Source organism: Helcococcus kunzii ATCC 51366, assembly GCF_000245755.1.
GTDB classification, from domain to species: domain Bacteria; phylum Bacillota; class Clostridia; order Tissierellales; family Peptoniphilaceae; genus Helcococcus; species Helcococcus kunzii.
On sequence record NZ_JH601088.1, the window covers coordinates 1,474,039 to 1,531,709 of the forward strand.

Here is a 57,671-nt window from a genome sequence, read left to right on the forward strand (position 1 = left end):
TACGTGATATAACGTGGTGAATACCAGGTTTACCATTCGCTGTTGGAGGACCATCATAAAACACATATGAAGGACCATCTTTTCTAGTTTCAGTTGATTGTTTTAATAAATTTATTTCTTTCCAGTATTCAGATATTTCTTTTTCTCTGGAAGCAACATCTAAATCTGATAATTCCTTAAACTTCATAATTCTCTCCTCTTTTTTTATATATTAATTATCTTTCAAAAATTACCGATCCCACCTCAGTAGGATGATCATAAATCAAAGTATCATTTGATTTTGCTTTATATTTTAATAATTTGTAAACCATCATAATGTCACCTGCCGCTCCTCCAATCAAAAATACTCCAACAATAGTTAGAATAAATGAATTAAGATACACTCCTAAAATAGCTGGCAACAATCCAGTAAACAATAAAGGTGTCAATGCACCAACAATGTATTCACTTTTCTTCAGAGGTGTTTTACACGTGCAATAAGGCGTAATCCATTTCCAACTTATTCCAAATGAAATATCCTTAAATCCATTTTTCGAAAACATCGCCCAAGTCACACCATGAGTTAATTCATGTAGTACAATCAATACAAGACACAAACCTAAAAACAATAAGTTATCTAAAAAGAAAGATCCAGACGACATACTAAGTAATGATTTATCTACATTATTGTGAACCTTAAACCAATATGAAAAAAGTATCCAAAAAGGTATCATAAAAATAATTGCAAATACATTCGCCTTAATAATTCCGATAGTTAAAAAATTTTCCTCATACCCTTTAGAAATTAAATCTTCTTTTATTATATTAAATTCCTCTAATCTTTTCTCTTCTTGCTTCGAAAGCTTTCTGTCCATACTCATTTTATTACATAATCTCCTATCATTCCATTATTTGTCTATTTTAAGCTTAATCAATTTCGAGTTTTGAACATTTTTTATAAATATTATCTAATATTTTCAGTATAATTTTGATAGTTTAATTTTATACTGTCGCTCAATTTTTTTGCTCAGCTTATTTTTCATTTTCTCATATTATACTGAAGTTTTTCTTTATTTTCTCAGCTTAATGTCTGATTCTGTAATTTTATACTGTTTTTTTGGAATCTCTAACTAAAATTTTTCAGTATATTTTCTAAAATTTATCGTTTATACTGCCATTTTACGAATGTTTCTCAGTATAAATTTAATATTTCAATTTTATACTGTCTTTAAATTTTTCCGTTCAGTAGGAATGGTTGTTTCCCTGATTTATACTGTTTTTATAAAATCTTTTTAGTATTATTAGTAAGAATGGATAAATTTTGTCTTCAGACGATGCGGAGCATCGCCTGAGCGATTTCCTTTTTATTTTTTTCTTGACCCACCGGTCATTTCACGCGCTACATCAGCTCTAAGCTCCCTAAGGGTCGCTTAGTCGCTGTGTAACTTTGCGTTTGACGTACTTTAGCCGTCAGCTAATCTTCGATTAGCTGAGAGGCTAAGTTACGTCATAAAAAAAGCCCTGCAGTATATGCAGGGACGTGATTTCATTTAAACGTGGTACCACCCAAATTCACCTTGATGTATCTTATCAAGGCCTCATTATAGCATTAACGCCGCATCCGCGAGCTTTTCTACTTATTTCAAAAAGCCATCTCCTAAGTGATTTTCTTTTTAATCTAGTCTTCCTTTTTCAGCAAACAAGGATTCTCTTAGCACATCGACTAAAAATACTGTCTTAATCATAGATTTTGTATAATTACATAAAGATATGATATCTCTTTTTCTCAAGTATGTCAATCCTCTTAGGATTGGCAGAAATACAATTACTAAACTGTGTAAAAATATATATTTTTATATCCTAAAACAGCTTTTCCCATTGCTATACCATTTTTAAACATAAATGTTTTTGGTGGTTCTGCTTTCGCTATATATTTTTTACCATCAATTGTTAAACTTGGATATTCTTCATCCATTGAGATAATTTCTATACTTTTTTGTTCTGATTTTGCCCAAATGATTATTTCATTTACCATATCTGCGTTATTTGATACTGGTTCTTTTGGTTCTACCCAAAAACTTCTTTCTAATTCCATATATTTTCCTTTTTTATAATTGTTTTAACAAGTTTTCTAACATATATTCTAGATTTTTCTTTGGAAGTGCTACATTAAATCTCTCATATCCTTCCCCTTCTTCACCAAATATATGTCCTTTGGTTACGAAAATTTCCGCATCTACTAATAGTTTTTCTAATTCTTCCCTAGATTTATTTAGAGCTCTAAAGTCTATCCACATTAGATAGGTACCTTCTGGTTGGTTTGCTTTAATCGCTGGGAATTTTTCATCAAAAAATTGTTTTGTAAATTTTTGATTGGATTCTATTACATCAATGGCTTCATCTAACCATTCCTCACAATAGTTATATAATATTTCGCAAGCTTTGTATCCAAGTAGGTTTACATGTGTGATGCCCATTTTGCTTGCGTGTTCTACAAATTTTTCTCTTAAGGATTCATTTTGAATGATGATGTTGGAAAATCCCATTCCGGCTACGTTGAATGTTTTTGACGGAGCCGTACAGATTACTGTTTTTTCAGCAATTTCTGGACTTATTGTTGATAATACTATATGTTTTTTGTCTTTTGAAATAAGGTCATACCAGATTTCATCTGAGATAACTATTAAATCATTTTCTAGGGCAATTTTTGCTATTTTTTCTAGCTCTTCTTTAGTCCACACCCTACCTACAGGATTGTGAGGACTGCAAAGTATTAGAAGTTTGTTTTCTGATTTTTTCGCCTCTTCTTCAAATTTATCAAAATCGATATAGTAATAGTTGTTTTCATTTAATAGTGGAACATTTACTACCTTTCTATTCAATTTTTCAATTGATGTTATGAATGGAAAATAGACTGGCTTAAAGACTATTGCACCATCATTTTCATTTGAAAAAGCTGAGATTGCAGCAGATATTGCATTAACTACACCTGCTGTGTTTACTATCCATTCTTCCTTGATGTCCCAATCATGTCTCCTCTTGTTCCAGTTAATTACAGATTGTAGAAATTCTTTGGTTTGGCCGGTATATCCAAATATTGGTCCAGAGCTGATGTGTTCAGCAAGTTTTTCATATAGTGTTGAAGGACTTCTAAATTCCATATCGGCTACAGATAGTGGAAGTGTCTTATCTGAGACATCTGGTTTTTCATTATACATTGCATCCCATTTATAGGAAGCTGTATTTTTTCTTGAAACATATTCTTCAAAATTATTTTTCATAAACATCTCCATTTCCATTTTTTAACTATTTATCTATATACCCTCTGCAATATACCCTCTGCAATGCAAACTAATATGTTTTATCGGATCATCTTCTATATTTGGATTTCTGGCCGTGGATATTCTCCTACCATAGAAAATAAGCACATGATGAGCCTTCGTCCATTTTTCTTTAGGAATTAGTTTCATAAGTTCTTTTTCTGTATCTAAAACATTGGTAGTATCCACCAATCCTATTCGATTGGCTGTTCTGTGGACATGGGTATCTACAGCAATAGCTGGGATACCAAAGGCTGTTGATAAAACGACATTTGCCGTTTTTCTACCAACTCCCGGAAGTGATTCTAAATCTTTTCTATTTGAAGGAACTTTTGAATCAAACTTTTCTACAAGAATTTGAGCCATTTTCTTCAAGTTTTTGGCTTTATTTCTATATAATCCAATACTTTTTATCTCATTTTCAATATCCTTAATATCTGCATCCATTATGGATTCTGGTGTAGGATATTTCTTAAATAAATCTTTTGTCACAATGTTTACTCGAACATCTGTAGTTTGAGCCGATAACATAACCGCAACCAAAAGTTCATATTCATTTGTAAAATTTAATTCTGGTCCAGCATCAGGAAAATAATCAAAAAGTATATCCAATGCTTCTAATTTTTCTTTTTTTGTCAACTTCATCTTACTTTTCATAAATTAACTCTTTTCCTTTATTAATATCTGCTTTTGATTTATAATAAATTATATCATATAGTATTGATTGATTCTAATTGCTTAAGCATAGGGAATGCAATTCAATACGGATTCAGGAGTTAGTTAATGTTTAATTTTTCAAAAAAAGATATTAAAAGATTAGACTTTGTACTATTATTTACACTTATTGCTTTAATTGGGTATGGTTTAGTAGTGCTTAGTTCTGCAATAGCACCAACAAATGACACAATAAAATCGCAAGTTGTGGCTACAGTTGTTGGTTTTTTAGCGATGCTATTTATTTTTACTTTAGATTTAGATTTTTTGAAAAAGATAAAGTGGGTAATTTATGTCATTTCTATTGGATTGCTAGTTGCTACCATACTTTTCGGGCATGGTGGTGAGGAATGGGGAGCAAATTTATGGCTAAAAATTGGGCCAATAAATTTACAACCTTCTGAAATTTCCAAAGTACTTCATATTATTTTCTTGTCCGCTTATCTTGGAGATAACAAAAAGAAAATCAATACTAGAAATTTCATTATAAAATATTTATTTTTCGGACTTTTACCAGTAGCTTTGATAATACGTCAAAAAGATATTGGTACTGCGATGGTAGTATTTTTCATTACTATGGTAATATTTTTTATTTCAGGAATATCTTGGAAAAATATTGGAATAATTTTTGCTATTGGACTTTTGGCATTCTTCATTTCCCTACCATTTATATGGTCAAAACTTGATGGCTATGCTAAAGATAGAATTTTAGATTTTCAAAATTCAGATAGAAACTTATCCACCTCTACACATCAAACTGATAGAGGCTTGATCGCACTTGGATCTGGACAATTAACAGGTAGAGGATATAAATCTGGACCATTTTCACAAAATAAATACATTCCAGAGCAACATACCGACTTTATTTTTCCAGTATTAGTTGAAGACTTTGGATTCATTGGTGGATTTGTCGCCATATTCCTGTATTTTATGTTGTTTTATAGGATGATTAGAGTGTCGATGAGATCCGATGAAGTCTATCATGTAGGAATGGTAATCGGGGTGCTCGCGCTCCTATTTATCCATATTTTCGAAAACATGGGAATGACTATGGGTATTATGCCTGTTACAGGGATACCACTTCCGTTCTTTTCAAATGGTGGTACATTCCAAATGATGAATATCTCATTAATGGGCATCGTGCTTTCAGTGAGCATGCATAAGAAATCTCTAGAATTTTAACTAAATAGGACGTAAAATGAACAAAAAATACCTATTAGAGGGGCCAGTTCTAAAATCTATTTTGATTTTAGTCCTGCCTCTTTTTATTAACAATTTAATGCAACAATTTTATAACATTGCCGATACAATAATTGTAGGCAAATTTATTGGATCAAACGCGCTTGCTGCGGTTGGTTCTTCTTTTACATTCATGGTATTTTTAACATCCATCATATATGGATTATGTTTAGGATCTGGGAGTATATTTTCAATATATTATGGCGAAAACAACGAGAAATCCCTTAAACAAGCCATTCATTCTTCATTTGTATTGATAATAGGATTAAGCTTAGCTCTAAACTTGCTTGCATATTTGATGCTTGATAATATCATTAAACTTTTAAATGTGCCAAGTGATGTGTTTCCACTAATGAAGGAATATCTCATTATAATATTTTCAGGAATTATCGCTACAACTCTATTTAATTTTACCGCTTCAGTTTTTAGATCCTTAGGCGATTCAAAAACTCCCATGATATTTCTTTCCATTTCTGTGATTTTAAATATCATCTTAGACTTAGTTTTTGTAAATAATTTTCAATGGGGAATTTCTGGTGCCGCTATTGCAACGGTCATTTCTCAATATTTATCAGGACTAGGACTATTTATATATGCCTACTGGAAACTTGAAAACTTCAGATACAAAAAAGGTGAGAATTTGGTTAAACTAGACACTATAAAGATGATTGGGAAATATTCCGTACTGACTTCCCTACAACAATCCATCATGAATTTTGGCATCTTAATGATACAAGGACTAGTAAACTCATTTGGTACATCCGTAATGGCAGCCTTTACTGCAGGGGTTAAAATAGATGCCTTTGCGTATATGCCGGTCCAAGATTTCGGCAACGCATTTTCCATATTTGTATCACAAAATTATGGAGCAAAAAAATTTGATAGAATCAAAAACGGATTTAAATTGAGTGTAATTAGTTCAGCAATATTTTCCGCCTTTATTTCGATAATTGTATATATCTTTGCACCACAGCTTATAGGCATTTTCTTAGACAAAACAAATCCTGACATTCTAGCAGTAGGTGTAAATTACCTAAGAACGGAAGGTGCATTCTACATAGGAATTGGCTGGCTATTTCTTTTATATGGATATTATCGTGCAATCAAAAGACCAAATATGTCCGTTATATTAACAATCTTTTCCCTGGGCACAAGAGTATTACTTGCATACTTACTATCTCCTACCTATGGTACGAATGCAATCTGGTGGGCAATCATTATTGGATGGTTTTTAGCAGACTTAGTGGGATTCACATATTATTTTAAGGTGGATGTAACAAGGATAGAAAAATATTGACAGAATTCTAAAACAATGAAGCTGTTGCAGAATAACTTTATAGTTAATCTACAACAGCTTCATCAGTTTTATTGAGGGGGTAATGTTAAACTCTTTTCTATTTTTCTATTTCATTTTCAAACTCGCCATCGACCATTTTAAATATTTTATCTGTGTATTTCGCAACATTTGGATCATGTGTCACGATTATTATTGATAGGTCTGGAGAAATTAAGCTTCTAAATAGATTTAGAATATCTTTTGATGTTTCTTCGTCAACGGCGCCCGTCGGCTCATCAGCAAGAATAAGTTGTGGGTTATTTACAATTGAACGAGCTATCGCTACTCTTTGTTTTTGTCCTCCACTTAGTTTTGAACATTTTTTCTTATGCATTTTCTTATCTATTCCTACTTTTAAGAGTGCTTCTTCTGCCATTTTGTTAATATTCTTTCCTCTTAATTTAGAGTCAAAATAAAGTGGTACTTTTACATTTTCAATAACCGTGTCCTCTTCAATTAAAAGATATTCTTGATATACAAAACTAATCTGTTTTCCTCTAATCTCATCAAGTTTAGAATTAAAAATGTTTTTCATATCAATATCATTAAAGAAGTATTCGCCTGAATCAAAATCTTCAATGCCACCTATAATATTTAGAAGGGTAGATTTACCCACGCCACTGGTACCCATGATTGAAACAAATGAATTTTTGTTTAGCTCAAAATTTAGATTTTTCAATACATGTAGTTCATTTTCCTTTTTTCTGTTATAAAATTTATTTAGATTCTTTATTTTTATCATTCTAATTCTCCTTGTATGATTGTGCTAGAGATTTTCTCGAATATTTTATCGTATTCAATAAGGTTGCTATCATCAACATCGCCATGTATAATGCAAAAACTAGAAGAATGGATTTTATTCGTAAATCATATCTTAAAAGTCCCATAATTCCTTTTACGACAAATTTATCCATTAGTAAAAATGTCGTCAAAGCTATAGCGAAACATATGATAAATGTCAGTATTACTTCTATAAAAATCATCGAATAGAAATGTAATTTCTTCATACCATTAAATCTATAAATGAAATATTTCTTCTTTCGAGAATTTAATATATGAGAAAATAGGAATGCTAGTCCAAGTAAGGAAAGAAATATTACAAGTCCAACCATAAAACTCATTTTCTTTTCAGCAGACATTATAAAATCTGAAAGAACTATTATGTTTGCCTTTGTCTTTAAATTTTTTTCAACTTCATTTATAAATTCTTTTCTTTCCGTTTCCTTCATATTTTCTTTCGTAAAAATTTTAAAATCAAATAACTTTAGATCTAGGTCTTTCACTAATTTCCCTGACCCTATAAAATAATCATTTATAGCAATATCTGTATATCCAACAACTTCAGTAGTGATATTATTAATTTTTATTTTATCACCAATCTTGATTTTGTTAACTGCATTAACACTTTGTGGAATGGCAATCTCATATTTGTCTGATGCTATTTTAGGAGCGACTCCTTCTTGTTGCGAAGTAAATGAACTTTTAACTAAAGCCATGACATCCATAACATTAGCATGTAAACTTTCTTCCTCTGTCATAAAGTCTAGATAATATGGAAATTCAAAATCTAATACAAATCTTTCAACTCTATCATCATCAGCAAGTTTTTGAATATAATCAAAGTCTAGCTCTGGGTCAATAAATTCATATCTTGCAAATTTATTAAAATTTGCCATTTGTTTATTTTCAATAGTTTTTCTTGAGGCAAGTATCATAAAACAAAGTAATATTGAGATAATTAGATAAATAATATAAAGTATATTTTTTCTAAAATTATTTTTTATTTCTTTTAATATTATTTTCATTTTTTCACCCCATATCTTTGTCTTGAATACTTGTTTCTGATATTTTTCACTGGCCAATAGGAAATTGTGGATATTATTAACATAAATATCGCTGATAATACTAATATTTCATCAAAATGAAGATTATTGTCATCCATAATCAATCTATCAAAGATAGGCATATGAACAACATAATTATATTCTATAAAGTCTATATCCAAAATTCTAAATAGAATAGTATAAAAAATAAAAGGTAAGATAAACAGTAACATGTAGTATCCTGCTGTTATAATATACATTTTTTTTAAGGATAATCCATTTAAATAATATATTTTATAGCGATTTTCAAGTTTATCTTTATTTACGTATCCTATGCTTATTATTGTTAAAATAAGTATTACGATAAATGATAAGATTAAATCAAAGCGTGAATTAAACATGCTTTCTAAAGATATATTTTGCACCGCAAAGATCTCTTCACTTGTACCGTAATATCCTAATTTATTATCATTAACAAATTTATCAAATTTTTCTAAATCTTTTTCTGTCGCCTTTTCATTTAGATATAAAATTGACTGACTTTGATTATATTCTATCGATTCATAATTAGGTTTTTCATGTATTTTATTAAATATCTCATTTTCTAAAGCAATAAATTTTGGATAATCAGGATATACTTTATTAAATACAGATTCCCAAGTAAAATTTCCTTCCGCCGTAAAAATAGCCCCATCCATTAAATGAGTTTCATCATCATAATAACCTTCAATAATAAAATTAAATGTTTCACCAGATTTCTTTGTCGCTATGACATCACCTTTTTTAAATTTATTTTTTAAATTACTTTGTACAACTACCGGTATCTTATTCCCTGTTGTCTCTAAGTTGTATTTACCTTCAAAATGAGGTTCTACAATCTTTATTGTAAGTGAATCTAAAATATCTACTGCAATATCATCATTTTCTCCATATTTAAAAGATTCATGTAGATATATTGGAGTCATTCCAATAAATGTTTCTGGATGATTTCTACAATATTCATATATTTTTTCTTTTTCTTTAATAAAATCTTTACCAGCTTCTTCTGCAACATTTTCTAAAGTATGTACTCCAACCTGTTTCCCCATAAACACTATAGAATGCCTCAAGGGCGTGTTCCACAATTCTGCCGACAATTTATTTACCGTTTTATATCTGTTATAAAAGGTAATACTCATAAGTAAGCTAAAAATAATTTGTACAAAGATAATCACTCTTACAAGTCGATTACTTTTATAAACCTGTTTTAATATCCCCATTCCTTCCTCCATAATTTACTTTAATTTCATCTTACCAAGAAAAAATTAAGAAAAAGTCCGAAATAGTTAAAAAATTATTAAGATATTATTAAATAGTCTTTAAATAAAAAAAGGCTGTAGCAAAATACTAAAAGTATTTGCTACAACCCATTTATTTATGTTGTTAAATTATTGAGTTTGTCCCATGTTTACATCAATGTCTTCGTCTAATTCAACAATTGCTTCAATAGCATGTGTGATACCTTGAGCAATCATTTCTAAAGACATGAATGGTGTGCCATTTGCTTTATCTACTACTTGGTCAGCTGCAAATGGAACGTGCATAAACCCACTCTTGATTTTCTTATTGTGTTTGTCAATATAGTATAAAACGCTGTATAAAACATCGTTACATACAAATGTACCCGCTGTATATGACATATGTGCTGGTATTTCGTGTTTACGAATATTTTCTACCATTCCTTTAACTGGTAATGTTGAGAAATATGCTGTTTCCCCATCTTCAAATATCTTTTCACCAGTAGGTTGGTTTCCTTCGTTGTCTGCAATTCTACCATCAGCCCAGTTTATACCAACAAATTCAACAGTTAAAGCTGATCTACCGCCCGCTTGACCTATTGAAAGCACTACGTCTGGGTTTATTTCTTCTATTTTATCAAAAATAGTTTTAGGACCTTCCTTAAATACTGTAGGAATTTCAAGTTTTACAATTTCTGCACCTTTTATTTCGTCTTCTACCATCTTCACCGCTTCTAATGCTGGGTTTACTTTTTCACCACCAAATGGATCAAAAGCTGTTAATAAAATTTTCATATATCCTCCTCTTTCATTTTCCTACTATTTAATAATACCATATATTCTATTTAAATATTATCATATATACGATTTGAACCACTATCATTATTAATGCTGGAATGATTTGATTCTTAATTACCCCATTTTTATCTTCCATCTCAAGTATAGCGACCGGAACAATATTAAAGTTTGCTGCCATTGGTGTCATTAAAGTACCACAGTAACCTGTTGTTAAAGCAAGCATTCCTATTAAAGCTGGATCTGCGCCATATTGTAACACGAATGGGGCCCCGATACCAACGGTCATAACTGTAATAGCTGCAAATGCATTACCCATTATCATTGTAAATAGAACCATTCCGATTGCAAATACGATAATACCAACATTTACATTTCCTTTAGGGATAATATTACCAACTAAGTTAGCTATAACTTCACCAACTCCTGCTTCAGTAAATATAGCACCTAAACTTGCTAAGAACATTGGAAGCATACATAATGGTCCAACCATATCTAACAGTCTTTTATTGTCTGCTAAGAATGTAGATATTGTTGTATCGTTGTTCATAATCTTCAATGTAATTGCTGCACATATTACCCCAAGAGTAACACCCACCAAAGCACCAAGTTTTGTAAATACTGTCGCAAATAAGATTGCAAAAAGTCCAATCATTAACGCTGGTATAAATATCTTATACCCAATTTTATTAGACATTTTTTCTGTGTATTCATCTGTTGGGACATCATTTTTACCAGGTTTAACTAAATTAAAGATTGGTGGTACTGCCATGATTAAGATTAAAACACCAACATATTTTTCTGGTATCCATCTACCAAAAGCAATTACTACACCTAAAAGTCCCCAAAACAACGCTGTTGTTGCACTTTTTGGATTTTCTTTATCCTGTAAATTATTTATCCCTACATAAATAAGAATAAGTCCGATTAGAAAATATACTATCTCAAGTATTTTTGTACCTATAGCTATATCTGGATTATTAAAAAATTCTAACATCTTAAGCCTCCTTCTTAGCTAATTTTCCGTACTTTTTAGCTAGTTGTCTATCTTTTATGTAGAAGTATACACATGCTACAATCAATGAGATAATCGCTGTAGGAATGGTTACCTTAGCAAGCTCTATAAGTTCAACATTATAACCTAAATCTTTAAGTGTACCTTGAACCAATAGTCCTCCACCTCCACCAACGAATAGTACTTGGAAGAAGAACCATATAATGTTTTCCATAGCCGCACTCATACCTTTTACTTCATCTAAATATTTCGGATGAACTTCACCATGTTCTGCTTTAATCGCACCTTCCGCCATTGGCATGATGATAGGTCTAATAAATCCTGCAACCCCACCAAAACTTGCGTTAAATGCTGCAAATATTGATCTAAAAATACCATAACTTACAATTACTTTACCTGGGCTTGCATTCTTAACCTTTCCGATCAGTTTAGCTGCAGATTGTTTTAACCCATTTCTTTCTAAAGTACCTGTAACAAACATGATAACAACAAATATCATCATCGCTCTGTTAGTTACGAAACTTTTTCCTAAAGTTACTAAGAATGTCTCAACCCCCATTCCACTTGCAAGGGCTGTAGCAATCATCGCTACGAATATTACTAATATCGAGTTAAGCTTTAACGCAAAACCAATAATTAGGACTGCTAGCCCTACTAATTTAATTAAATCCATTTTTCCTCCCATTATTTTTTATTTTATAAATTTAATTACACTTACATAAAAAAAAGATTATCCTATAATACCTATTTCTTCTAAAGCTAAATTTAAAGCATGTTTATCAAAATGTCTAAATTCATATCCCTTTGTAACTACGTCAACATACCATTTTTCCGGGACTGCGGGGACCTTACTTGCCGGCTCATTCATTATATAGGCAAAGCCCTCAACTAAGCCGTCATCCGTCTTTACTGTTATATCTACTTTAGAATATAGCTCTGGAAATCTCTCATATATATCTATATTCTTTTCGACTTCAGTATCAATCTCCCAGATCGCAACTGGTACCTCGTCTTCACCAACTTCAATTTCAAGATTTAGATATCCATTGCCTCTAAATCTTATCCTTGAATTTCTTATAGCTCCTATCGCTAAGCATTCTCCTTGATGTCCCATGTCTCTCATAAATTCATCATTGAGATTGCTGCCATAGGCAATATATTTTTTCAAGCATTCCTCCTAAAATTTATTTTCCTTAAAAAAAAGGACAAGATTTTCGATATATTTTATTGATATATTTAATAATCTAGCCTTAAATTATCATAATTAAGTTTTACTTAGCTTCATCGATTTCATTTTCTAAATCATCTTCTCTTTTATGTGTAAATTCATCATACACAGTTATCTTAGCTGTGATAATTCTTTTATCCTTTACTTCTAAAACTTGAATTGAAAGATTTTCATAATCGATTTTTGGCTTTTCTTCATCATTTGGAATGTATCCCAATAGATAAATTATAAGACCACCAATCGTATCATAATCATCCGTTTCTTCATCTATCTTACTTCCCGTTTCATAATTAAAATCTCTAATAGAAATTGAAGCCTTTACTTCATAGACATCATCGGAAATTTTTCTAATTTCAGGTTCATCATGATCATATTCATCATCAATATTTCCAACAATCTCTTCAATCAAATCTTCCATTGTTACTATACCTGCAAAACCACCATATTCATCTATTAATAGCGCCATATGACGATTATTAGTTTGTAACTCACTAAATAACTCATTTATATTTTTTCTTTCTGGTACAAAATATGCCGGTTTCATAATCTTTCTAATATTTACATTTTCAAATCCAACAATATAAGATTCGAGTAAATAGTCTTTAAGATATAAAACCCCAATGATATTGTCCACATCTTCGTTATAAACAGGTATACGAGAATATTTTAATGAAAGCATATCATCTTTATATTCACTAAATTCATCATTTATATCAATCATAAACACTTCGGTCCTTGGTGTCATGATTTCTTCTGCGTATGTTTCATCAAAATTAATAACAGAATTAATCATTTCACTTTCAACCGCATCTATTATTCCTTGAGAATGCCCTTGTTGGACCAATGATTTGATATCATTAATTGTAATTCTAGCTTCCATATCTTCCGCTCTTATACCAAGAAGCTTTAAGAATAGATTTGTCGTTTTCGATAAAAGCCATACAAAAGGCTTAAACAACTTATTTACAAATGATATAGTGCCAACTGCAGATCTTGCAAACTCTTCACTTCTAACTATCGCCACTCTCTTTGGAATTAGTTCACCAAAAACTATTGTTATAAAGGAAAGTATTAATGTTATAAGTATTTGAGAAACAGTCCTTGAATACGGTACGCCCCAATTTGACATAGCATATCCTAATTTTATTGAAATCCCGGTAGCTGCAGATGCAGAATTTAGAAATCCTGCCAATGTTATTGCTACTTGAATAACTGATAAAAGATTTGACTGATCCTTTAATAAATTTAAAATACTTTCTGCTTTTTTGTCGCCATCTTCCGCGTCATGTTTTAATCTGCCTTGATCAACAGAAACCATAGCCATTTCTGATGCCGCAAAAAAAGCGTTTACCAGCGTTAATATTATGATTAAAATTAATTGTCCTAATAAATTACCGTTACCGAGGTCCACCTCCGGGACCGCCTGTGGTATATCCATATTGCCTCCAAATTTATTTATTTATACAGAAATTCTATCATATTTAACTAAATTAAACAATTGGATAAGTCATATATATTCTACGTATAGTAGAATTTCTTCATAAAATCATTTATTTACAGAATTTAATTAATAATGTACTATATAGACAATAGATCTATTGAAAAGGAAGAGGAAGAAATGTTACAAAATAAAATCGGGAAATATATCAAACATTTAAGAAAATGTAAAGGAATGACACAAAAAGATTTAGCTGATAAATTAAGTATTTCATTCCAAACTATATCTAAATGGGAAAATGGCGATAGTTTACCAGATACTTCCCTATTGTTAGATTTAGCAAATACATTAGACACAAATGTAGATATATTGCTAAATGGAGGAATAGTCGTGAGAGATAATAGAAAATTTATGTCTGTAGAAGATGTCATTTTAGGATTTGAATCTATAGAAAATGTAAAAAAATATTTTGGTGAAAAAAGTACCTTCTATATCGGTATGATTGAAGGTATTAATTCAAAAATGAATATAGACCTTGAAGAATATCTAGCAAATAAAGAGTCTCGAGAAGTTATGATAACTGAGGTACTAGTTCAACACATTATGAATGGTGGAAAAATCGATATTAACGAAGCTGAGAAATATATTTCAAGTAATAAAATGATAAAAATATTAAAAGAATATATTCACAAATTTGAAAAAGAAAATTAAATATTTTTTACAAGTTTTTTATACACTATAGAAATTATATGAATGATTTTTATAGTGTATATTTTTATTGCGTGGGTATAACATAGTTAGTAAGTAATAAAAAAATGGAGGGTTTATTTATGGATGTTAATCAACAAAAAATGGAACAAGATTTAATAAGAGAATCAGAAATTGAACTTGATAATAAAGTTAACAATGAAACAGATAATAAAACCGAAAAAGATTTATTAAAAGAAGAGGGAGAAGATAAAAAAATGAACGAAAAAGATTGTAAATGCAAAGATAAACATAAAGAAGACTGCCATTGTGACGAACACGAATGTGATTGCGACAAACATGAATGTAATTGCGATGAACACAAATGCGATTGTGACAAACATGATGGTGATTCTGACAAAGAAAGAATTGATAAAGACTTAATGGATGATGAAGAAAGCGAATTTAAAGAGGGTGGAAAATCAGAAGAAAATGAATTTGACAGAGAAGGTGCTGTTGAAGAAGAAGTTGTAGAAGAAAAGACTGAAGACGATAAATAATATATTAGATTTAATTTAAATTGTTAAATCCATGTAACAAAGTTGACAGTGCAAAATTTAATATTTATGCTAATATATTATTAAGGAGTTGGCCATACTAATAGTAATTATAGTCCTCTCTAGAATTACTATTTACACAATTTACGCTCATCGGTAAATTGCGTACCAAGCTATTTAGAGCTGTCAATAGCACCAATAAAACCAAGATTTTATCTCTATGGTAAACTCTCACCCATATTCTTGGTTTTATAGATGAAATCGATCGAATTAAAAAGGAGCGCAAAGCTCCTTTTTTTTATTTATTCTCCTTATACCACACATTCTCCAATTTCTCATAGGATTTTGTAAATTCCAAAATATTATATTCTATGGACTCTAAAGTATGTATGATTTTTGTAATTTCATAATTGTATCTTTGAAAAAACTCAGAATCTACATCATCCACTATTTGATGTTGACATTCTAAATCACCTTTAAAGAATTGTTGTAACATGATATAGTTTTTATTACTCAATTTCGGCTTTTCGTCTATATCATTTAGTTCAATAATGAGGCTAAGCGCCATTCTAAATAGATTGTTTAATTTTGAGACGGCGACAGTATTTAAATTGGAATTCATTTTTAATTTAACATCATTTCTTAAGTTTTTATATGTGTCATTTATCTTTGAAATGCTATCTATTAATTTGAATTCATCAACTGTTTTATCATCGGCTAGTAATGCCTTAAACTCATTTCGTATGTCTTTATATGTGCTCCTATAGACTGAAAGAAGGTATTTCTCTTGCCTTGGCCTCAGAATATAAGCATTTACTAACAGACCAATCCCTGTACCTACAACTGTATCAAAAATCCTATTTAACGCGTATAGTCTATAATCCTGTTTTGCAAAATATGGAACTTCTAGTACAAACACAAAAAAGATTGCGGCTGAGCCTATAGAATATTGCCAATTAAAAATAGTACATACACAGACTATAATTGTCATACCGATTGCTACACCAACTGGATTTACTTGTTTTATTAATTGTAAAATAAAGGCGACAATTATTGCTGTGACATTCGCCATTATTCTGTCAAAAGATGATCTAAACGACTCAAAGATACTAATATTAATCGCAGTTATCGCTGCAGCAGACATCATCCCAGGACTTAATTCTGGGAAAATCCCCGCAATGAAAAATGAGAAAAATACCGCAATAACAGTTTTTATAGATCTATTTCCAATTTTAATACGCTTCATTTTCTCCCTCATGTAATAGTTTATCAATGTATATATTCTATCATTTAATTTTATTTTGTCTATCACATTTGTTGAATTAGTTTTGAATACCCTTCATTTGTTTTTTCTACTATGATTTTATTGTCAATTTGTTCTTTCAATGTCTCAACATGGGAAATTATACCAATCAATTTATTATATTGTGAAATGTTTGAAAGAATGGACATCACCTTAGATAAAGTCTCATTATCTAAAGTACCAAATCCTTCATCTACAAACATAGAGTTTAACTTTATACCTCCTTTTTGCATTTGAATTACATCAGATAAACCTAAAGCTAGAGAAAGAGCCGCTTGGAATGACTCTCCTCCTGATAATGTGTTAATATTTCTTTTTTGAACATTATGATGATCATAGACTTCTAATTCTAATCCAAATTTAGAGCTAAGATTGTCCGCTTCTTCTTTTCTAAGTAGAGAATATTTACCATCAGTCATTTTGTAGAATCTTTTATTTGACTCTATCAATATTTCATCTAAATATTTCATTTGAACAAAAGACTCAAAACTAATTTTTTCAAGAGAACGTAGCTGACCAGATAATACATTATTAAGCTCTTGATAGTTATAATATAATCGGTCTATTTCTTCAATTTCACTAGATAAAGAAATTAACTTATCTAATTGCTTATTATTATTTTGTAAGTTTGCATTAAAGTCTGTAAATTGTGTTCTCTTAGATCCAATTTGAATATTTAATGCATCCAACTTGTCTTTTTCCAAAGTAATATTAAGATTATAGCGCTCATCCAATTGATTATTGTATAACTCTAAATTATTTACATACTTATTATAGTTTGAATTTATTTGATCGTATTCTTTTCTGATATCTTCTATATAAGTTTTTAACTTTTCAAATAAATCATTCTTTTCTTCTAACTGTTTGGAAATTTTCGCTTCATCTCTGTTACCTAAAGCCTCTACTTCATCAATTCTTTGTTTCTCTAAATTATCAATTGTAGTAGATTTTTCAATAATAGTTTTATCAATTAGATTGATTTTTTTTGTTATTTCTTCAATTTTCTCATCAACTAATTTTTTATCTTTAGCTTTTTCTTCAATTTCTTCTAAAATATCTTTTAGTTTATTATTTACTCTATCTAATTCTATTTTTTCATTATTTAATTCTTTAATCGAAATATCTAATTTACTAATATCCCCTAGATTTAATAGTTTTACGATTTTTTCAATATCTTTTTTATTGAAATTCAAGGAATGTTCTAATTCGACTAATTTATTTCTTTGATTATCAAACTTATCTTTACTTAATTGATAATCCTTTTTGCTTCTATCTACATCAGATTTTTCAACCATTTCATCAGTAAAATGAGCTTTATTTGGATGATGTATTGAACCACATACAGGGCATGGATCATTTTCATTTAAATCTTTAGCAAGAATGCCAACTATTGAATTAAAATATCTCTCATCAGTATCTTCATATATTTTTTGTTTAATTTCTTTATCTGATTTGATATTTTCAAATTCTTCTAATAAACTTACTTTATTTTTTTCTAATGTTTTTCGCTGTTCAATTAGTGAAGATAATTCATTAAACTTCTCTGTTTTTTCATTATTAATGGATATCTTGTTTTGAACTTTATTTAGCTCAATCTCAGCTTTCGCATTCTCTTCTAAAAAATCTTCTATTTGATTTTTTGTTGTCACAAATTCTTGTTGTTTTCCTTTTCCTCTATCTAAATTCTTTTTTAAACCTTCTATTTCACTATTAATTTTTTCTTTTTCAGCAATAATCGTATTAAGTTTTTCAAATCTTTTTAATTCACTTTCTAAAGTTAGGATTTCTGTTTTAATATTGTCTTTATCTATTTCTTTTTCTTTTAGAGTTGAATATTCCTCTTTTATTTTTTCAAATTTTTCCTTTATACTTTTTAAAGCTTCTTTATTTTCTTCAATTTTACTTTTTATATCAAAATAAAAAGTAATCTTTTCAATTAGTATCTTCTTTTCATCTATTTTATCTGAAATATTTCCTATTTCTTCGTCTAATTTTTGAATTTTACATTTTAATTCAGTATTAATATTTGAAATAAACTCTATCACTTCATTTAACGATCTATTTTTAATATCGACAAATTGTTCTTGTTGATTTTCAGTAAAATCAAAATTACTAATTAATTCATCATATTGAGTTTTTGCATTTTCCCTTTTTTTATTAAACTCACTATATTTTAATTTTATATCTAACTCTAATTGCTGGTATTTTTGAGTGAAAAATATATCTCTAAACAATTTCTCCTTATCATCATTACTTGATTTCAGTAACTTCATAAAATTACCTTGAGCAAGCATAACAATCTGAGTAAACTGATTAATATCTACACCAATTAAATCAACGATAAATTTATCTACTTCTGTTTGATCATTGATAACATCACCATTTGGAAGATATAGACTAACTCTTTTAGTGCCATTTTCAGTAGTACCCTCACCACTTTTCTTATATCTTTGATATTTTGGCACACGAAAGATCCTATAAATTTCATCTCTATATTCAAATTCTAAATCTACAAAAGTCTCAATATCAGGTGTTGCTGCAGCAAAACGTAACATTTTCTCATCTCTGAAACCACCACTTGATTTACCATATAAAGCGTAGGCAATAGCATCAAAAATCGTTGTCTTACCCGCACCCGTTTGTCCACTTATCAAAAAAAGACCATTCTTACCAATCTTTTCAAAATCAATATGAATCCTATTCAGAAATGGCCCAAATGCTTGAAGCTCTAAATTAATTATTCTCATTTTTCCCCCATATCCTATCAATAGATTCCTTCATTAATTCCCTTTTTTCCTCTGGTAATTCAACACCTAATCTTTGATAATAGAATTCTTCAAATAATTCTAAAGGATTTTTTGCATTTTCATATGATTTTATCAATTCTAAATTATTCTCACCAATTCTATTATTTATATATCTAAAAGTAAGAATGTTTGGATATATATTTCTCAATCTTGATAACCCCTCAAAAATATCATCTTCATCAAGCAATTCAATATGTATGTAGTCATCTTTATGAGTGTCTCCTTTTGAATTTTTTACTATCTCTTCAAACATTCCACGTATTATTCTCATATCTCTAAGATAATCAATCCTTCTTTCAGTAATTTCCAAATTATTTTTTTCTTTCAAATCTACAATAGTAATTGTTTTGTCATAGCAACTTTCAGATGATGCATATTTTAATAACGCCCCCGGATATCTAACCTTACCTTTAAGGAAATGTTGTTTTTTATGAATGTGTCCTAGAGCAGTATAGTCAAATTTATCATATAAAAGTGAAGAAACAGCCTCAGCTTCTCCTGCATATATTTCTTCTGACTCTGATCTATCTGCATTTAGGATATATTGATGAGAAATAATTACATTCCTCTCATCTTCATCAATTTCTATACTATCGATAACCGCCTTTACAGCATCACTATAGCTATTAGCATCAATATCTTTATAATATTTTTTTACATCTTGTGGCTTAACATATGGAAATAAAAAGAAATTAAAAACGCCATATTCATCTTCTAGACTTATTTTTTCAATTTCTCCATTATATGGCTTAGAAATATATATTTTAGAATCCCCTAAAATATCAGATGCAAAAGCTAATCTATCAGAAGAATCATGATTTCCACTTATAATCAAAATTGTAATATTATTTTTTTTGCATTCCGTAATAAATTCATCAAAAACATTTATCGCATCAAAAGAAGGCACGGAATTTTGATAAATATCCCCTGCAATAACTAGCGTTTTGATATTTTCTTCTTTTAATAGATTGATAATATTATTTAATGCAAATTTTTGATCTTCAATCATAGAATGTCCATTAACCGTTTTACCTAAATGTAAATCAGCTAAATGCATAAATTTCATAGTAACCTCTTTACTTAATTAAAATTTTACTTTATTATATCCAATTGATTTTATTATTTTATTAAAAGCAATCTCATCAACATTTTCTTTTAATTTATTTATCTCTTCATTTATCTTTTCTTGAGTCTCACTAAATATTTCACTTGGTAATAAAGCCTGTAAAATAATCAATGTATCAAATAGTGTATTTCTTTCGTCATTATCTTTAATTTCATAATTATCATGAATCGGTGCAAAATACTCAATTCTACTAAACTTATATCCTAAAATTAAATTGTCGTGTGCAGAGACATTTCTAATGTCTTTTGCATTTTGTAAAAATGATTGCAATTGAGTAGGTGTCAAAAACTTTTCTAATTTATGGCCAATATTATCTTCTACAATAAGCTGAAATGCATCCGCAATATCTTCTCTTAATTGATAGTCCAACGTTTCATAAATGTTTACAATCTTTCCGAATGAAACAAAATTTATAATAAACCAAAATGGAATTGAATTATATTTATCTAAATAGTATTTAATTGATCTATTATAGTTTTCTTCATTCATAAATGACTTAATCGTTTCATTTATACTATCAATATTTGTAAGCACATATCCCCTATCTGTATGAGAATAATTTTTTGGATTTAAATACGCTCCTGGTTTAGGATATTTCTCAACAAATTTATAAGAAATGATACTCCTCGAAATCCTCTCAATTTCAAGCATTGCCCCTAGCAATACTCTCTTTAATTGCTTGTCAAAATTATGAACATCCATTAAATCCTGGAAATCCGTACCATCTCGATATGATGATTTTTTATTTCTGACGTCAGGACTGTCTTGTGAGAAATATTGGTAAGTACCATTTATAATTTTATAGTAATTGTATCTTAATAAACATTCTCTAGCATGTTGCTCATCTTCAATGACAAGATTACGTTGTTTTAATATTTTTATTTGTTCATCAATGGTTTTAAAATAATCAGACATAATAGCTCCTTAACACTATTCTAACACAAGATTTAATCTTTAGATATTTTCATTTAATTTGATATAATTTAGATAGAAAAAGAAATTAATCAAGGAGGATATTATGCATAATTTCAGAAAAATCGCAGATGACACATGGTATATTGGTGTAAATGATAATCAAACAAGTAGATTTGAAAAATTACACAGTTTACCAGAAGGTGTAACATATAATTCATATTTAATCTTAGATGAAAAAACTTGTCTATTAGATACTGTAGATTGGCCATTTGCCGAGCAATTTATCGAAAATATAGATTTTCTACTAAAAGATAGAGATTTAGATGTTGTAATTGTAAACCATATGGAACCAGATCATGCCGGTGCTTTGGGAGAAATAATGTTTAGATATCCTAATGCCCATTTCTACATGACTGCAAAAGCTGTGGATTTTTGTAGAAACTTCGGCTTTCCAATCGACAGTGTAAAATACACCGAAGTAAAAGAAAATGCTGAACTAAATCTTGGAAAACATACATTAAAATTTATTGAAGCTCCAATGGTTCACTGGCCAGAAGTCATGTTTACTTATGATGAAACTAACCAAATCCTATACTCTGCAGATGCATTTGGTACATTTGGACTTTTAGATGGTCGTCTATTTGATGATGAATTAAATTATGAAGCTGAATTTATGGCTCACGCTAGAAGATATTATTCAAATATAGTCGGTAAATATGGTAGACCTGTACTAAACGCTTTAGCAAAACTTGACAATATTAAAGTTTCAATGATTGCTCCACTTCATGGACCATTACTAAGAAAGAATATTTCTCTAATGATTGACAGATACAAAACTTGGGCTTCCTATACCCCTGAAGAAAAAGGTGTATTGATAGTTTACGGATCAATGTATGGACACACAGAAGAAGTCGCATATCTAATGGCTTCAATGCTTGTTCAAAAAGGAATAACCAATATAAAAGTGTATGATGCTTCAAAAACAGAAATGTCATATATAGTTGCAGACGCATTTAGACTTTCTCATATGATATTCACATCCGTCACTTACAATATGTCACTTTATCCAAAAGTAAACCATATTATTGAAGAACTAAAATTATTAAATCTTCAAAATAGAAAAGTGGCCATAATTGAAAATGGCTCCTGGGCATCCAGAGCAGGCAAAATCATGTCTGAACACTTCTCTTCAATGAGAAATATTGAAATAATTAATCCAGATATGTTAAGTTTTACATCTTCAGTTGATGAAGAAAAAAGACCAGAACTAGAAAAATTAGTAGATAGAATAGTTGAGAGTTTTGAGGAATAGATAGTTTAGGACATTCTTAATTGTAATGATTAGCTTGTACTATCATGTTCTTATACATAAATTCCTTAATCCAGCAATATATGTATAAAATAAAAATACTCTTATACATAAAACTCGTTTTCTAGAATTTATGTATAAAATTTTTCCAGATATTATACATATATCCTTTATACTACCTAGTATGTGTATAACAGGAGCTGAGGGATTTATACATATAATACTTAAAAATAACAAAACATGTATAAAATTTCCAAAAATTTTATACATAAAAAAGAAAAATTAGAATCTATGTATAAACTCTTCTTTGAGTTTATACATAGATTTTCAAATTGGCAAAAATATGTATAAATTATTATGTTCTAAAAAAGGAGCTGTTACAGAATAACCAAATCGTTATTTTGCAACAGCTCCAAATCATTAGATATAAAATATGCTCCGTAACAAATTCCCTCTAATGAAATTTATTACATTTCACCTAAACTAATCCCTAGCCTCTCTATTATTTAGCCTATTACATTTCACCTAATTCAATTGAAATTTCTTCTATTTCTTTAATTAATGAGCCTATAAATGCAATAGTGTTTTTTAATGGCTCATCTGTTGAGACATCTACTCCCGCCGCTTTAGCTAATTCGACTGGTTTTCTTGTGCCACCCATTTTTAATACTTCAATCCATTTATCAGCAGATTCTTTACCATTCTTCCTGATGTTTTGTGATACTTGTGTACCAATGGTCAATCCTGCTGAATATGTGTAAGAATATAGTCCCATATAATAATGTGGTTGTCTCATCCATGTTAATTCTGCACCTTCGTCTAAGACTACATCTGAACCCCAGAATTTTTCAAGTGTTTCTTTGAAAATTTTGTTTAAGATATTTGCATTTAATTGCTTATTATCTTCAACCAATTTATACACTTCTCTTTGATACCATGCTTCAAGTAAATGTGTAACAAAATTGTGATAGTATGTTTTTGCAACCATTTGTGAAAGCACCCATCTCTTCATTCTTTTATCATTATTTTTTTCAGCTAAGTCTAATAAATAGTTTTCAACTAGTAATTCATTTGTTGTTGAAGGTGATTCAACAAAATACATTGAAGGATCGGAGTTTAAAATGTTTTGATTCATATGTGTTAATTGGAAATGTCCAGCATGACCAAGTTCGTGAGCTAATGTCATCACATCGCTCATCTTATTATTAAATGTCATACAAACATATGATGGTACTCCATAAGGAGATGAACAAAATGCTCCTGTTGATTTACCGTCGTTATTTGCATAATCAATCCATCTATTATCGAATGCTTCCTTTATGATAGCAAGATAATCTTCACCTAATGCTGATAATCCATCTAAAACATATTTTTTCGCATCTTCATAACTTACAGATGGTGAATAGTTTGGATCTACTTCTATCTTTAAGTCAGAATATCTAATTTCGTCTAATCCATGTACAGCTTTTAACACATTCGCATATCTACGCATATGTGGAGATAATTCTTCCATAATGATATCCATTTGTCTATCATATAAATCTCTACTAACTTTTTGATAAGATAAATTATAGTCAAAAACATCTTTGTAGTTTCTTAGCTCTACCATTGTCTTTTCTTTTTGAACTTGTGCATTATATGTGCTTGCTGTTGTATGTTGATATTTTCTAATAGTTTCGGAGAATACTCTAAATGCTTCTCTTCTCAAATCAGTATCATTTTCGTATTCCATTTCACCTTCAAAAATATTATATGATAATGGGTATTTTTTACCATTTACTTCCACATCTGGGAAATTAATATCTCTGAATTTTGTATCATTGTATAATTTATATGGAAATGATAAAACATTTGATAATTTAGATAATGCCTTTTCAACTTCACTTTCAAGTGTATGCGCTTTACGATCTAAAAGATCTTCTACAAAAACCTTGAAATCTTCATTTTCCTTAACTGTTTCTAATACAGCATTATCTACTGTTAATAATTCATTTTCGTAGAAGGAAAGTTTAGAATCATATTCAGCAAAAACATTTCTCAAATTTGCTAATCTCTCTTGAGCTTTTTCATCGAATGCATCAACTTCAGTTTGAAGGCCAGCATAAGCGCCCATAATTGAAGACATTTCAGCAAGTTTGATTAAATCTCTTAATGAGTTTTCAATTTTTTCTTTTGAATCCAATTTATCTTTATATTTGTTTACAAAATCATCAACTCTACTCTTATAGCTTTCAACTTCAGCTTCATATTTTTCTTCAGTTTCAAAAATAAGACTCATGTCCCATTTTTCATGCAATTTTGCTTCTTCTCTTTTCATCGCAACTCCTTTTCTGCATTTTATCTATATTTATTGACAATTTCTTCAATCTTATCCCAGTTATCTTCCATATCCTTGATTAATTTCATTTGTGTTCTTGTTCTATCTAAATTGTGATTTTCTCTTGCAGTATGGAAATAAACATCACCTTCTAGGTGATCGGCTAAAAATCTAATACCACATTCAAATGTCATTGTTAGAGCTCCTAGTGGAAGATTGTCTATTTCAGTATCAGTTAAACTTCCATCTAGAGTTTCTAAAAATCCTTTTGTGAATGCTTCATATTTTTCTAAATCACAGGAAACATTATCTAAATTTATATCATCTTCAAGTCCAGTATTTGTACCAAATCTAATAGAATCACCAAAGTCATTTACAGACACTCCAGGTAATACTGTGTCAAAATCAACGACACAAATTCCTCTACCTGTTTCATTATCAATCAAAACATTGTTAGATTTTGTATCATTATGTGTAACACGTATAGGTAATTTACCGTCTTCTATTAAATCCATTAATGCATTAGCGATATGTTCTCTTTCTAGATAGAAATTAATTTCATCTTGAACATCTTTAGCTTTTCCTAATTTATCCTCTTCAACTACTTGCTTAAATCTTGCAAATCTCTTTTTAGTATTATGAAAATCTGGAATGGTTTCATGAAGTGTTTCCGCAGGATAGTCATTTAATAACTTTTGGAAATTTCCAAATGCTACAGCAGATTGATAAAAAATTTCATTATTTTCAATCACATCATAACTCTTAGCATCATTTACGAAATTATACATTCTCCAATATTGATCTTCATCATCTTTAAAATAGTTTTTCCCATCTTTAGTTTTTATTACTCTGATTGTTTCTCTTTCTGGGTCTCCACCATTTTCAATAATTTTCTTTCTTAAGAAATTAGTTACATTTTCTACATTTTCCATCAATTCAGCCGGTCTGGTAAATATTTTTGTATTAATCTTTTGAAGAATGTATTTTACAAGCTCTTCTCCATGTTTCATTTCTACCATAAATGTTGAATTTATATGTCCACTACCATATGATTTTGATGAAACAAAATCACCGTCTAAATCGAATTTACTTACTATATCTTTAATTTCTACCATTACTCGCTCCAAATATCCTGTGAATACAGTCCTTTATCTTTTAATTTTTGAATTTCTCTCTCTACAATTGGCTTATCTTCTTTATATGTCACTCCATGCCATTTTTCATCTGTTGGAAGCACCTTAACTCTCACTTTTCCTCTTTCTAATAAATTAGCAATTAACTTAGGAATGAATATCTCCGCCTTCAATGGGTTTTTCTTAACATCATGTTCAAAAAATGAAGGGAACTCTTTTTCAATCTCTTCAATAAAGCTTTCATTTAATCCCCACATATTCATTGAGATATAAGAATTGCTATCAAGATCACACCAAGTATTTCCATCGTCTTCTGTAAATCTGATACCATCATCAAATTTCGCAATCTTAGTTCTCTCTGTTACATTATCCAAAAATCCATCTTCATTTACCTCACAGATACCTCTAGAAACCGTTCCGTTTTCAGTAACTGTATTATATAACCTATATCCAATCATGGCGTAATTATATTTATCATCATTTTCAGATTCTACTAGAAAATCATAAATCTTTTTAAATGCCTCTCTGCCATAATAGTCGTCGGCATTAATTACAGCAAATGGTCCATTTATATACTTTCTCGCGCTATAAATAGCATGAGCTGTCCCCCAAGGCTTTACTCTACCTTCAGGTATCTCATGTTCCGCTGGAATGTCTCTCAAATCTTGAAAAGCATATTCTACATCAATATGTTTAGAAACTTTATCACCAATAACTTCCTTAAAATCACTAAGCATCTCTTCTTTAATAATGAAAATAACTTTTTCAAATCCAGCCTTAATCGCATCATAAATAGAAAAATCTATAATTACATTCCCCTCTTTATCAATAGGATCAATCTGTTTCAAGCTGCCATATCTACTAGACATACCAGCAGCCATAATTACTAAAACGGGTTTCTTCATAAATATATTCGTATTAAAAATACATCTCCTTTTGTATCTGTAAAATATTATTGTATTAATATCAATTATACTACTTAATTTGCAAATTAAAAAGTTTACTTTGTTAAAATAAAAAAAGAGTCAGATTTTACTCTAACCCCTCGGTTTATTTTTAAATTTTTTTATCTAAAATATTTTTATTTACTCAAAATTATTTTCTTTTTGCAAAAGTAATATAATTATATACCACAAACATTATTAATGATAATACACAAAAAACAATAGATGTCTTAGTTAATAGGTCTATATGTTTCATTTCAAAAAATAGTCTGTATAATAACATTCCATATAATATATAATATGATGCTGTAAGTACATATTTATATTTTTCTCCTTTGATAAAGAATGTACCTAAGCAAATCAATCCTAAAATGATAACTATTAAAGGATGTCTGTTATAAATACTGATTAACGCTCTACTATATATATTTTCAACAAAAAGTAGAAGCACTATTGATGCCATAGAAATGGTAAATGATTTTATCCAATCTGATTTATTGTCTAACAATTGCAAATCTCCCTTTTATATTCTCCCATCCATTTTCACTTGAACTTGTCCATGCTAAATAATTGCTTGTATGTTGCGCAACTTTATAATCATAATATTTTTTTCCAGAATAGTTCTTAGAATAGTTATCTGCTGCAACAACAAATGCTACATGATCCCAATCTCCATCATTTGAAAAATCAGCTGCAATTATTGTGCCTTTATTTATTCTCGCACTGAAAGTTTCATGATTGGTTGTTGTACTAGAAATTCCCATATATCTTACAAAAGTATCTGCCATTGACCATGCTTGCGAATGTTGATGTTCACTTCCAACAAATGGTATATGCCAATTACCTGTTGTATGCCACCAACCTTTATGTCTTTCTTTGTACACGGTTTGTTTAACTCCTCCCGCTTCTAAAATTTGAGATACAAAATTTGCACAATCTCCACTTCTGAAATAATGATATTTTTTTGTATTTGGATTTTTAGCATATTTTATCGCATATGATATTGCGGAATTCATATTGGGAAGTTTAGTAGCTCTAAAAGAAATTCCTAATTCTTTTTGTCTTTTAATTATAGAAATATCTGTATTATCTAAATCATAACCTTTACCTATTTCATTTTCAACATAATCTGAATTGGAAGGTAATAAAAACTCTAAACCTTCAAAATCTTTATACTTCACTTTATTAATAATTTCGTCATTTTTATATTTATTTTCAAAAATATCAAAAAAGTCAATCATTTCTTTATTCTCTGAAGACAAATTATTTTCATTATATTCTTTCTTTATTACATTTTCATATTCTTCCCAATTATTTATAGAAATTTTATCACTAATATTATATTTTTTTTGCATTTTATCTAACAAAACATAATTTTTTCTTACAAACTTTTCAAATTCATGATTTTGATCAGAAAATTGAACATATAAGTTTTCTTTTTTATCTTTAATATTTATTCTAGGTACCATCGTCTTATAATTTAAATTTGATTCTTCATATGCATAACTTAAATTTGTACCAATACTAAAAATTATTAGAAATATAATTAACATAAATTTTTTCTTCATTTTCTCGTCCTTAATATTATAAATTTAGATTTTAAGGTAATCTATCAACCTTCTATTTTATAAAAAAAATTTTATTATATTATATTATCTTTCACACCACCTCTTTCTTTTTTTTTATTTGTGATTAGTTTAACAGCTCTGAATTTTAATGTCAATATTTTAGTTAATAAAAGTATTTTTTAACTTATATATATAGCTTATATATTAATAATTTTTAATATCTGAAAATTTGAAACATAATGAATGGCTTAGTTTAAAACACATTATTACAAGCTTTACCTTTTTTGTTAATATAGTAACTAAAGTAATGTTATAATAATCTATTATAATATATACAATATATATTCACGTCTTATCTTTTTCTTTAATAAAAAAAGAGTCAGATTTACTCTAACTCTCTACCTTGATACCTATATCCAATTATTATTGAAACTACGCAAATCCCAATAAATAACGAAACATATTTCGGACTTGCAATTAACGAGCCTAAAAATATCATCAGTGACCCTAATATAGCCATTATCGGTATTATTAATTTAAGTTTTTTACCTTCTTCTTTTAATTTCATAAATACTTTTATGTATATCAAAATATATGATATATATGAGAAAACTATGGAAATTTCGCTAATATCTCTACCATTAAATATTTGATATTCCATTACAAAATAATGAATAACCGTCCAGATTGTTACTAATATTGCATAAATTATGCTCCCTCTTAATTCTAACTCTTCACTCTCGACTTGAGATTTTTTTATTCCAAAGCTTGGGATGATACCTTTGCTCGCAAAACGTTGTGGTAGTCTTATCGCTCCCAAACATACACCATTTGCCACACCCAATACAGAAATTACTATAATTGAAAGTAAAATGTTCGCTCCTCGATTACCTAAAATAATTTTGCCAGCTTCAAATACAGCTGAGTCTCCTAATTCTAATATTTTACTTGATCCTAGTAAATTTGAAATCCCAATAATATATAAAAGGTAAACTAGTAATATAAAAAATGGGCTTAATACCAATGCTCTGGTCATATTTTTCTTCGGATTTACAACTTCTGGTGCTATATTTAATGCTATCATCCAACCGTCATATGAATACGCCAATGGCACCAAAGCCGTTAACCATCCATAATTGCTAAATTCTTTTATGAAATTTTCTCCAAATATATTTGAAATGCTTATTGGTTCAGAGAAAAACATTCCATAAATTGCAATGATAAATAGCGGTAATAATTTTATTATCGTTGATAATCTCTGAACTAGCCCACCAAAATATCTTGAAAAATAATTTACAAAAATCAGTGTTAGATTGTAACCTAATGCCAGCACGACTTGATGAAAAAAGCTCGCCTCAATACCCAATAGCATAAATGTATATAGTGCTGCCGCCCATGAGACAACTACAGAGACTGTGGGCATCCAGATAAATAACTGAAACCACGCATATCCGTAAGCAAATCTTTTAGAAACAAATTTTTCAAAAAATGAAACTACTCCGCCTTCAGGTATATAATCTTTTGAAAATTCAGCAAAACTTAAGCCGCCAAAAACTATACATACTGCACCCAATGTTAAAACAATAATCCCTAATCCTAAATTACCATTTGTGTATGTAAAAATGTCATCCGCACGAAAATATATTCCCGACCCGATAACAATACCTACAATCATGGCAATAGTTGTAAATAACCCATATCTCTTCTTATTCATAATTAACCGCCTTTTTATAAATTATACTTTATTTTTTGATAAATACAAATAAAAACTAGTAATATTATGAGGAGAGGCAACATCTGTACGTTGATAATAAAAAAAAGAAAATATCATCGTATAAAAATTGGTGGGGGGACGAGGATAATTCTGTAAAATGAAAATATCATCGTCTTTATGACTGGTTAATTACGATGATACTTACAAAATTCAAAATTATCCTCGTCCACAAAGTAAAATTCATACGATGATACTTGTAAAAATCAGGATTATCCTCGTAAATCTAAAATATATTATAATTATAGCTCTAATTTCAATGAAAAGAACCAATATAAAAAGACTGTTGGAAATGCTGATTGACATTTCTCAACAGTCTTTTCGCTATATCTTCAAAAATTCTCTCGTTCTGTCATGTCTTGGATTTGTGAACATTTCTTCTGCGGAAAGGTCTTCTAATATTATCCCTTTATCCATAAATACAACTCTATCGGAAACTTTTCTTGCAAATTCCATTTCATGTGTTACTACAATCATTGTAAATCCTAGGTCTGCAAGGTGTTTCATTGTTGATAACACTTCACCAACCATTTCAGGGTCAAGCGCTGAAGTCGGTTCGTCAAATAATAAGACTTTTGGCTCCATTGATAACGCTCTTGCAATTGCAACTCTTTGCTTTTGCCCACCTGATAATTGTGAAGGGCGTGCATTTTGATACTTGTCCATTCCTACTAATTTTAAGTAATGAAGAGCTTTTTCTTTTGCTTTGTTATAGTCTTTTTTCAAAACTTTAGTTTGTCCAATTGTGCAGTTTTTAAGGACATTCATATTGTCAAAAAGATTAAATTGTTGAAACACCATTCCCAAGTTTTTTCTATGGGTATTAGCATCGATATTTTTATCTAGAATATTTCTTCCCTCAAAGATTATTTCACCTGAATTTGGTTCTTCTAATAGATTTAAGCATCTTAATAATGTAGACTTTCCAGATCCTGAAGAACCTATTATAGTGATTACCTCTCCTTCTTCGACTGAGAAATTTATTCCTTTTAATACTTGATTATCTCCATAAGATTTTACTAAATTTTTAACTTCTAATATACTCATAATCACCTCTAATTGCTACTGCTCAACACATCTTTTTCAATCATCTTGTAACTTCCAGAACCTCTAAGCTTCTTCTCAAGCATATACAATAGTCCTGTAATACTCAATGTCAACGCCAAATAAATTACAGAAGTAATAATATATGTTTCGAAAAACTTAAAGTTTGACCCAGCAACTGATTTTGATGAGAAAAATAGCTCTTGAACAGATATTACATTCAACACTGAAGTATCCTTAATATTAACTATAAACTCATTCCCTACATTTGGAATGATATTTTTAAACACTTGAGGAAGTATTACATTTGACATCGTCTGAATGTGAGACATTCCTATAGATTTTGCCGCCTCAACCTGCCCCTTATCAATTGAATTTATGCCCGCTCTAACAACTTCCGCCATATATGCACCCGTATTGATTGAAACGATGATAAATGCAGATAACATCGGAGACACATCAATATCGAAGAATTGTTGTAATCCATAATAGAAAATCATGGACTGAACCATCATTGGTGTTCCCCTAATTACTTGAACATAAATATTGGCAATCACTTTTAGCATTCCTACGATAAAATTAGAAATAACATTTTTTAACTTTGGAATGGTCCTTATAATCCCTACAATCATTCCAATTGCTAGTCCAATTATTGTACCAATCAATGAAATAATTATAGTATTGATTGTCCCAGAAATAAACAAATCCTTGTTATTTACTGCGATATCCCAAATACTATTTTCCTTCACTTTTCCCATTTGAATAGCAATAATATTGTCCATTATTTCAATTTGTTGCTCTACACTTATTTCACTCAGTGCTTTATTAATTGGTCCCAATAATTCAGACCCCTTCTTCAAACCAATTGCAATCGAAGTATCTTCAGGTTTTGTCTTAAATCCATCTTCAAGCTCTACCATTTTGAAATCTTTACTTGCCATTTCAGCAGAAATCCCTTCAGGTCTTTCAGCCACATAAGCATCGGCCTTTCCACTCTGAATGGCTACCCTCATAGCAGAGAAATCTGTCATTGGTTCTCCATGATGAACTCCTGGAATTTGGTCAATCACCTTATCATGAAAAGTATTCAACTGAGCAACAACATTTGCCCCTTCAAAATCTCCTAAAAATCTAGCTTTCGCATACTTATTATCTTTTCTTGTAACTAGCACTAAATTTGAATGATAATAATTATCTGTAAAATCAATCTGTTTCTTTCTCTCAGCAGTTGGACTCATCCCTGCAATAATAGCATCAATCTTACCTGACTGAACTGCAGGAGATAAGCCATCCCATTCAGTCTTCACAATAATAAGATCCATATTTAATTTTTCCGCAATAATCTTTGCGATTTGCACATCATATCCATTTGCAAAACTCTCTGATCCTTCAATCGGAACAGCCCCATTTGCATCATCACCTTGAGTCCAGTTAAATGGAGCATAAGCCGCCTCCATACCAACCCTCAACGTCTTTCTCTTTCCTTGCTCATCACTCTGAACACTTTGCCCTTCATTGCTCGCATTTACAAATTGCACAGGTAATATAGAAAACACTGTTGCAAAAACAAGCAGAACAACCATTATCCTCTTTTTCATATTTCCTCCATATTATTTTGTTTCATTGTTTTATTTGGTTTTATCTATATTTGGTTTTTCTGTAGTTATTTATAATGTAGTTACATTCCGTTGGAATGTAACTTAATTCTGAATTATTTGTATTGGTAAATTAGTGGGTTTTGACGAATTTGTGGTGTTGGTAAATTGGTGGGTTTTGGATGAATTTGTGGCGTTGGTAAATTTATGGGTTTTGTATATTTTGAAGGTTTTCCTGATTTTTTTCGTTTTTGCGATTTAATCAGGAAAGATTTTTTGCTATTTTTCCTGATTTTTTTACGTTTTGTGATTTAGTCAGGAAAGATTTTTGATGTTTTTTCCTGATTATTTTGGAATTCTCTATTTAGTCAGGAAAGTCTTTCCTGACTATTTGCCATTTTGCGATTTAATCAGGAAAATTTTTTATCCGTTTTTCCTGATTATTTCTAGTTTTACGATTTAATCAGGAAATTTGCCACTTTTTCTTTCCTGATTTTTTTACGTTTTGCGTTTTAATCAGGAAATTTGTCGTTTTTTCTTTCCTGTTTATTTTGCATTTTGCGTTTTAATCAGGAAATTCTAAAATTACATGTCTATTTTAGAATTTCCAATTTACACATGTAATTTCTTCTTTTTTCTTAAATGTGTATTTTAAGATTTTGAATTTACACATGTAATTTGAAAAATTCCATACATGTGTATTTCCAATTTCCTTATTTACACATGTAATTTTTACTTTTTTAATAATTCCAGCCTACAATTTTCTTAACTTTTACATGTGAATATAAATATTCTACGTTTACACATGTAAAATTAATGATAAAGCTACAACTGACGCATTTTAAAGGTCAGCTAATCGAAGATTAGCTTCCTTTTGTCTTCAGACGATGCTACGCATCGCCTGAAAGGCTAAGTTTCCGACTCGTGCACCAAATCAAAGATTTGGGCACTCCCTGGATACCTTCGACCATCAATTTCGCTTTGCGAAATTGGGTCTCAGTAAACGTCATTTTCCGCCTGCTTACATCAATTCAAAGCTCCCTACTCGGTCGCTTTATCATTGTGTCGCAATGCGTTTGACCTACTTTAGCCGTCAGCTAATCTTCGATTAGCTGAGAGGCTAAGTTAGGTCATAAAAAAAGCTCTTCGTCCAGTCTTTCGACTTAGGACGAAGAGTTCAACTTCGTGTTACCACCTAATTTTATATATATTTCACAATATATACCTTAGCAAGTACTATCATACTCCTTTGCTGTAACGTGCAAACCACGTCGTTTTATCAATAAATCCAAAACGCTGCTCCAAGTCTTTATTCTCTAAATCATTCAATGTCTACTTTCACCATATTAGACTCGCTGTAAATGAAGCGGATTAGATACTCATCTTTTCATCGCATTTATTCTCTTAATTTTAACAATAAATGTGGATATTGTCAATTGGTATTTAGTTGTAAATTTTGTGCCAATTGTTTATTATGTTTCTTAATTCTGTACTAATACTTTTATCAGAATAGTCTGTTTGAATAAAATATACATAAGGTTTTTCTCCCATTATGTATGCAATTTCCATAGTGTAGGCATATTCGTATACTCCAATGAATCCCATAAAGTTGTTGGTTTCTATATAGTATAGATCTTTATTGGCTTGGGAAGATTTAACCAAGGAGTCTACTGTTCTTCTATATCTAAATTGGCCATTGTCTTTTTTGAAGGCTAGTTTATAAACATCGATGATTTCTTTAAGTGGCATTTCATTTTGTGTATTGATTGATAAGTTGTAGAATTTATTTGCATAAGTCTTCCAATCGGCCCTTGCTGCTTTTTCAACATATTCTAAAACTAACTTTATTTTCCAAGTTTCTGGTTTGATAATCATGTCATCTATTAAGTCCATCAAAGTTATGGTCTTTGATGGGATATTTTCAGAAGTAGTTTCTGGTTCAGAGGTTGTCTCAGTTTTTTTCTCTGATTCAGATTTTGTTTCTTCTGATGTTTCCTTTTTCTCTTTTAAATCTACAATAGTATTTAGATCTAAATTACCTTTTCTTTCCATATCTTCTGCAATCATGGATATAATGAAGATATTTGCATTATTTAATGGCAATTTTTCTTTTGAAGAATAAATAAAGTCTTTTTCCTCTTCAATTATTTTACTTGAATCTTCCTTATCATCGGTAATTTTACTATAGACAAGATTGATTTTATTTTTGTCTAAATTGTATTTTGATAGATAGGTATCAATATCTTTACGGAGATTTTCATCCTTATTTTTTAGGAATGATTTTATCTCTTCTATTTTCTTTGAGGTTTCCCCTGCTTTGTATTCTGAACTGAATTCTTTCTTTGATTCTTCAAATGTTTCTTCTGTTTTTGTGGTATTTTTGTCAGTAAAATGACTCACAGCCTTGTAAATACCGAATATTAGAAGAAATAACACTATCACGAGTGAAAAAAGTAAAATAGCTAATCTCATATAGTTGATCCTATATAGAGTGTTTTTTCTCCTTCTTAGCTTTTGTCTTTCTTCCTTAGACATGTATTTATTTTTTCTTGGCAAATATTTATTTTCATTGATTTTTTTATCTTTATTTCTTTTCATATCAACCTCAAAAAGATTATAACATAATTCAAATTTTATTGACATTATAGTATAATAAATATTAAATTAGGGGGGCATATGAAAAAAATTAAAAACTTTGGTTTGCACTTTATTAAATTATTAAGTGAGAATGAAGCAGATTTTGCATCAACATATTTGGCATATCACTTACTGCTTTCATTTATTCCTTTACTTGTCTTTTTATCACATGTATTGATCTATATAGCTCCAGGCTTTCAAGACTTGGTCTATAATTTGATGAGACAATTACCAAATGATGTTAAGAATATCTTTATGCCAATTATAGAGAATATTTTTAATAGTCAATCCTCTTCACTTTCTATCATTGCCATATTGTCATCAATTCGGCTTGGCTCTAGAGGATTTTTAGGTTTGGTAAAAGCATTAAATAAAATATTTGAAGTGGATTTAACAGGTAAAATTCCCTTTTATGAAATTATTTTTTCAGTATTCTATACTGTTATTTTTATGGTACTAATGGCGAGCATTTTGCTATTTACAGTGTTTAATGATACGATTGCTGAACTGATATTAAAATTCACAGACCGATATCCGGTACTTTCAAATATTGCTTCATTTTTCTTTAGTGGATTAAATTCCGTTATGCCTTTAATTTTCTCAATTGTAATATTTATTGTGTTTTATAGATATGCTCCATCATTTAACAGAGGAAATAGGATTAGTTTTAAATCTGCAACAATTGGTGCTGCATTTGCGACACTTGGCATAGCATTAGTTACTCTATTTTATAGATTTACAAATGACACGTTATCAAGATCTCCATCTATTTATGGATCACTTGGTAGTTTACTTGTAACACTTGTTTGGCTATTAGCTATATGTCAAATGATAATATATGGTGCAATATTTATTAAAACATATACTGATATGAAACACGGTCTAATTAAAGAGGATAAATAGAATTTATCAATATTTGAAATATTTGATGGTTAGATTTTTCAATAAGAATTAATGAATCCAAAATAACTTTAAAACATCAAATATTGATGAACAAAAACTTAAAATATAAAAAAAGCTATTGCAGAGACCTAAACATCTCGCAATAGCTTTTTTTTATTTATTTTATTTAGCTTGTGCAGTATCTTTTTCTTTTTTCCTTTTGAATAGAAGGAATAGTAAAAGTGCTAGCACTGATACTCCAGCTATTGAACCCCAGAATACTGGTTTGTTTTCATACCATCTAACGAATAGATTTGTTGAAACTGTGATTTCTCTTTGGAAATCATATCTTGGTTCAAATGTAAATTTACCTTCGTTATTCTTGTAATTTGTATCTAAAACATTTCCTGCTTTATCTTTTATTACATATCTAACATTTTGTCTTATGCCTTCTGCTAATTCTATATTTCCTAAGTATTGGTTGATATTGTCGAATTTATCAATCTTATCTACCAATTCATCGTTAACATAGATTTCTACTGAGGCAAGACCAAGCGCATCAAACGCTTCAAAATTGATTGGTAATTTTTTACTATTTACAAATGCGTATTCCATTCCCTTAACGAAAACTAGTTCTGGAGCAGTACTGTCAACAACGAATTGTATCATACTATCACTATCAATATTTTCTTTAAGGTTTCCAGCTTTATCTTTAGAAACTAGGAAAATTTTGTATACACCGTCTTCTTTTAAACTATCCTTATTGATTATATATTGATAATTGTGGTAGCCTGCCTTATCCACAGATTCTAATATTTGGAAGTCTACATTTTCCAAAGCTTGACCATCTCGTGTGATTGTCAATTTAATACTGTTTTTGTCTAATTTTGATAAGTTTGATTCAGTTATTACCAAATCATTTTCAACAGCTTGTGTGTAGTTTCTATTTAAATCTGATAGATATTGTGAAATTTGATAGATTGAACCATATCTATTTATGATAAAGTTCATTACTTCTGTTTTCGTGTTGCCAGCTTTATCTCTTACAGTTACAAATAGCTTGTATTTACCTTCATTGTTTATGGATTTTACTAGCGTATCAATCACAATCTTGATTGATTTATTTGTTTTATCAATATTATTTACATATTGTTCTGTAACGTCCTGATCAATGCCTGATTTATTTGTTCTGAATAGTTTAAGATCATATCCAGCGATATTCACATCAGACATATTTATAATTGGTAAAATTTCACCATTATATTGGCCATTATTTGATATACCAGCTATATTTAAATAATCAATTTGTTGGTCGATAGTAAAGTTTTTTGGTGATGCAGATTTACCATAATTGATATCTCCATTTTTATTTGATGCAAGATCTGTAACTTTAACATCAAGTTTATAATCACCATCTTTTCTAAATGCTATCGTTGCAAAATGAGTATCTCCTGAAGATGACCAAACAATATTAGGATTATTTATTGTTTTACCATCCAATGAAGATTTCAATGTTATCTGAACATTTTCTCTACTAAAGTTTCTTTCCACAATTCTAATAACAGCCGTTCTCGGATTATTGAAATATCCGTCGATTCCACTATTATTATTGTAAGAAATATTTACAACCGGATTTGTAATATCCACTATAAATGAATCTGGATTTGTTGTTCCATTTTCATAAACTATTGGATTCATCTTATTTCCAGCATTATCTGTGAAATCTAAATCAAATTTATAATCACCATCTGCGGAATAGTATATCCTTGCAATATGGGTTGTATTATCTCCATTATCTCCACTTGATGACCATGAAGAAACTGATGGATTTGGTCCATATTGATTCTTTAAGTTAATTTTTACACTATTAGGATCGAAGTTTCTTTCTAGGATTCTAACAGTTGCAACCCTTGGTTTATTATAGTATTTTGAATTGTAATTTGTGTTGTTATCGTAAGATACGATAACTGTAGGTTTTGTAATATCAATCTTGATTTTCTCAGATTTTCTCGCAGAATTTGTGGCATTATCTGTCGCAAATACCTCAATTTCAACATTATTTGAATTATTCAAATTACTATCAACAATAATATATGAATTAAATCGATTTGTTAATTCATCATATTTTGGTTTAGTCTTTGTAAAGTTAAATAACGTACCTTCTTGTGTTACTTTACCATTATTTAGTACTCTATATGAAATGTTTTTTAATCCTGTAGAAGAGTTTGAAACTATCGGATCTAATACAGATATATCAACTCTTACATTGTCCTTATATATTCCATTTATTGGTTTTTGAGGTGACACACTCACTTCTGGTGATATGCCTTCAATTCTAGGATCTGTTTTATCGACAATCATTCCATCTGTAGATACTAAAGTATAGTTACCGGATCTATCTGTCACTCTTAAATAAAGAATGAATTTTTGGTCATTTGAGAATCTAATTGATCCATTATAAGGCCTCCATGCATCAGACTGCATCAAGGCTTGATTACTCATCACGCTTGTAGAATTTGAAACTAAATATTCTACAGATTTTATACCAGATGTTGAGTCACTTGAAGTTGTCGTTGCACTTATACCTGATTTTGACCAGATTCCAAAGTATGCATCTTCTATTTTCTTAATCCATGTTTGTTTATTACCTTCATCAGTTATGGATGTTATAGTACCTTCTGGTTTAACTGTATCGACAGTAAATTCGAATGGATTGTTTTGTCTACTAGTATTTGGTGTGTCCGCCTTATTACCTGCCATATCAGTATATGATACAAAAAGCTTATAGTTTGCATCAACATTAAAGTTTACATCTATAACATGTGTATCATTATCAGGTGTTGAACCTTTACGACTTGTCCATTCTCCAATAATATTAGAAATATTTACACTATTACCTTTACTATCAACCGCAGTAATCTTAATATTATTTTTCGCTACCACCTTATCAAAATGATTTGATCTTTCTTGAATTTTTATTGTCGCTTTTCTTGCCTTTGCAAAATATTTTGAATTATTGTAGCTACTATTATTGTCATAGTTGATTGAAATAGCTGGCTTTGTAATATCAATATCATAACCCTTTGTTATTGTATTTTCATTTCCAGCATTATCAACAACTTTAACCACTAATTTCACATCTGATCTATTATGTGTTTTAGCATCAATCACAATATCTTTAGATATTGATGTAGTCAGATTGTTGTAATCGGTTATAGTTACAGGATCTTTATCATATATTACAACAGGTTTAGCATCCTTTAATACAACGTCTGAATTTATAATGTAATATTCTAATTTTCTAATACCTGAGCTTAAATGTGGATCAATCGCACTAATATTTACCTTTACATCTCCATTATATATTTGTTTTCCTGGATCAGTTATTGTAATATTTGGTTGTTTATTATCATGAATAATAGGATTACTGCTTAGATATGTTACTCTTCCAACTCTATCGGTTAACTTAAAGTAAACAACACTCCTACTATTTTTATTTATTGTTACAGTATCACCAAAATCAAATTTAATATTATCTAATTCAGCATCTGTCTTATATTTAGTAAAATCATCATCAATGTAATACTCAACTTTTACATCGGTCATATCTTTTACTTCTATTGCCTTCACATCAACATTTCGACTTGATATCAATCCAAAAGTTATAAACTCAACAAAGTCTTCCCATGGATTTTTTCTTATGGCAATCTTACCAGTTGGTTTATCCAAATCGATTGTAAATGAGAATGGATGCTCATCATAAATATATGTTGATTTATCCTTATTTGATATATTGTTTACATCAAATGGCTCAAGTTCATTATCCGCTTTATTGATATATGCCATGCTTATATCATATTTACCTTGTTGTGTTAATTTTACATTTATTGTTTGATAATTTCTTGTAATCTCTGTAACTTCAATATCATCAGTTGGCACAGTATGCATCTTGCCTTCCGCATCTTTATATTTGATTACTAAGCCATTTACTAAAGCATCTTTATCAAATGTAAAATCATTATCATATAGGGTGATTTCCATATTTCTTGCTTTATCATAATATGCTTCACCATCTTCATAATTTGTATAGGTATCATTAAATCTTATATCCGCTTTAGGTTTTTTACTACTCTTTGAGAATAGCGCAACCTTGTTATCTGAAATATTCCCTGTATTATCAATTGCAAATACTTCAAGCTTGATGTTGTTGGATTCAACATCTGTCAAATCTAATCTTATAGTTTCTATTGATTCATATTTAATATCATCAACATTATAATTTGCCACTTCTTGTTTTGATTCTACTAATTTATTATCAATATATAAATTGTAGTAAACTTGTGACAATCCAGAATACCTAGCAGAAGAATTAGTCTTGCCATCTTTTACAGAAATTACAATTTTTGGATTTGTCTTAATAATCCCATTCTTATTGCCTTCTGGATAGGAATCAAAATTAATTTCTGGCTTGGTATTATCTACATAAATTAAATCGGTACGAACAAATGAAAACTTCTCAACATTATCAATTACAAAGAAATAAATATATCCTTTACGGTTTAATGGAACACTCACTTCTTCTAATTTATCCTTCATCCTGCCATCATTTGCATCATAAATTGATTTCAATTGTCTAGCATTTAGAAGAGCTTCGGAGAAATAATATTTATATACAATATTTTTATCTTCAATATTTGTATGTTTTGCAGAATCTAATTTAACTGCAGTTTTTGTAAAAAATTTATCTCCATTATTTGTTTCATTGTCTACTGTATATTGTTTTCCATTTACAGTATATTTCATTTCTAATTGAGGATGTGTTAAATCAATCTTAAAGTTTAATGGATTTTGCTCTGGCACAGAAATTATACTATCTGGAGCATTTCCATGAGTATCTTTATAGTTAATTGATAATTTGTATTGCCCATCTTGGTCAAATTTAATTTCTAATAGATGAACATCCTCATCAGGTGTATTTCCCTTAATTGTAGTCCATTTACCAATATCATCTTTATTAAAATCTAAATCTTTGCCATTATAATCCTTATAGTCTATCTTAATTGAATTAAATGCAGCCGCCTCATCAAAGTGATTTGATCTTTCTTTAATTTTAATTAATGCTTTTCTTTCTTTAGTATAGATATTTGTCTTTTTATATTGACTATCATTGGTATATGAAATATCAACTACCGGTTTTGTTGTATCAATATCGATAGGAATTTGTTTAGAAGAAACATTGCCCGCAAAATCATAAGCTACCATCTTAAATACAATATCTGATCTGTTAATTTTCTTAGGATCAATACTAATGGTTCCTTCTTTTATTCTATTTGCCTCAGCATTTATATCCTCATATTTTTCATATGTTTTTTTATCATTTTCATAAACTACAACTTTGTGTAAAGGATTATCGTCATTATGATTATCTGTTAAAATTTTATATTCAATCTTCTTGATACCTGAAGAGAATTTTAAATCTTCAAGTTTATATTTAATATCTAGCTTTTCTACACTGCTATTAATATTGCCTTTATTAACGACATTTAAATCTAAATTTCCAGGCTGTTGATCGATGACTACACCATTTGTGTTAATATAAGTCTTTCTTCCCCATTTATCAAAAAACTTAAAGTAAACAACATATGCACCATCATCTTTTATAGTAACACTAGACCCATCCTTAAAATCCACTTGTTCAAGCTCTGCTAATGTCAATGGTTTTATGCCTGTATTTTTTGCTATATAGTAGCCAGTGTAAACTCTAACAAAGTTCTTATTGCTAGGTACCGCAGTAAAAGTTACTCTATCATTTTTAAATAGACCAAATGTAATTATTTCTTTAAAAGTATCCCAGGAATTTTGTGACTCTACAATTTTACCTGCTGGCTTAATTAAGTCGATGACAAATTCAAAAGGATTTTGCTTTTCAATCTTTGTTGAATTTTCTCTTACATTTTGTCCTGTCTTCTCAACAAATGGAAGTACTGGATTATCAGCATCATCTTTATAGTTAAATTTTAAGTTATATTTACCATGGTCGTTAAATATAATCTTAAATTTATGAACATTACCATTACTTTCTATATGCGTTACATATTTAGTACTATCTTGTGGTCTATATATTACGCTTTCTGCCCTATTTATTTCAACTGAATTAATAAATCTTTCTACTGAAAAATCAGGATTTTCGTCCGTTACTGTAACCTCAGCTGTTCTAGCTCCATCGTAATAATTATCTGCATATAGTGTTTTCTCTTCTCCTAAATATTCTATATCTACTTTAGGACCAAGAGTGTCAAACTTAAATGACTTTGTCAAAACATTTGATTTGTTTCCAGCACGGTCACTTGTGTAAAATGAAATTTCAATTTCACCAAATTTAACATCTTTTATGCCTTCAATGTCCATGATGTTAAAATCTAAATACAAATCATTCTTATATTCGTTATTAGGATTATCAATTAATTGTGATTTTTTAGAGATAACTTCAGCCCCTGTACTATCTTTTACTTTTACATCATAAAAGATATCTTTTACTCCAGAGCCACCGTTGTAAGAAGGTTCATAATTATCTCTAATTCTCAATTTTAGAACATTATCAGTTATATAATTGTTTTTATTGATTAAAGGGTCTTTATCAAATACTACTACTGGACTACGATCATCCATATAAATTTTTGCTGTTTTTAATACACTCACATTATCAAATTTATCAATCGCAGCGATATATAGGACTGACATCTTTTCCTTTGGAGTTTCTGGCATTGTATCAGAAAACATATCTGGATAATATTGTAATCTTCGTTTAATAGAACCTTCATAATCTGAGAACTCATCTGCAAAGATATATTTAAACTTAACATCCTTATTATCTTTTAATAAGTCAACTCGCACTAATTCAATGCTTTTATTAATATATGTCCAATCTTCATTTACAGGAGTTTCTGTATCATATTTAACTGTTTGATCACCAACTTTAAGTGTTGCTGCAAAACTTGGTAACTCACCTACTACTGTAAATCTATCATATAAAATTTCTTTTGTAGTTTTAGCATTACTAAATATTTCATCACTACTAATTTCTCTTTGGAATGGATTGTTATAGTTTAATTTAACATTAAAATCCCCTTGGTAAAACTCTAATGTGTATTTGTTTTCCTTTTTTGTTATATTAAAATTCTTTGGCAAATCTTTTGAATTTAAATTATAAGTATTTCCATCAATAGTTACAGTTAAATAATCTTTTCCTTCTTCAAACTTATTTTCATTTAATATTTCTAATTCTAAAACTCTTTTGTTATGATATCTGTTATTTGTATTATCTATTAATGCAGATTTATCATCTTTAAGAATGGTTGACAATTTATCTTCTAATAGTCTAATATTTTGAGTTTTCAAAAGACTACTATTTCCATCCTTATCTATAGCAATAAATCTAATACTATATGATGTATTCGAATCGGTATCTTCTGGATTATAGATATTTTTATCTAACATCAATGAATTTCTATCATTTGTATTGATAGAAAGATTGAAGATAATTTTATTTTTTGATGGTGAAAAATCAATATTTCCTTCTTTAATATTTTTTTCTATTACTTCACCTTTATTATTTAATTTATCAACTTCATATTTGAAGTTTTGGAAAGAAGCAGCAAATAGTCTTTCTCCAGACTTATCAGCAACCGTCCCATTTACTTTAATTCCACCATAGAAAATATTATTTTTTGAAAGATCATCGGTTTTTGTATTTGAATTTAAATCTTCAAATTCTAATAATTCCAAATCTAATTCTCTAATATTTTCTTTCACAGTTTCTTCAACTGTTTCTTCAGATGTTTCCTCTTTTATAGTTTCTTTTTGTGTTTCTTCTACAGTCTCTTTTATAGTTTCTTTCTCTGTTTCAGCATCAGTATTTTCTACTGTTTCCGCTTGTGTTTCTTCTGGATTTTCTGTTGTAGTCTCTTCAACTGTCTCACTTACAGTTTCATCTTCAGCAACTACAATATTTAGCGGTACAGATGATAATAAAATTAAAAAAGCTAATGTAAAAGATAATATTTTTTTAATTAATTTCTCCTTTTTGTTCACTCTTTTTCTCCCTTCTATTTTATCAAGATCGATAAAGCTGTAATATTATCTCTCTCTTGCCTTTGCTTATTAAGTTCTATCAATTCAACTAAATTATTCTTCATTTCATTTTCACTTATATTGTTACTTGGACTTAGCATATTTAAAATCTCATAATTACTTATCTCATGCCTAAACCCATCACTACACAATAAGAAAACTGTATCCTTTCTTGTGTCACCAAAATAAAAATCAGGATATACCTCAATTGATGTCCCGATACTCTGAAGTAGTACCGACTTTCTCTCGTCCGTCTTTGCTTGTTCTTTTGTTATTATTCCTCGATCTACTTCCCTCTGGACAAGCGTCTGATCCTTTGTAATTATTCTAATATTATTATCTGTAATCTCATAAGCTCTAGTATCACCAACATTTGCAATATAATATCTATCATCTGTCAATAACAATAAAGTCAATGTTGAACCAATTGTAATATTATTTTTTTTGCCATAAAATTTAATATCAGAATTTTTCTTATCTATTAAATTTTTAACTGCATTCTTAAAATTTTGATCATCTAGACCATTAAATATCATATTTGGCAAAACACTTACCGACCAGGTTTTAATAGCATTTATAATGGATGAACTTGCTAACTCGCCTTGAGAATGTCCCCCCATCCCATCTGCAATTGCAGCCACTACAAAATTTCTATTATTTACATCTAAATTACGAACCAAGTAACTATCCTGGTTCGTATCTTTAATATTTCCCTTATCAGTATGCGCCGAAATAATAACCTTCATATTTTCCTCTATATAAGTGTAAATTTAAACTTCTCATCTGCAAGTTTTATTTCATCATTATCATTAATTTCAATTTTAGTATTTGGAGTGATTATTGACCCATTCACATAAGTATGATTTGTAGAATTAGTGTCTTCAATAAAGTAATTATCAGCGTCTTTTGAAATAATCGCATGACTTCTACTTATTGAAGTATTATCATAAATATGGTAATTAACATAAGATTGTTCTGACCCAATCTTGAAAATGTCTGAGTCGATTAAAATTCTTTCATTATTTTTTTGTCTAATTAGGAATGGTCTTTTTTCTGAATAAACTTCTTCGTCCATTGATTCAGACAATACAGTTGTCTCATTAGTTCCTGAATCATTTCCTAAAACTGTTGTATCTCCAAAGTCTCCATATCTTCCTTTAACAATTTGCTTTGGAGCTTCCTCTTCAGGCTTTTTTTCGATTTCTCTTTCTTCTTTTATTTCTTCATTAAATTTTTTTTTATTAAACTTTTCTCTTATATCTCTTATATCTTTTTTATTATTATTATTATTATATTTTTTTGTATTTTTCTTACCTTTATTTTTACTTCTTTGTTCTTTATATTTTTTAAACTTTTCACCACTAAATCCAGTTAATAGGCTCATTAGAGTGATTTTTTCTTCATCATCTTCTTCAATATCTTCTTCAATGCTTTCATCTTCAACTTTGTTTTTCTTGAAGTTTGGCATAGAGATAAAACCTTTTTTCTTCTCTTCTTTTGGTTTATCTTCTTCTACTGTTTTATCAGATGAAAAACTAGATTCTTCTTTAATCACAGCATTATTTACTGGATTAGTTATAGGAATGTTATTTTCTACTCTTTGAACTTTTTTCTCATTTGAAATATTTTTATTTTTTTCGTTATCTAAATCTTCACTTTTTATGCCTCTGATTTCATAAATAGCTTGTAAAAATCTATCATTTGAAAATTCAAGCATGGAATTTAAGCTATTAATCAATCTACCAACATAATCGTTGTTTTCTTTTTGATCAAATTTAGCATTGAATAATATATTTTTGAAAAATTCTTTTAGATCAACTTTTTCATTTTGTTCTTCTATAGGTAAGCAAATCAATGATGTTTCATTTGTTGCCACATCTACATAGATATACTCTAAATTAAACAACAATCTTTCCACAGGGATTAAATAATTTTCAACTTCTATTGCAGCTTTTACAATTTGCTCAAAAACATCTAAAACTCTTTTCTTGTTTACATTGTCAGCAAAAAGTAATGAAGCTTGAACTTTTGATGTGATATTGTATTTTATAAACTTTTCATCATCAAATTGATTAACAATAGCTTTTAAAACCCCTGTAATATCATTATTTAAGATCATACTTAAAGAAATTTCATCTATTATTTCTTCATTGTTTAATTTGTATACTAAGAATGAATTGTTTCCAAAATTATCAAAATAAAAATTTTTCATATATTACTCCTCATTACCGCTATATTTATATAAGCTTATTAAATTCCAACGTCCATCTAGTTTTACAATCAAAATACCATCATTTGTCATATTCGATGCTTCTTCAAATTGAGCAGGTATAACCATCTCATTTTTAGTATTGATATATCCCCATTTACCGCCTTTTTTTACAGCTGCATGTGAATTTGATAGACTTTTTGCATCTTCATATTGGTATTCTATTACTACTTCACCGTCAAAATTTATAAAGCCCCATTTTCCATTTTTCTTAACTGCTGCTCCATTTGTAATAAATGGTTTAGCATCTTCAAATCCTTCAGCTATTAATTTTCCTTCAGAGTCATATAGATTAACTTTATCCCCAACTTTTGAAAAAATTCTATCATTTTCAATCGGCATATTATATTCATTATTTATAATTTCACCTTCGATATCATATGCTTTTTTATTATCTAAATTATATATTTTTGTTTTTCCGTCTTTAGTACCTACAATGAGACTATTTTCAACATTTGATACTTCATCAAATGGTCCTGCCATCTTGTTATTGCTTAAATCATAAATATTCCAGCCTTCTTTTGTTTTTGCAGTAAATCCTTTAACTGAAATCACACCAGCTTTTTCAATACCTTCAATATTCATAAGATCATGTCTTTTTTCACCTTTCTTATCAATATAGTAATGTTCATCTGATGCTGTTGTTACATATGCTCTATTATTTCTAAATAAATCAGTATATTTATATTTACTTGTAATGGTAGCCTTTAGAGATTTATCCATATATCCCCATTTATCACCTTCCCTAAATGCAACTAATCCATTACTTGGGACTTTAACCTCATTCATAAGTTCATTTATTTGATACACATATTCATTTTTTATATATATATCTTCGATGGATTTTGAACTTAATTTTCTACTTTTAAATTCTTCATATGTAGCAAACATATTAGTATAATCTTTTTCATTGGCATAAAGATTAATTAAAAACTCATAACCTTTTACTTCTTTTGGGAAATCTCTATTTAAGTTTTCTCCAATTGAAATTGCTTCATCTTTCTTTTCAAGTTCTTTGTAGTATTCTGCAAGTTCAATATAGATTTCAGGTGTCTTCTTAATGTCTAATGCTTTATGATAGCTGTTTATTGAATCAACGGCAACTTTTTCTTTTCTAAGCTCCCTCGCTTCTTCAACAGTATTAATATATTTTTTTTCTAAATTTGCTTTTTCATTAAAAAAATAAAAAACAGAAAGAGCAAACATTATTATTAATCCAGCTGGTACAAGTTTTTTATAATTATTCATATCATTACCTCATCATCAATAACACTGTCAAAAACGTTCCAATAGCTATAGATGGAGCAAAAGGGATAATATCGTTTTTCTTCATCTTCTTTACCAGCAATACATACACTGAAACGAAGAAAGATATTATCAAGGATACAATCATTGCATTCCACACATTAGCTAAACCTAAGAATAATCCCATTAAAATAAATAATTTTATATCTCCATATCCTAATGAATTTTTTATAACCACATTGCACAATATCCCACAAAATAGCAATGCTAACGCTCCAATTATTTCATTTTTTATAACTATTCCTAATATATCTGATGTTTTTATAAACTCATATGCCAAAATTAATACCCTGGCTACTAATCCATAAATTATAAATGTATTAGGAATCCTAAAACTATAAAAATCTGTAACTAGTACAACCGCCATTATCGACAACAATACCATAACTTTTATTTGATAAGGAAAATTATAAAAGAAATCATTTATTGGCAATAGATAGGCAATCACCAAATTACTAATTAAAATAACTATAAAATATATCTTAATTAAATTTTCGTTTACCGTTCTAGTTTTATTGTATTTCTCTATATTTTTCTGTTTATCCTCATAAAACAAATAAATAGTTATAAAAAGTGAAATAGCAGTTAAGCCCATTAATATAAAATTATTCATATACCCTCTACCTAATTTCCTTTGACTGGGATTCCACCCAACCATGCTTTTGTTTGTGCAGTTTCATTTATTTTTACTTTGAAATTTAAATCGAAAAAATCAAACAATTCAATTTCATATTTCATTTTTAGAATAATATCTGTGCCTAAACCTTTTTCAACAAATCTACTTCCTTTAAAGTCAAATATATCTCCACTTGTCAAAATGTGATGTCTTTTTACAAATGCATCAAGTGAATCCTCTCGAAAATCTTTTAAATTATTCATCATATAAGATCTAGCATATTTTGTTATTATTTCTTCTTTTCCCCAGTTGCTAGCATGTCCAAGTAACCAAGCAGCACCGTCACCTAAACTAACATCGCCCCAAGCGTCCTTAAATTGCTGACCTGCTTCTTTACCGGACTTATTAGCACCATCGATATCTCCACTTTTTGCACTATCCAAACTATCTTTTACGCTATTAAATGCACCTTTAATATCATCTATAGAAGAATCAACTTTTTCATTACCTTTTAATAAATTTTTTTCAGCTTCATCAAGTCCTGCCGCATGATATGCATAAGCAAATTGACTCATTTCTTTAGCAATATTATTCATGGTTACTTTCAATTTTGCTTGTGTATTAGCCATGTCAATAATAGAAAGTATCATAAAAATTAAAATAATATATATAGTTAATGACAATGTTGCCTCAACAACAATTGCCCCTTTTTCATTTTTTGTTTTCCTCAACATTGTCATAACCTCCATATAGTTTATTTACTTCAGTTCAAAGTTCTATTTTACTTCCTCAAATTTTACATTATTATCTTTAGCGATTTTTTCTGCTATAGATCCAGCTTTACCTTTTACAACTAAATTTTCGTTTGAGAATAATAGTATTGATTTACCATATTTTTCTACAGTAGATGGAATTTCTAATTCTGTTAATGACTCTAAGCCTGAAAGACCAAGTTCTTGAATTTCTTTTAATCCTTCATTTAACTTTAATACTTTTAATTTTTTTGATTCAATAAACGCTGAATTTTCAATAACTTCTAATCCTTCTGCTACTACAATCTCTATAGTGTCATTTGTACCAAAAGCGCCAAACATTACTTTCTTTACATTTTTTCCTAATCTAATTGCTTTTGGACTTTGATTATTTGCAAAAGTATATTTACTTATTTCAGTTACAGGTAAACCATCGATTTCTTCAGGTACATATACCATTTCCTCTTTTCCTGCATAACCTGTAATAGTTAATCCACCATCATTATTTTCTTGTACATTGAAATCTTTAGCTGGTGAAGGTTGCATTGCCATTAAAGCATCATATGAAACTTCTCCTGTACCGTTTGTTTGTTCTTGACTTTCTTCTGCTGTACCATTTTCATCTTTAGTTTCAACAGTATTTGTTTCATTCTTTGTGTCTTCATTTTTAGTATCATTTCCACCACCACATGCAGATAGTGATAATACTAATGCTAAAGTTACAATTGCCATTTTAATTTTGTTCATATTTTTCTCCTTTTAATAACCCCTTATTAAATCAACATCTAATGTTGTCCATCCCTCTAGTTCTATTTTGCCATTAGTATATTTAGCAAATAGTGGTAATGTAAATAACAATGGATTAACTTTTAATTTTGTTTTTAATTTATAATATACTTGTGAATTCTTTAAGGAATAATCATCTTTATTAGCTTTATGTCCTATATTGGTCTGAACTACTTCAGCAAGTCTTTGATATGTTCTAGCACTATTAGGACCACTAAATGACAAAGCTGTAAATAATGTCATATAATCGCTATACGTCAAACCTTCGTCATTATCTAACGTTTCGTCATTTTTTGGATTCATAATATCATTGATAATTGCCGGTAAGTTCTTAACACTCGGAATTTGATAAACCCAATCTTCTGCCTTAGGTTTATATATTTCAACCGGGAATCCCACCTCTAATCTATCAAGATCTTTCCATGTTTCCATAGTAGTCAATAAAGATATTACAATAATCTTTGTTAATGGTATTGGAACTATACCAGCTGTTGCAGCTTGAATAGCTCCCGCAACATAAGTCAATACATCATTAGACCAAAAATTAGACATTGCAGAAATATAATTTAGTGCAAACTTCATCGCAAATATTGTGCCATACGCTTTATCAACGTTGCTTGCATTTTCATCAGTTTCACCAAATAATAAGTATTCAACTTCTGCCATATATGCTGCATTATTTTCTTTACTAATCCTATGGCCTGTTAATGTTCTATTTTTAAATTTAACTTCATCATTAAGTTCATCACTAAACCAAACACCATCTTTTGATTTATATTTTGCTAATGCATCTTGAGATTTCAATCCCTTTCTTTCTGATTTAGGTAATAGTTTAAATCTTCCCTCGTTATCATATGTCGCATAACTAAACATACTCATAGCATATGCAGTAGCATATAAATCATCTCTAATGTTATATAAATCTAGATTAATAATATTTTGTAAAATTTCAAAACCAGCCTTGAATACATCTCCAGCAGAAAAGCCTCCTGGTCCAGTAAATTCTTGTTTTACAGTTGGTTGTGGCTCTCCTTTAAATCTAGATAAGTTAATAAGTTCATCTAATTTTTTTTCAGCCTTATCCTTTGCATCAGATACTTCTTTTTTCTTTTCTTCTAATTCTTCTTTATTTTTACCATGGAACATATCATATGCATATTTGTAGATTTTTGGAACATTTACCTTGTTCTTTTCAGGAATTAGCGTAGGACTTTTATTAATATCTTTAAATCTAGCCATATCCAATTGTTTATAATCATTATTAAACAGATCGTTAAATAATTCTGTTGAATTAGTATTAAATTCAGAATTTGTAACTAATCCATCATATTTAGACGAATTATTATTATAACCATTTTTAAACATATTTTTTCTAAACACATCTAGCGAAACGGCCTTTTTATTTACACCAGTTAATTCGATAGAATTATATGTCATATCATCGAGATTTTTATTCATTTCAATAAAACCATCTTTAATAGCTTCTAATCTATCTTTTAAAATTTGTACATTTTCATCTGTTACAACTGATGAGAGAGACCCAATAACAGTATCATCCTTATTTGCATGTGCATCTCTCTTTTTTATTTCATCATCATCTGTTAAGTCCAAATAAGCTGGATCATCCTCTGGCTTAGCGGGTGTGCTACCATCCCATGCATCATCAGCTTCTTTTTTCCATTGTTTCAATTCTTGTTCATATTCTTTAGCTAATTTCTTAAGATCATCCAGAGAAGCCACTTTCTCATTTAAATATAAAAATCCATCTTTTTCCCCATTAATTATTACATCAAGAAGTTTAATTATTTCTTCATTGTGAATTTTAGTATTATAAAGAGTTTCTGACAAATCGCTAAATGCCTTATCTAAAGTTGTCTCTGATCCTAAATATTTAATTTTTTCCTGACCATAATCTAAATTATTTTTATAGGTATTAGTAATCTCATATGCATTATTTGCAAATCTAACAAATTGTCCACTGCCATCTTTATAAATATTTTGAGACATATAAGTCTTAACTTCATTAAAGGTTTCTGTTAATCGAGTTTTCACTGTACCATCGTCATCACCTTCGATTTTTACTCTATTGTACATATCCAAAGTTAAATAGTACTGTCCAACATTATTCGCCACTTGAACAATATTATCCATTTGTGATCCAGAAGTAATATCTTCAAAAGTTCTCCACCATTTCCAAATATTCGCATCTGATGATTTTGTACCAGGCTTTGTTTTTAACAGTGTATGAGAATCTAACTGAGCATTAATATTAGTAATATCTATTTTTAACTTTTGAAAATCCTTATCTAAATCATTTAATACTTTTTCTACTGTCGCCTTATCAATTACATGAGAAGAATTAAATTTTGTATTATCTTTATTGATAATTTCAGTATAATGACTCTTTGGTTTCAGTTGTTTTGTCATACTACTAAGAGCTTCAGCATTACCGTCTATACCATCTACAAACCTATATTTTGTAAATAATTTATCATGAGCAAATTTATATACATTTTTTGCTTCTTTGATTTTATCATTCAGTTTTCCTAAAGACTCAACTGTATCTATGCCATAGTCTCTAGTTTTATTTGTATACTCATCCAACTTCAAATATGTGTTATATACTCTATTTGAAAATTCTGATTCTTTTTCATAAAACTTTTGTTTTTGTTCTCTTAAATCTTCAAATTTATCTGCATTGGCAAATTTTGTAAAATCTTTTACTCCTGAGTTCTTTATCTTATCAACTATTCTTTCAACAATTTCTATCGGACCTCTATATTTCATAAAATCAATCACTGATTTTCTAATCATTTCAGGTTCAGACAGATTATATTTTTCCATTTTGGTAATAATTTTATCTTCTCCTTCAATTTTTGAAGTTAGAAAGTTAAAATTTTTATCTTCTATTTTACTACTTATCGTTTCTTTGAAATCTTCCTCAGATGATGACATTTTATCATCCATACTCTGTGCAGATCCCATAAAACCATACCAATCTAATAAGTCACCGTCATAATTTGATAATAGTCCATTTAAGCTTAAATCTCCTGCAGATTCAGCTAAAGAGCTTACCAAGTATACTCTTGCTACGTCAACAAATATACTTGTAATCAATAAAGTAGGAACTAGAATCAAAGTTAGAAAAACTGTCACCGCTCCTTTATTACTATTAAACTTTTTCATGTTATGCTCCTATTCTTTATCATCACCAAACAAATTACACTCAAAATTTTTATGCATAAAGTTGTTTGCACAAGTCGCTGCCGTAATTATTTTGCCTTTTGCTTGATCTAGATGTTTACCTAAACCAAATCTATCAAGCATATCTTTACCAAATTTAGCATTTCTTATAAATTCAGGTACATCATGCACCCCTACAACAATATCGGAATTAAGTCTAAAAATTATTTGATCTTCACCGAATATCCAATATGGACTTTTAACTTTAATTATCGCTGTTGAGATTAACTTTGAATTAATAAAATTATTTTTCAATTCTGTATTAACTGATGTTTGATCTTTTTTTATACCACCAAACAATCCTAAAGTTTTACCACTTATTCTTTTATTTATATTTGTATTAACTTCTTCTGCAACTTTATTTCCTTCACCCAACAAATATCTATATGGTTCTAGATTCCTAGCTTTAAATTCTAAACCTTTACCTTCTTTTACTTCACCAAGAAGTGGGTCTTTTATTTTCGCCACACCTTTTACGGTTTCATCCACAACTATAGCCTCTAGTTCAGCTTTTTGAAGATAAGCATTCCCTGTAAATATTAAAATAGCAATTACAAGAAACATAATAGGAAAAACAAAAGACGCTTCAATAATAACTGAGCCCTTATCTTTAGAATACATAATTTCTCCACAAACATGTTTTATTATAGTAATAGTAAAAAGTTATTGGTGATTAGTGTTGCACATAAAATGCACAACACTAATACCATTAACAATTCTAAGAATTTGTAAATTGTTGAGCTTTTTCATTAATATTTCCAAATAAAGTATTAATTAAGTTTGTTACTTGATCTTTGAAAATTAATGCTAAAGCTACAGCTACAGCTATTAAGAATACAATAGCAACGATATTTACATCACCATCTTCTTTTGCGAAGAATTTTTTAGCAGCAAGATTAATATTTTCTAGCATGCTTTTCATTACTAATAAATTCATGTTTTTCCTCCTTTCATGAACTATTTAGACATTGAATGTCTATAGAATAAATAGAAAATATTATAGAATAACAAAATTATTCTATAATATTTTGTTTTTATTCTGTGCTAACTAGGTCTATTTTGACCTCATTAGTATAAAAACAAAATACTTTTTACTAAGCTCCACCAATACTTGCAAATATTGGTATAATAATCATCACAAGTATACCTACGAACATTAACATAAGTGGTATAGTAAGCTTACTAGCCGCTTTTTCACCCTGTCTCATAACATCCTGCTTCTTTATTCCCCATACTTCTTTACTTTGTTGTTGAAGCATTATTGATAATTCAGCATTTCCTTTTAAAACACCTTGAGCAATTGTTGAAGCAAATTTTTTAATCTCTGGCAAGAAGCTTCTTGTACCGAAATTAATATATGCTTCTATTTCTGATGTACCATTTTCAATTTCATCAACTGTATGTCTCATCTCTTGATAAATTTTTGAATCCCCATTATTACTTACTTCATACCAAGCCTCTTTCATAATCATCCCTGCATTTGTAAGTAAAGCTAATTTTGATACGACATTTGGAAATTCTCTAATTAATTCTTCCGATCTCTTTTCAACCCTTGATTTCATTAATGTGGAGTAATGATAATAAATAGTAAGCGATAAAATTATCATCACTATAAGGATAATTACATCTCCAACAAATCCATACATTATAAATGAAAATACTAATAAAGTTAATAGAAGTGTAATCCTTTGAGCATATTGAACTCTTAAATAATATTCAACATATTTACTTCCATAATAAATGCTTATTTTTCTTCTATCTTCCCTATCCTTTTTTGATTTGTATTCATAACCAAGCATTTCCAATAATTCATAACCAACAAAATATACTTGGCTTAATGGATACTCTGATTCGTTTAATCCTTCAAACATTTCATGATGTTTGTAACCTTTAGCATATAAAAATAACCAGAATAATAGGAAAATGCCACCAATTATGAATATTATTATTTCATATAAATTTACCATCTTATTCTCCTAAATTTTTATAGAAAGAATTTTCTTTCCTATAAAGTATGCTGAAACAAATGCAACGATACCTAAAGTTGTGGCAAATATACCAATTGGTGAAGTAAAGTTTTCTGCAAAATCTGAACTTGCAAATTTTATAAATCCTATCATCATTACCGGCATAAATACCATAATATTTTGATCTGTTTTATTTTTAGTAACCATAGTTTCAATCTCTTCCATGATATTCATCTTTTCTGTGATGATTTCTTTCGTATTCCCTATGGTTTCTTTTATATTTCCACCTTTTCTATAAGTAACCTTAAAAATTTCACTAAAAGTTTTTATATCATCAATACCTGTTCTATTTCCAAAATCTAATAACAACTCTTCAATATCAATATTATTTTGAATCCCTGAAATAATAATATTTAATTCTTTTATAATAAATGATTCTTCATCATATTGAAGTTTCAAATCTTCTCTGGCAGATTCAAAAGAATTTCTGACGTTTTTACCTGATCCTAAAGAAGTATATAAAGCTTCAAGCATATCTCTAAATTGGTTTCTAATTGCAATTTGATTTTTTTCTTGAATGGCTTTATTTCTCGCTGGTAAAAATAGTACAACCGCCAGTATGCCGCCAGCTATCATAAATATTGTATTTAACATTTTTGTTGTATTTGTAACATTTCCAAATGAATCTTTACCAATACCACCATAGAAAATATAAGCTACAATAGCACCAGCTAAAAATGCAAATACTGTATATAGAATTTTTTCAAGTAAACTGAATTTATAAACCTTATAATTGTAAGCTTTCGTATTTAGCAAAGAAGGCAAATATTGTTTTTGTGATTCTTTTTTTGAATTTTTCTTTGATTTCTTCTTTGAATTTTTCTTAAAAATCATATTTCCTCCCTAAAATACATTTTGATATCCAGCTAATCTTAGCTTATAAGTGTTTTTCATTTCATTTTCTGTTCTAGTTAATTTACCAGAAACTTTATCCAATGTTGATTTTTCATCTTCAACAAATTTATATAGCGGATTTAGTACAACTTCGCCATCTTTATATCCTAGAACTTCAACTATTTCCATTGTTTTTCTAGATCTATCTCTTAACCTTGATAAGTGAATTATAATATCCAATGACGATGCAATCTGTTGTCTAATTGCTTCAAGAGGTAGTCCTGCAGCCCCTTGTAATACCATTGTTTCCAATCTACTCAACATATCATGTGTTGAGTTTGCATGGCCTGTTGATAATGAGCCATCGTGTCCAGTATTCATGGCTTGCAACATGTCTAATGCTTCAGCCCCTCTAACTTCCCCAACAACTATTCTTTCAGGACGCATACGCAGTGAAGACTTAATTAAATCCTTGATGGTTACAGCTCCGACCCCTGCATTGTTTGCATTTCTCGTTTCCAGTCTAACTATATTGTCAACATTCACAATTTGTAGCTCTGCAGAGTCTTCGATGGTAATTATACGTTCATCTTTAGGAATGAAATTTGATAAAGCATTTAAGAATGTTGTCTTCCCTGAACCTGTACCGCCACAAATGAAAATATTATATTTTGCTTTAACTAATATCTCTAACATATCTGCGATATCTTGAGTTAGTGATCCATATCCTATTAACTTTTCGATTGTCATTGGATCTTTTGAGAACTTACGTATTGTAATTACCGGCCCTGATAATGAAATAGGTGGCAATACTACGTTAACTCTAGATCCATCTGGAAGCCTTGTATCTACTATTGGAGATGCTTGGTTAACTTCCCTACCTGATAAACCTACTATCTTTTGAATGATATCTTCTAATTTTCTATCACTTTCGAATGCTTTATCTAATC

General features: G+C 29.3%; 45 protein-coding genes and 2 other annotated features (2 of these 47 only partly in view). Of the genes, 6 read left to right on the top strand and 39 right to left on the bottom strand.

Annotation, left to right across the window (positions count from 1 at the left end; translation table 11 throughout):
- The 5 genes from ileS to nth all read right to left on the bottom strand — a co-directional run.
- Positions 1–190: the start of an isoleucine--tRNA ligase gene (gene ileS / locus HMPREF9709_RS06770; RefSeq protein ID WP_040463898.1), read on the bottom strand. Its footprint begins 2,909 nt before the window's first position; only the first 190 of its 3,099 coding nucleotides appear in the window; its start codon is at positions 188–190; the stop codon falls past the left edge of the window.
- Positions 191–215: 25 nt separating this feature from the next.
- Positions 216–860, bottom strand: coding sequence for a DUF3267 domain-containing protein (locus HMPREF9709_RS06775; RefSeq protein WP_005398854.1), 645 nt, complete (start codon positions 858–860; stop codon positions 216–218).
- A gap of 650 nt (positions 861–1,510) precedes the next feature.
- Positions 1,511–1,733, bottom strand: a binding site (T-box leader).
- A gap of 74 nt (positions 1,734–1,807) precedes the next feature.
- The gene (locus HMPREF9709_RS06780; RefSeq protein ID WP_005398855.1) at positions 1,808–2,074 is read right to left on the bottom strand and encodes a hypothetical protein; all 267 of its coding nucleotides are present in this window, start codon (positions 2,072–2,074) and stop codon (positions 1,808–1,810) included.
- Between the two features lie 13 nt (positions 2,075–2,087).
- The gene (locus HMPREF9709_RS06785) at positions 2,088–3,260 is read right to left on the bottom strand and encodes a MalY/PatB family protein (protein WP_005398856.1); all 1,173 of its coding nucleotides are present in this window, start codon (positions 3,258–3,260) and stop codon (positions 2,088–2,090) included.
- Between the two features lie 33 nt (positions 3,261–3,293).
- Positions 3,294–3,956: an endonuclease III gene (gene nth / locus HMPREF9709_RS06790; protein ID WP_005398857.1), complete on the bottom strand. Its 663-nt coding sequence runs from the start codon at positions 3,954–3,956 to the stop codon at positions 3,294–3,296.
- A gap of 126 nt (positions 3,957–4,082) precedes the next feature.
- On the opposite strand from nth, the gene HMPREF9709_RS06795 reads away from it, so the two are divergent.
- The gene (locus HMPREF9709_RS06795) at positions 4,083–5,195 is read left to right on the top strand and encodes an FtsW/RodA/SpoVE family cell cycle protein (RefSeq protein ID WP_005398858.1); all 1,113 of its coding nucleotides are present in this window, start codon (positions 4,083–4,085) and stop codon (positions 5,193–5,195) included.
- 16 nt (positions 5,196–5,211) lie between these two features.
- The gene (locus HMPREF9709_RS06800; protein WP_005398859.1) at positions 5,212–6,549 is read left to right on the top strand and encodes an MATE family efflux transporter; all 1,338 of its coding nucleotides are present in this window, start codon (positions 5,212–5,214) and stop codon (positions 6,547–6,549) included.
- A gap of 97 nt (positions 6,550–6,646) precedes the next feature.
- Here the strand turns inward: HMPREF9709_RS06800 and HMPREF9709_RS06805 are convergent, their stop codons facing one another.
- The 8 genes from HMPREF9709_RS06805 to HMPREF9709_RS06840 form a co-directional block, all read right to left on the bottom strand.
- Positions 6,647–7,330, bottom strand: a complete 684-nt coding sequence (locus tag HMPREF9709_RS06805; protein ID WP_005398860.1) for an ABC transporter ATP-binding protein — start codon at positions 7,328–7,330, stop codon at positions 6,647–6,649.
- 1 nt (position 7,331) lies between these two features.
- On the bottom strand, positions 7,332–8,393 hold the full coding sequence (locus tag HMPREF9709_RS06810) for an ABC transporter permease (protein WP_005398861.1): 1,062 nt from the start codon (positions 8,391–8,393) through the stop codon (positions 7,332–7,334).
- Positions 8,390–9,670 (bottom strand): hypothetical protein, encoded by a 1,281-nt coding sequence (locus tag HMPREF9709_RS06815; protein WP_005398862.1) that lies wholly within the window; start codon positions 9,668–9,670, stop codon positions 8,390–8,392. The genes HMPREF9709_RS06810 and HMPREF9709_RS06815 overlap by 4 nt, the downstream gene beginning before the upstream one ends.
- A 168-nt stretch (positions 9,671–9,838) precedes the next feature.
- Entirely contained in the window at positions 9,839–10,483 is a 645-nt protein-coding gene (gene pcp, locus HMPREF9709_RS06820; protein ID WP_005398863.1) for a pyroglutamyl-peptidase I, read from the bottom strand.
- 46 nt (positions 10,484–10,529) lie between these two features.
- A complete protein-coding gene (locus HMPREF9709_RS06825; RefSeq protein WP_005398864.1) occupies positions 10,530–11,480 on the bottom strand; it encodes a DUF979 domain-containing protein in 951 nt (316 codons plus the stop codon).
- A 1-nt stretch (position 11,481) separates the two neighbouring features.
- Positions 11,482–12,171 (bottom strand): 5-oxoproline transporter, DUF969 family subunit, encoded by a 690-nt coding sequence (locus tag HMPREF9709_RS06830; RefSeq protein WP_005398865.1) that lies wholly within the window; start codon positions 12,169–12,171, stop codon positions 11,482–11,484.
- Between the two features lie 57 nt (positions 12,172–12,228).
- On the bottom strand, positions 12,229–12,666 hold the full coding sequence (locus HMPREF9709_RS09660; protein ID WP_005398866.1) for a gamma-glutamylcyclotransferase family protein: 438 nt from the start codon (positions 12,664–12,666) through the stop codon (positions 12,229–12,231).
- Between the two features lie 103 nt (positions 12,667–12,769).
- Positions 12,770–14,164 carry a hemolysin family protein gene (locus HMPREF9709_RS06840; RefSeq protein WP_005398867.1) on the bottom strand — a complete coding sequence of 465 codons (1,395 nt, stop codon included), beginning with the start codon at positions 14,162–14,164 and terminating at the stop codon, positions 12,770–12,772.
- Between the two features lie 180 nt (positions 14,165–14,344).
- Between HMPREF9709_RS06840 and HMPREF9709_RS09665 the strand changes: the two genes are divergently transcribed.
- Together HMPREF9709_RS09665 and HMPREF9709_RS06850 are read left to right on the top strand one after the other, a co-directional pair.
- The gene (locus HMPREF9709_RS09665; RefSeq protein WP_005398868.1) at positions 14,345–14,875 is read left to right on the top strand and encodes a helix-turn-helix domain-containing protein; all 531 of its coding nucleotides are present in this window, start codon (positions 14,345–14,347) and stop codon (positions 14,873–14,875) included.
- A gap of 119 nt (positions 14,876–14,994) precedes the next feature.
- The gene (locus HMPREF9709_RS06850) at positions 14,995–15,411 is read left to right on the top strand and encodes a hypothetical protein (RefSeq protein ID WP_005398869.1); all 417 of its coding nucleotides are present in this window, start codon (positions 14,995–14,997) and stop codon (positions 15,409–15,411) included.
- A 295-nt stretch (positions 15,412–15,706) separates the two neighbouring features.
- Here the strand turns inward: HMPREF9709_RS06850 and HMPREF9709_RS06855 are convergent, their stop codons facing one another.
- From HMPREF9709_RS06855 to HMPREF9709_RS06870, 4 genes are all read right to left on the bottom strand, one after another.
- Positions 15,707–16,654, bottom strand: a complete 948-nt coding sequence (locus HMPREF9709_RS06855; protein ID WP_005398870.1) for an FUSC family protein — start codon at positions 16,652–16,654, stop codon at positions 15,707–15,709.
- Between the two features lie 62 nt (positions 16,655–16,716).
- Positions 16,717–19,458 carry an AAA family ATPase gene (locus HMPREF9709_RS06860; RefSeq protein ID WP_005398871.1) on the bottom strand — a complete coding sequence of 914 codons (2,742 nt, stop codon included), beginning with the start codon at positions 19,456–19,458 and terminating at the stop codon, positions 16,717–16,719.
- Positions 19,445–20,584, bottom strand: coding sequence for an exonuclease SbcCD subunit D (locus tag HMPREF9709_RS06865; RefSeq protein ID WP_005398872.1), 1,140 nt, complete (start codon positions 20,582–20,584; stop codon positions 19,445–19,447). Before HMPREF9709_RS06865 ends, HMPREF9709_RS06860 begins: the two co-directional genes overlap by 14 nt.
- A gap of 18 nt (positions 20,585–20,602) precedes the next feature.
- The gene (locus HMPREF9709_RS06870; protein WP_005398873.1) at positions 20,603–21,559 is read right to left on the bottom strand and encodes an Abi family protein; all 957 of its coding nucleotides are present in this window, start codon (positions 21,557–21,559) and stop codon (positions 20,603–20,605) included.
- A gap of 103 nt (positions 21,560–21,662) precedes the next feature.
- On the opposite strand from HMPREF9709_RS06870, the gene HMPREF9709_RS06875 reads away from it, so the two are divergent.
- The gene (locus HMPREF9709_RS06875; RefSeq protein ID WP_005398874.1) at positions 21,663–22,871 is read left to right on the top strand and encodes an FprA family A-type flavoprotein; all 1,209 of its coding nucleotides are present in this window, start codon (positions 21,663–21,665) and stop codon (positions 22,869–22,871) included.
- A 511-nt stretch (positions 22,872–23,382) separates the two neighbouring features.
- Here the strand turns inward: HMPREF9709_RS06875 and pepF are convergent.
- The 9 genes from pepF to HMPREF9709_RS06920 form a co-directional block, all read right to left on the bottom strand.
- On the bottom strand, positions 23,383–25,185 hold the full coding sequence (gene pepF / locus HMPREF9709_RS06880) for an oligoendopeptidase F (RefSeq protein WP_005398875.1): 1,803 nt from the start codon (positions 25,183–25,185) through the stop codon (positions 23,383–23,385).
- Between the two features lie 20 nt (positions 25,186–25,205).
- Entirely contained in the window at positions 25,206–26,300 is a 1,095-nt protein-coding gene (locus HMPREF9709_RS06885) for a phosphotransferase enzyme family protein (RefSeq protein WP_005398876.1), read from the bottom strand.
- Complete coding sequence (locus tag HMPREF9709_RS06890) at positions 26,300–27,223, bottom strand: nucleotidyltransferase family protein (protein WP_005398877.1); 924 nt, start codon at positions 27,221–27,223, stop codon at positions 26,300–26,302. The genes HMPREF9709_RS06885 and HMPREF9709_RS06890 overlap by 1 nt, the downstream gene beginning before the upstream one ends.
- 190 nt (positions 27,224–27,413) lie before the next feature.
- Complete coding sequence (locus tag HMPREF9709_RS06895; RefSeq protein ID WP_005398878.1) at positions 27,414–27,770, bottom strand: hypothetical protein; 357 nt, start codon at positions 27,768–27,770, stop codon at positions 27,414–27,416.
- Entirely contained in the window at positions 27,757–28,830 is a 1,074-nt protein-coding gene (locus tag HMPREF9709_RS09670; protein ID WP_005398879.1) for an amidase domain-containing protein, read from the bottom strand. Before HMPREF9709_RS09670 ends, HMPREF9709_RS06895 begins: the two co-directional genes overlap by 14 nt.
- A 385-nt stretch (positions 28,831–29,215) precedes the next feature.
- Entirely contained in the window at positions 29,216–30,544 is a 1,329-nt protein-coding gene (locus HMPREF9709_RS06905) for an APC family permease (RefSeq protein WP_005398880.1), read from the bottom strand.
- Positions 30,545–30,925: 381 nt separating this feature from the next.
- Positions 30,926–31,651 carry an amino acid ABC transporter ATP-binding protein gene (locus HMPREF9709_RS06910; protein ID WP_040464144.1) on the bottom strand — a complete coding sequence of 242 codons (726 nt, stop codon included), beginning with the start codon at positions 31,649–31,651 and terminating at the stop codon, positions 30,926–30,928.
- Between the two features lie 5 nt (positions 31,652–31,656).
- Positions 31,657–33,243, bottom strand: coding sequence for an ABC transporter substrate-binding protein/permease (locus HMPREF9709_RS06915; RefSeq protein ID WP_005398882.1), 1,587 nt, complete (start codon positions 33,241–33,243; stop codon positions 31,657–31,659).
- A 1,158-nt stretch (positions 33,244–34,401) separates the two neighbouring features.
- Positions 34,402–34,640, bottom strand: a binding site (T-box leader).
- Positions 34,641–34,683: 43 nt separating this feature from the next.
- Positions 34,684–35,838 (bottom strand): hypothetical protein, encoded by a 1,155-nt coding sequence (locus HMPREF9709_RS06920; RefSeq protein ID WP_005398883.1) that lies wholly within the window; start codon positions 35,836–35,838, stop codon positions 34,684–34,686.
- 78 nt (positions 35,839–35,916) lie between these two features.
- Here HMPREF9709_RS06920 and HMPREF9709_RS06925 point away from each other — a divergent pair, with 78 nt between their 5' ends.
- Entirely contained in the window at positions 35,917–36,780 is an 864-nt protein-coding gene (locus HMPREF9709_RS06925; protein WP_005398884.1) for a YihY/virulence factor BrkB family protein, read from the top strand.
- Positions 36,781–36,942: 162 nt separating this feature from the next.
- Here the strand turns inward: HMPREF9709_RS06925 and HMPREF9709_RS06930 are convergent, their stop codons facing one another.
- The 13 genes from HMPREF9709_RS06930 to HMPREF9709_RS06990 all read right to left on the bottom strand — a co-directional run.
- Positions 36,943–44,850: an Ig-like domain repeat protein gene (locus tag HMPREF9709_RS06930; RefSeq protein WP_005398885.1), complete on the bottom strand. Its 7,908-nt coding sequence runs from the start codon at positions 44,848–44,850 to the stop codon at positions 36,943–36,945.
- A gap of 14 nt (positions 44,851–44,864) precedes the next feature.
- Positions 44,865–45,635, bottom strand: a complete 771-nt coding sequence (locus HMPREF9709_RS06935; RefSeq protein ID WP_005398886.1) for a PP2C family protein-serine/threonine phosphatase — start codon at positions 45,633–45,635, stop codon at positions 44,865–44,867.
- A gap of 8 nt (positions 45,636–45,643) precedes the next feature.
- A complete protein-coding gene (locus tag HMPREF9709_RS06940; RefSeq protein WP_005398887.1) occupies positions 45,644–47,101 on the bottom strand; it encodes a DUF6382 and FHA domain-containing protein in 1,458 nt (485 codons plus the stop codon).
- Between the two features lie 3 nt (positions 47,102–47,104).
- Complete coding sequence (locus tag HMPREF9709_RS06945; RefSeq protein ID WP_005398888.1) at positions 47,105–48,406, bottom strand: WG repeat-containing protein; 1,302 nt, start codon at positions 48,404–48,406, stop codon at positions 47,105–47,107.
- A 4-nt stretch (positions 48,407–48,410) separates the two neighbouring features.
- Entirely contained in the window at positions 48,411–49,076 is a 666-nt protein-coding gene (locus HMPREF9709_RS09675; RefSeq protein ID WP_005398889.1) for a prepilin peptidase, read from the bottom strand.
- Positions 49,077–49,087: 11 nt separating this feature from the next.
- Positions 49,088–49,813, bottom strand: a complete 726-nt coding sequence (locus HMPREF9709_RS06955) for a hypothetical protein (protein ID WP_005398890.1) — start codon at positions 49,811–49,813, stop codon at positions 49,088–49,090.
- A 42-nt stretch (positions 49,814–49,855) separates the two neighbouring features.
- Positions 49,856–50,578 (bottom strand): leucine-rich repeat protein, encoded by a 723-nt coding sequence (locus HMPREF9709_RS06960; RefSeq protein WP_005398891.1) that lies wholly within the window; start codon positions 50,576–50,578, stop codon positions 49,856–49,858.
- 12 nt (positions 50,579–50,590) lie between these two features.
- Positions 50,591–53,803 carry a DUF5702 domain-containing protein gene (locus HMPREF9709_RS06965; RefSeq protein ID WP_005398892.1) on the bottom strand — a complete coding sequence of 1,071 codons (3,213 nt, stop codon included), beginning with the start codon at positions 53,801–53,803 and terminating at the stop codon, positions 50,591–50,593.
- Positions 53,804–53,812: 9 nt separating this feature from the next.
- The gene (locus tag HMPREF9709_RS06970; protein ID WP_005398893.1) at positions 53,813–54,481 is read right to left on the bottom strand and encodes a TadE/TadG family type IV pilus assembly protein; all 669 of its coding nucleotides are present in this window, start codon (positions 54,479–54,481) and stop codon (positions 53,813–53,815) included.
- 97 nt (positions 54,482–54,578) lie between these two features.
- The gene (locus tag HMPREF9709_RS06975; protein ID WP_005398894.1) at positions 54,579–54,797 is read right to left on the bottom strand and encodes a Flp1 family type IVb pilin; all 219 of its coding nucleotides are present in this window, start codon (positions 54,795–54,797) and stop codon (positions 54,579–54,581) included.
- A 157-nt stretch (positions 54,798–54,954) separates the two neighbouring features.
- A complete protein-coding gene (locus HMPREF9709_RS06980; RefSeq protein WP_005398895.1) occupies positions 54,955–55,827 on the bottom strand; it encodes a type II secretion system F family protein in 873 nt (290 codons plus the stop codon).
- A gap of 9 nt (positions 55,828–55,836) precedes the next feature.
- Positions 55,837–56,721 carry a type II secretion system F family protein gene (locus tag HMPREF9709_RS06985; RefSeq protein WP_005398896.1) on the bottom strand — a complete coding sequence of 295 codons (885 nt, stop codon included), beginning with the start codon at positions 56,719–56,721 and terminating at the stop codon, positions 55,837–55,839.
- A gap of 9 nt (positions 56,722–56,730) precedes the next feature.
- Positions 56,731–57,671: the 3' portion of a TadA family conjugal transfer-associated ATPase gene (locus HMPREF9709_RS06990; RefSeq protein ID WP_005398897.1), read on the bottom strand. The gene runs 313 nt beyond the window's last position; only the last 941 of its 1,254 coding nucleotides appear in the window; its start codon lies off the right edge, out of view; the stop codon is at positions 56,731–56,733.

Coding starts and splice junctions, on each gene's coding strand:
- HMPREF9709_RS06865 (WP_005398872.1), bottom strand. CDS start 20,584: ATGAAATTTATGCATTTAGCTGATTTACATTTAGGTAAAACGGTTAAT.
- HMPREF9709_RS06870 (WP_005398873.1), bottom strand. CDS start 21,559: ATGTCTGATTATTTTAAAACCATTGATGAACAAATAAAAATATTAAAA.
- HMPREF9709_RS06985 (WP_005398896.1), bottom strand. CDS start 56,721: ATGATTTTTAAGAAAAATTCAAAGAAGAAATCAAAGAAAAATTCAAAA.
- HMPREF9709_RS06830 (WP_005398865.1), bottom strand. CDS start 12,171: ATGGATTTAATTAAATTAGTAGGGCTAGCAGTCCTAATTATTGGTTTT.
- HMPREF9709_RS06975 (WP_005398894.1), bottom strand. CDS start 54,797: ATGAATTTATTAGTAATGAAAAGCATGCTAGAAAATATTAATCTTGCT.
- HMPREF9709_RS09665 (WP_005398868.1), top strand. CDS start 14,345: ATGTTACAAAATAAAATCGGGAAATATATCAAACATTTAAGAAAATGT.
- HMPREF9709_RS09670 (WP_005398879.1), bottom strand. CDS start 28,830: ATGAAGAAAAAATTTATGTTAATTATATTTCTAATAATTTTTAGTATT.
- HMPREF9709_RS09675 (WP_005398889.1), bottom strand. CDS start 49,076: ATGAATAATTTTATATTAATGGGCTTAACTGCTATTTCACTTTTTATA.
- HMPREF9709_RS06970 (WP_005398893.1), bottom strand. CDS start 54,481: ATGTATTCTAAAGATAAGGGCTCAGTTATTATTGAAGCGTCTTTTGTT.
- HMPREF9709_RS06960 (WP_005398891.1), bottom strand. CDS start 50,578: ATGAACAAAATTAAAATGGCAATTGTAACTTTAGCATTAGTATTATCA.
- HMPREF9709_RS06840 (WP_005398867.1), bottom strand. CDS start 14,164: ATGGATATACCACAGGCGGTCCCGGAGGTGGACCTCGGTAACGGTAAT.
- HMPREF9709_RS06875 (WP_005398874.1), top strand. CDS start 21,663: ATGCATAATTTCAGAAAAATCGCAGATGACACATGGTATATTGGTGTA.
- HMPREF9709_RS06810 (WP_005398861.1), bottom strand. CDS start 8,393: ATGAAAATAATATTAAAAGAAATAAAAAATAATTTTAGAAAAAATATA.
- HMPREF9709_RS06805 (WP_005398860.1), bottom strand. CDS start 7,330: ATGATAAAAATAAAGAATCTAAATAAATTTTATAACAGAAAAAAGGAA.
- HMPREF9709_RS06915 (WP_005398882.1), bottom strand. CDS start 33,243: ATGAAAAAGAGGATAATGGTTGTTCTGCTTGTTTTTGCAACAGTGTTT.
- HMPREF9709_RS06785 (WP_005398856.1), bottom strand. CDS start 3,260: ATGAAAAATAATTTTGAAGAATATGTTTCAAGAAAAAATACAGCTTCC.
- HMPREF9709_RS06815 (WP_005398862.1), bottom strand. CDS start 9,670: ATGGGGATATTAAAACAGGTTTATAAAAGTAATCGACTTGTAAGAGTG.
- HMPREF9709_RS06795 (WP_005398858.1), top strand. CDS start 4,083: ATGTTTAATTTTTCAAAAAAAGATATTAAAAGATTAGACTTTGTACTA.
- HMPREF9709_RS06935 (WP_005398886.1), bottom strand. CDS start 45,635: ATGAAGGTTATTATTTCGGCGCATACTGATAAGGGAAATATTAAAGAT.
- HMPREF9709_RS06890 (WP_005398877.1), bottom strand. CDS start 27,223: ATGAAGAAACCCGTTTTAGTAATTATGGCTGCTGGTATGTCTAGTAGA.
- HMPREF9709_RS06780 (WP_005398855.1), bottom strand. CDS start 2,074: ATGGAATTAGAAAGAAGTTTTTGGGTAGAACCAAAAGAACCAGTATCA.
- HMPREF9709_RS06905 (WP_005398880.1), bottom strand. CDS start 30,544: ATGAATAAGAAGAGATATGGGTTATTTACAACTATTGCCATGATTGTA.
- HMPREF9709_RS06965 (WP_005398892.1), bottom strand. CDS start 53,803: ATGAAAAAGTTTAATAGTAATAAAGGAGCGGTGACAGTTTTTCTAACT.
- nth (WP_005398857.1), bottom strand. CDS start 3,956: ATGAAAAGTAAGATGAAGTTGACAAAAAAAGAAAAATTAGAAGCATTG.
- HMPREF9709_RS06885 (WP_005398876.1), bottom strand. CDS start 26,300: ATGGTAGAAATTAAAGATATAGTAAGTAAATTCGATTTAGACGGTGAT.
- HMPREF9709_RS06980 (WP_005398895.1), bottom strand. CDS start 55,827: ATGGTAAATTTATATGAAATAATAATATTCATAATTGGTGGCATTTTC.
- pcp (WP_005398863.1), bottom strand. CDS start 10,483: ATGAAAATTTTATTAACAGCTTTTGATCCATTTGGTGGTGAAAAAGTA.
- HMPREF9709_RS06850 (WP_005398869.1), top strand. CDS start 14,995: ATGGATGTTAATCAACAAAAAATGGAACAAGATTTAATAAGAGAATCA.
- HMPREF9709_RS06860 (WP_005398871.1), bottom strand. CDS start 19,458: ATGAGAATAATTAATTTAGAGCTTCAAGCATTTGGGCCATTTCTGAAT.
- HMPREF9709_RS06945 (WP_005398888.1), bottom strand. CDS start 48,406: ATGAATAATTATAAAAAACTTGTACCAGCTGGATTAATAATAATGTTT.
- HMPREF9709_RS06825 (WP_005398864.1), bottom strand. CDS start 11,480: ATGTTAGAATTTTTTAATAATCCAGATATAGCTATAGGTACAAAAATA.
- pepF (WP_005398875.1), bottom strand. CDS start 25,185: ATGAAAAGAGAAGAAGCAAAATTGCATGAAAAATGGGACATGAGTCTT.
- HMPREF9709_RS06955 (WP_005398890.1), bottom strand. CDS start 49,813: ATGTTGAGGAAAACAAAAAATGAAAAAGGGGCAATTGTTGTTGAGGCA.
- HMPREF9709_RS06855 (WP_005398870.1), bottom strand. CDS start 16,654: ATGAAGCGTATTAAAATTGGAAATAGATCTATAAAAACTGTTATTGCG.
- HMPREF9709_RS06920 (WP_005398883.1), bottom strand. CDS start 35,838: ATGAAAAGAAATAAAGATAAAAAAATCAATGAAAATAAATATTTGCCA.
- HMPREF9709_RS06925 (WP_005398884.1), top strand. CDS start 35,917: ATGAAAAAAATTAAAAACTTTGGTTTGCACTTTATTAAATTATTAAGT.
- HMPREF9709_RS06775 (WP_005398854.1), bottom strand. CDS start 860: ATGAGTATGGACAGAAAGCTTTCGAAGCAAGAAGAGAAAAGATTAGAG.
- HMPREF9709_RS06800 (WP_005398859.1), top strand. CDS start 5,212: ATGAACAAAAAATACCTATTAGAGGGGCCAGTTCTAAAATCTATTTTG.
- HMPREF9709_RS06940 (WP_005398887.1), bottom strand. CDS start 47,101: ATGAAAAATTTTTATTTTGATAATTTTGGAAACAATTCATTCTTAGTA.